This window comes from Amycolatopsis coloradensis, from assembly GCF_037997115.1.
GTDB classification, from domain to species: domain Bacteria; phylum Actinomycetota; class Actinomycetes; order Mycobacteriales; family Pseudonocardiaceae; genus Amycolatopsis; species Amycolatopsis coloradensis_A.
On sequence record NZ_CP150484.1, the window covers coordinates 7,896,447 to 7,953,443 of the forward strand.

General features: G+C 66.9%; 54 protein-coding genes, 2 tRNA genes and 1 pseudogene (1 of these 57 cut by a window edge). 25 read left to right on the plus strand and 32 right to left on the minus strand.

What is annotated here, in order from left to right:
- Positions 1–51 precede the first annotated feature (51 nt).
- Entirely contained in the window at positions 52–1,428 is a 1,377-nt protein-coding gene (locus LCL61_RS36865) for a neutral zinc metallopeptidase (RefSeq protein ID WP_340684010.1), read from the minus strand.
- Positions 1,429–1,682: 254 nt separating this feature from the next.
- Here LCL61_RS36865 and LCL61_RS36870 point away from each other — a divergent pair, with 254 nt between their 5' ends.
- Positions 1,683–2,936 (plus strand): HNH endonuclease signature motif containing protein, encoded by a 1,254-nt coding sequence (locus LCL61_RS36870; protein WP_340688769.1) that lies wholly within the window; start codon positions 1,683–1,685, stop codon positions 2,934–2,936.
- Positions 2,937–3,403: 467 nt separating this feature from the next.
- Here the strand turns inward: LCL61_RS36870 and LCL61_RS36875 are convergent, their stop codons facing one another.
- Positions 3,404–4,603, minus strand: a complete 1,200-nt coding sequence (locus LCL61_RS36875) for an LCP family protein (RefSeq protein ID WP_340684011.1) — start codon at positions 4,601–4,603, stop codon at positions 3,404–3,406.
- Positions 4,604–4,777: 174 nt separating this feature from the next.
- A complete protein-coding gene (locus LCL61_RS36880) occupies positions 4,778–5,521 on the minus strand; it encodes an SDR family NAD(P)-dependent oxidoreductase (protein ID WP_340688770.1) in 744 nt (247 codons plus the stop codon).
- A 100-nt stretch (positions 5,522–5,621) separates the two neighbouring features.
- Here LCL61_RS36880 and LCL61_RS36885 point away from each other — a divergent pair, with 100 nt between their 5' ends.
- Positions 5,622–6,248 carry a TetR/AcrR family transcriptional regulator gene (locus tag LCL61_RS36885; protein ID WP_340684012.1) on the plus strand — a complete coding sequence of 209 codons (627 nt, stop codon included), beginning with the start codon at positions 5,622–5,624 and terminating at the stop codon, positions 6,246–6,248.
- A 36-nt stretch (positions 6,249–6,284) separates the two neighbouring features.
- Positions 6,285–7,850 (plus strand): MDR family MFS transporter, encoded by a 1,566-nt coding sequence (locus LCL61_RS36890; protein WP_425341958.1) that lies wholly within the window; start codon positions 6,285–6,287, stop codon positions 7,848–7,850.
- A gap of 203 nt (positions 7,851–8,053) precedes the next feature.
- Here the strand turns inward: LCL61_RS36890 and LCL61_RS36895 are convergent, their stop codons facing one another.
- A complete protein-coding gene (locus LCL61_RS36895; RefSeq protein ID WP_340684013.1) occupies positions 8,054–8,305 on the minus strand; it encodes a WhiB family transcriptional regulator in 252 nt (83 codons plus the stop codon).
- 189 nt (positions 8,306–8,494) lie between these two features.
- Here LCL61_RS36895 and shbA point away from each other — a divergent pair, with 189 nt between their 5' ends.
- Positions 8,495–9,670, plus strand: coding sequence for an RNA polymerase sigma factor ShbA (shbA, locus tag LCL61_RS36900; protein WP_340684014.1), 1,176 nt, complete (start codon positions 8,495–8,497; stop codon positions 9,668–9,670).
- Positions 9,671–9,675: 5 nt separating this feature from the next.
- On the opposite strand, the gene LCL61_RS36905 is transcribed toward shbA, so the two are convergent.
- Entirely contained in the window at positions 9,676–11,049 is a 1,374-nt protein-coding gene (locus LCL61_RS36905; RefSeq protein WP_340684015.1) for an MFS transporter, read from the minus strand.
- A 58-nt stretch (positions 11,050–11,107) separates the two neighbouring features.
- Between LCL61_RS36905 and LCL61_RS36910 the strand changes: the two genes are divergently transcribed.
- On the plus strand, positions 11,108–11,500 hold the full coding sequence (locus LCL61_RS36910; RefSeq protein WP_340684016.1) for a MerR family transcriptional regulator: 393 nt from the start codon (positions 11,108–11,110) through the stop codon (positions 11,498–11,500).
- An 8-nt stretch (positions 11,501–11,508) separates the two neighbouring features.
- On the opposite strand, the gene LCL61_RS36915 is transcribed toward LCL61_RS36910, so the two are convergent.
- Positions 11,509–12,039: a hypothetical protein gene (locus LCL61_RS36915; protein ID WP_340684017.1), complete on the minus strand. Its 531-nt coding sequence runs from the start codon at positions 12,037–12,039 to the stop codon at positions 11,509–11,511.
- 199 nt (positions 12,040–12,238) lie between these two features.
- On the opposite strand from LCL61_RS36915, the gene LCL61_RS36920 reads away from it, so the two are divergent.
- From LCL61_RS36920 to LCL61_RS36930, 3 genes are all read left to right on the plus strand, one after another.
- Positions 12,239–12,517, plus strand: coding sequence for a DUF3892 domain-containing protein (locus LCL61_RS36920; RefSeq protein ID WP_340684018.1), 279 nt, complete (start codon positions 12,239–12,241; stop codon positions 12,515–12,517).
- 59 nt (positions 12,518–12,576) lie between these two features.
- Positions 12,577–12,639 (plus strand) — tRNA-OTHER (locus LCL61_RS36925).
- A 259-nt stretch (positions 12,640–12,898) separates the two neighbouring features.
- Positions 12,899–14,518 carry a TROVE domain-containing protein gene (locus LCL61_RS36930; protein ID WP_340684019.1) on the plus strand — a complete coding sequence of 540 codons (1,620 nt, stop codon included), beginning with the start codon at positions 12,899–12,901 and terminating at the stop codon, positions 14,516–14,518.
- 1,507 nt (positions 14,519–16,025) lie between these two features.
- On the opposite strand, the pseudogene LCL61_RS36935 reads toward LCL61_RS36930, so the two are convergent.
- The 3 genes and pseudogenes from LCL61_RS36935 to LCL61_RS36945 form a co-directional block, all read right to left on the minus strand.
- Positions 16,026–17,109 (minus strand): annotated as a pseudogene (locus LCL61_RS36935) (IS256 family transposase); the annotation flags it as partial.
- Entirely contained in the window at positions 17,027–17,980 is a 954-nt protein-coding gene (locus tag LCL61_RS36940; RefSeq protein WP_340684020.1) for a hypothetical protein, read from the minus strand. The gene LCL61_RS36940 and the pseudogene LCL61_RS36935, both read right to left, overlap by 83 nt.
- A gap of 85 nt (positions 17,981–18,065) precedes the next feature.
- Complete coding sequence (locus tag LCL61_RS36945) at positions 18,066–18,194, minus strand: hypothetical protein (RefSeq protein WP_340684021.1); 129 nt, start codon at positions 18,192–18,194, stop codon at positions 18,066–18,068.
- 192 nt (positions 18,195–18,386) lie between these two features.
- Between LCL61_RS36945 and LCL61_RS36950 the strand changes: the two genes are divergently transcribed.
- The gene (locus LCL61_RS36950) at positions 18,387–19,337 is read left to right on the plus strand and encodes a helix-turn-helix domain-containing protein (protein ID WP_340684022.1); all 951 of its coding nucleotides are present in this window, start codon (positions 18,387–18,389) and stop codon (positions 19,335–19,337) included.
- A 108-nt stretch (positions 19,338–19,445) separates the two neighbouring features.
- Positions 19,446–20,168, plus strand: coding sequence for an ANTAR domain-containing protein (locus tag LCL61_RS36955; RefSeq protein WP_340684023.1), 723 nt, complete (start codon positions 19,446–19,448; stop codon positions 20,166–20,168).
- A gap of 16 nt (positions 20,169–20,184) precedes the next feature.
- Here the strand turns inward: LCL61_RS36955 and LCL61_RS36960 are convergent, their stop codons facing one another.
- On the minus strand, positions 20,185–21,150 hold the full coding sequence (locus LCL61_RS36960) for a DUF3152 domain-containing protein (protein WP_340684024.1): 966 nt from the start codon (positions 21,148–21,150) through the stop codon (positions 20,185–20,187).
- Positions 21,140–22,132, minus strand: coding sequence for a polysaccharide deacetylase family protein (locus LCL61_RS36965; RefSeq protein ID WP_340684025.1), 993 nt, complete (start codon positions 22,130–22,132; stop codon positions 21,140–21,142). The genes LCL61_RS36960 and LCL61_RS36965 overlap by 11 nt, the downstream gene beginning before the upstream one ends.
- A 240-nt stretch (positions 22,133–22,372) precedes the next feature.
- Here LCL61_RS36965 and LCL61_RS36970 point away from each other — a divergent pair, with 240 nt between their 5' ends.
- On the plus strand, positions 22,373–23,293 hold the full coding sequence (locus LCL61_RS36970) for a hypothetical protein (protein ID WP_340684026.1): 921 nt from the start codon (positions 22,373–22,375) through the stop codon (positions 23,291–23,293).
- 417 nt (positions 23,294–23,710) lie between these two features.
- On the opposite strand, the gene LCL61_RS36975 is transcribed toward LCL61_RS36970, so the two are convergent.
- The gene (locus LCL61_RS36975) at positions 23,711–23,998 is read right to left on the minus strand and encodes a hypothetical protein (protein ID WP_340688772.1); all 288 of its coding nucleotides are present in this window, start codon (positions 23,996–23,998) and stop codon (positions 23,711–23,713) included.
- Positions 23,999–24,336: 338 nt separating this feature from the next.
- Between LCL61_RS36975 and LCL61_RS36980 the strand changes: the two genes are divergently transcribed.
- The 4 genes from LCL61_RS36980 (at position 24,337) to LCL61_RS36995 (ending at position 26,486) form a co-directional block, all read left to right on the plus strand.
- Positions 24,337–24,678, plus strand: a complete 342-nt coding sequence (locus LCL61_RS36980; RefSeq protein ID WP_340684027.1) for a hypothetical protein — start codon at positions 24,337–24,339, stop codon at positions 24,676–24,678.
- A gap of 305 nt (positions 24,679–24,983) precedes the next feature.
- Complete coding sequence (locus LCL61_RS36985; protein WP_340684028.1) at positions 24,984–25,331, plus strand: hypothetical protein; 348 nt, start codon at positions 24,984–24,986, stop codon at positions 25,329–25,331.
- Positions 25,332–25,644: 313 nt separating this feature from the next.
- Positions 25,645–25,995 (plus strand): hypothetical protein, encoded by a 351-nt coding sequence (locus LCL61_RS36990; RefSeq protein WP_340684029.1) that lies wholly within the window; start codon positions 25,645–25,647, stop codon positions 25,993–25,995.
- Between the two features lie 224 nt (positions 25,996–26,219).
- Entirely contained in the window at positions 26,220–26,486 is a 267-nt protein-coding gene (locus tag LCL61_RS36995) for an ANTAR domain-containing protein (RefSeq protein ID WP_340684030.1), read from the plus strand.
- 975 nt (positions 26,487–27,461) lie between these two features.
- Here the strand turns inward: LCL61_RS36995 and LCL61_RS37000 are convergent.
- The 3 genes from LCL61_RS37000 to LCL61_RS37010 form a co-directional block, all read right to left on the minus strand.
- The gene (locus tag LCL61_RS37000; protein ID WP_340684031.1) at positions 27,462–27,965 is read right to left on the minus strand and encodes a hypothetical protein; all 504 of its coding nucleotides are present in this window, start codon (positions 27,963–27,965) and stop codon (positions 27,462–27,464) included.
- 85 nt (positions 27,966–28,050) lie between these two features.
- Entirely contained in the window at positions 28,051–28,473 is a 423-nt protein-coding gene (locus LCL61_RS37005) for a hypothetical protein (RefSeq protein ID WP_340684032.1), read from the minus strand.
- A gap of 371 nt (positions 28,474–28,844) precedes the next feature.
- Entirely contained in the window at positions 28,845–29,735 is an 891-nt protein-coding gene (locus LCL61_RS37010) for an SDR family oxidoreductase (protein WP_340684033.1), read from the minus strand.
- 52 nt (positions 29,736–29,787) lie between these two features.
- Between LCL61_RS37010 and LCL61_RS37015 the strand changes: the two genes are divergently transcribed.
- The 3 genes from LCL61_RS37015 to LCL61_RS37025 all read left to right on the plus strand — a co-directional run bounded on the left by LCL61_RS37015 (position 29,788) and on the right by LCL61_RS37025 (position 31,544).
- Complete coding sequence (locus LCL61_RS37015; protein ID WP_340684034.1) at positions 29,788–30,381, plus strand: TetR/AcrR family transcriptional regulator; 594 nt, start codon at positions 29,788–29,790, stop codon at positions 30,379–30,381.
- A 228-nt stretch (positions 30,382–30,609) separates the two neighbouring features.
- Entirely contained in the window at positions 30,610–30,849 is a 240-nt protein-coding gene (locus tag LCL61_RS37020) for a transposase (RefSeq protein ID WP_340684035.1), read from the plus strand.
- Positions 30,846–31,544: an IS3 family transposase gene (locus LCL61_RS37025; protein ID WP_340684036.1), complete on the plus strand. Its 699-nt coding sequence runs from the start codon at positions 30,846–30,848 to the stop codon at positions 31,542–31,544. The genes LCL61_RS37020 and LCL61_RS37025 overlap by 4 nt, the downstream gene beginning before the upstream one ends.
- On the opposite strand, the gene LCL61_RS37030 is transcribed toward LCL61_RS37025, so the two are convergent.
- The 6 genes from LCL61_RS37030 to LCL61_RS37055 all read right to left on the minus strand — a co-directional run bounded on the left by LCL61_RS37030 (position 31,538) and on the right by LCL61_RS37055 (position 39,060).
- Positions 31,538–31,705: a hypothetical protein gene (locus LCL61_RS37030; protein WP_340684037.1), complete on the minus strand. Its 168-nt coding sequence runs from the start codon at positions 31,703–31,705 to the stop codon at positions 31,538–31,540. The genes LCL61_RS37025 and LCL61_RS37030 overlap by 7 nt on opposite strands.
- Before the next feature lie 68 nt (positions 31,706–31,773).
- Positions 31,774–33,234, minus strand: coding sequence for an aromatic amino acid ammonia-lyase (locus LCL61_RS37035; RefSeq protein WP_340684038.1), 1,461 nt, complete (start codon positions 33,232–33,234; stop codon positions 31,774–31,776).
- A gap of 338 nt (positions 33,235–33,572) precedes the next feature.
- Complete coding sequence (locus tag LCL61_RS37040) at positions 33,573–34,565, minus strand: alcohol dehydrogenase catalytic domain-containing protein (RefSeq protein WP_340688773.1); 993 nt, start codon at positions 34,563–34,565, stop codon at positions 33,573–33,575.
- A 417-nt stretch (positions 34,566–34,982) separates the two neighbouring features.
- The gene (locus LCL61_RS37045) at positions 34,983–35,279 is read right to left on the minus strand and encodes a hypothetical protein (protein ID WP_340684039.1); all 297 of its coding nucleotides are present in this window, start codon (positions 35,277–35,279) and stop codon (positions 34,983–34,985) included.
- Positions 35,280–35,502: 223 nt separating this feature from the next.
- Positions 35,503–36,573 carry an aldo/keto reductase gene (locus tag LCL61_RS37050; RefSeq protein ID WP_340684040.1) on the minus strand — a complete coding sequence of 357 codons (1,071 nt, stop codon included), beginning with the start codon at positions 36,571–36,573 and terminating at the stop codon, positions 35,503–35,505.
- A gap of 6 nt (positions 36,574–36,579) precedes the next feature.
- Positions 36,580–39,060 carry an AMP-binding protein gene (locus LCL61_RS37055; protein WP_340684041.1) on the minus strand — a complete coding sequence of 827 codons (2,481 nt, stop codon included), beginning with the start codon at positions 39,058–39,060 and terminating at the stop codon, positions 36,580–36,582.
- A gap of 380 nt (positions 39,061–39,440) precedes the next feature.
- Between LCL61_RS37055 and LCL61_RS37060 the strand changes: the two genes are divergently transcribed.
- The 6 genes from LCL61_RS37060 (at position 39,441) to LCL61_RS37085 (ending at position 44,019) form a co-directional block, all read left to right on the plus strand.
- Positions 39,441–39,638, plus strand: coding sequence for a helix-turn-helix domain-containing protein (locus LCL61_RS37060; protein ID WP_340684042.1), 198 nt, complete (start codon positions 39,441–39,443; stop codon positions 39,636–39,638).
- Complete coding sequence (locus LCL61_RS37065) at positions 39,635–40,177, plus strand: GntR family transcriptional regulator (protein WP_340684043.1); 543 nt, start codon at positions 39,635–39,637, stop codon at positions 40,175–40,177. Before LCL61_RS37060 ends, LCL61_RS37065 begins: the two co-directional genes overlap by 4 nt.
- 335 nt (positions 40,178–40,512) lie before the next feature.
- Positions 40,513–41,427 (plus strand): aminotransferase class I/II-fold pyridoxal phosphate-dependent enzyme, encoded by a 915-nt coding sequence (locus LCL61_RS37070; RefSeq protein WP_340684044.1) that lies wholly within the window; start codon positions 40,513–40,515, stop codon positions 41,425–41,427.
- Between the two features lie 15 nt (positions 41,428–41,442).
- A complete protein-coding gene (locus LCL61_RS37075) occupies positions 41,443–42,351 on the plus strand; it encodes a polysaccharide deacetylase (RefSeq protein ID WP_340684045.1) in 909 nt (302 codons plus the stop codon).
- Between the two features lie 41 nt (positions 42,352–42,392).
- Positions 42,393–43,010, plus strand: coding sequence for a hypothetical protein (locus LCL61_RS37080; protein WP_340684046.1), 618 nt, complete (start codon positions 42,393–42,395; stop codon positions 43,008–43,010).
- Positions 43,011–43,050: 40 nt separating this feature from the next.
- Entirely contained in the window at positions 43,051–44,019 is a 969-nt protein-coding gene (locus LCL61_RS37085) for an LLM class F420-dependent oxidoreductase (protein ID WP_340684047.1), read from the plus strand.
- A 2,024-nt stretch (positions 44,020–46,043) separates the two neighbouring features.
- Here LCL61_RS37085 and LCL61_RS37090 read toward each other — a convergent pair.
- The 8 genes from LCL61_RS37090 to LCL61_RS37125 form a co-directional block, all read right to left on the minus strand.
- Complete coding sequence (locus LCL61_RS37090) at positions 46,044–46,520, minus strand: ATP-binding protein (RefSeq protein ID WP_340684048.1); 477 nt, start codon at positions 46,518–46,520, stop codon at positions 46,044–46,046.
- A 319-nt stretch (positions 46,521–46,839) separates the two neighbouring features.
- Positions 46,840–48,336, minus strand: a complete 1,497-nt coding sequence (locus LCL61_RS37095) for a cryptochrome/photolyase family protein (protein ID WP_340684049.1) — start codon at positions 48,334–48,336, stop codon at positions 46,840–46,842.
- Positions 48,333–48,773 carry an SRPBCC family protein gene (locus tag LCL61_RS37100; RefSeq protein WP_340684050.1) on the minus strand — a complete coding sequence of 147 codons (441 nt, stop codon included), beginning with the start codon at positions 48,771–48,773 and terminating at the stop codon, positions 48,333–48,335. The genes LCL61_RS37095 and LCL61_RS37100 overlap by 4 nt, the downstream gene beginning before the upstream one ends.
- A 13-nt stretch (positions 48,774–48,786) precedes the next feature.
- Positions 48,787–49,272 (minus strand): TspO/MBR family protein, encoded by a 486-nt coding sequence (locus LCL61_RS37105; protein WP_340684051.1) that lies wholly within the window; start codon positions 49,270–49,272, stop codon positions 48,787–48,789.
- Positions 49,269–50,654 carry a TIGR01777 family oxidoreductase gene (locus tag LCL61_RS37110; RefSeq protein WP_340684052.1) on the minus strand — a complete coding sequence of 462 codons (1,386 nt, stop codon included), beginning with the start codon at positions 50,652–50,654 and terminating at the stop codon, positions 49,269–49,271. Before LCL61_RS37110 ends, LCL61_RS37105 begins: the two co-directional genes overlap by 4 nt.
- A gap of 287 nt (positions 50,655–50,941) precedes the next feature.
- Positions 50,942–51,793 (minus strand): MerR family transcriptional regulator, encoded by an 852-nt coding sequence (locus LCL61_RS37115; RefSeq protein WP_340684053.1) that lies wholly within the window; start codon positions 51,791–51,793, stop codon positions 50,942–50,944.
- Positions 51,794–51,964: 171 nt separating this feature from the next.
- Entirely contained in the window at positions 51,965–52,261 is a 297-nt protein-coding gene (locus LCL61_RS37120; protein WP_340684054.1) for a hypothetical protein, read from the minus strand.
- Between the two features lie 231 nt (positions 52,262–52,492).
- Positions 52,493–52,795, minus strand: a complete 303-nt coding sequence (locus LCL61_RS37125) for a hypothetical protein (protein WP_340684055.1) — start codon at positions 52,793–52,795, stop codon at positions 52,493–52,495.
- Between the two features lie 959 nt (positions 52,796–53,754).
- Here LCL61_RS37125 and LCL61_RS37130 point away from each other — a divergent pair.
- Complete coding sequence (locus LCL61_RS37130) at positions 53,755–55,179, plus strand: AbfB domain-containing protein (protein ID WP_340684056.1); 1,425 nt, start codon at positions 53,755–53,757, stop codon at positions 55,177–55,179.
- Positions 55,180–55,781: 602 nt separating this feature from the next.
- Here the strand turns inward: LCL61_RS37130 and LCL61_RS37135 are convergent.
- The 3 genes from LCL61_RS37135 to LCL61_RS37145 all read right to left on the minus strand — a co-directional run.
- Positions 55,782–55,855 (minus strand) — tRNA-Ile (locus LCL61_RS37135).
- 279 nt (positions 55,856–56,134) lie between these two features.
- Entirely contained in the window at positions 56,135–56,539 is a 405-nt protein-coding gene (locus LCL61_RS37140; protein ID WP_340684057.1) for a hypothetical protein, read from the minus strand.
- Positions 56,540–56,658: 119 nt separating this feature from the next.
- Positions 56,659–56,997, minus strand: the 3' end of a protein-coding gene (locus LCL61_RS37145; RefSeq protein WP_340684058.1) for a polyphosphate polymerase domain-containing protein. It continues 399 nt past the right edge of the window; the window shows 339 of its 738 coding nt (coding positions 400–738); the start codon falls outside the window, past its right edge — the gene reads right to left on this strand; it ends in the stop codon at positions 56,659–56,661.

Genomic DNA, 56,997 nt, shown 5'->3' on the forward strand with positions numbered 1-56,997 from the left:
GCCTCCTTCCCTACCTTGAGGGTAGGCAAGGAGGCCTTCACGGACTTGCGTCTAGCGGTATTTGTCGCCGCAAGTCCTTTGGCTGCCGGAGGAGAAGCCGTCACGGAAGGCGGCGACCCTGGCGAAGCCTGCCGGGAGTGTCCGGCCCCGGACGTCCGCGGCGATCAAGCTGTTCCGCGTCAGCATCTCGGCGATGGCCTCGTCGAGGTCGCCCGGCGACAACGTGAGCGCCCCGCCGTCCACGATGGTCGACGCCCAGAAGCCGGTGAGGCAGGCCGTACGTTGCGCGGCCACCGGACCGTCGAGCCGGAACCCGCCCTCCTGCTGGACCGCAAGCGTGTAGCGCGACGCGACCTCCGCGAACGCGGCGAAGTCACCGATGCCGCCCTGCCGCCCCCGGCGCGGCGGGGTGCCGATGCGGACGAGGCCGTCGAGGTCGAGGTTGATCTGGTTGGACTCCGAGCAGTACGACGCGAGCGCGCCCTCCGCCGTCACACCGCAGGCCGCTCCGGTGGTAAGCGTCGGCGGGGTGGCCGCGAGCCGGAAAGCCCGCCGCAGACTGGTGGTGAGGTCGGCGAGTGCCTGACGATCGTCGAGGCGGACGTTCTCCCCGGCCGAACCGAATCCGCCTTGTGTGCTCCGGCCTTCGATTTCCCGCTCGTCGATCTTGGCGCACCGGGCGGGCCCGTCGGTGAAGCCGAACTGGAACGCGGAAACCCGATCGAACGCGTTGCCGTGCGCGCCGTCGTCGTCGAAAGCCACCCCGGCGGAATCACGGATCTGGAACAGTGCTGTGAGCACCTCATTGAGCCCGCGGCCGGTGGAAACCTGGAACATCGGCGACCTGCCCTCGGCGACCCAGCGAAAGTACGCCCCGGTGTAGCAGTCGGCCTGCTGCTCCTTGACGATCGACGGGCTCGCGGCGGGCAGACCCAGCCGGAACTGGACGGCGTGGCCGATCTCGTGGGCGAGTACGGCCATGACCGCCGCCGGGCCGCTGGAGTCGTTGAGTGTCGGCAGCAACTCCCCGCGATCCCACGCGACGACGTCTTGACCCGGGCAGTAGAAGGCGTTCACCAGCCCGGCCGTCGAGGCCCCGCAGATCTCACGCCCGCGACCCGCCGAATCATAGGAGACGAGAGTGGCCAGCGGCCGGAACTCGCGATCGAAGGTCGCGGGCAGATACTCGCGCCAATACCGCTGGACGTCGGCGACGGCGTTGGCCGCGAGCCTGTCGATCTCCCCGCCGTCACCACCGTCGACCGGGAGACCGGCGTCGAGCACGCCGGGTTTGAGACCACTGGGGCCGTCGGTGATCTCGAGCCCGGCGACCCGGGTGGGATCCACCGGTTGCGCCACCCCGCCCACGGTCGCGGCACAACCGGCGAGGCAGAGGGAGAGACACACCAGAATCGTCCAGCGCTTCATCACACCATCCCCGTCGCCGTGGCCACCTCTGACTCCAGGGACACGGACGGCGGCACGAGGCGGTTCAGAAGAATCTTGGGCGCTTCCCTGGCGGCCGAGGCACCCGACGCTGCGGGTTTCCGCAATTAGCCGGCTAATTGCATTACGGTAGTCGACGCTTCCCGGCTGTTTCACTCTTCAGTGTTGTTCGCGCGTTTCGCTGGTCGCTTAAAATTACGAACACGTGTTCGACATTGTTGCGGTATTATGGAGTTGTGTCCGAGACCTTTCTCCCCGAGTTGCCGCAGGAGTTGTGGCGTGCCGGCAGGCTGGAGCTTGCCCATGGCGTGCAGCAGTCCTTGCGGGTGATCCGGATGGCCACCGCCGGTTTGGGGCGGTTCTTGGCGGAGATCGAGAATCGGGGCGTCAAAGACCTGTACGGGCATGGCAGCACAGCCAGCTGGTACGCGGAAATGGCCGGGCTCTCGCGCGGTGAAGCAGGTGCGGTGGTGAAACGCGCGATCGCATTGAACCCCACCCGGGCTTTGGACGGCACCGAGGTTCCCGCTGTTGCTCCGGCGACCGCCGCGGTCGCAGCCGAAGGCCTGGTCGGGGATGAGCGGATCGATCAGATCCTGGAGATCTTGAAAAGACTCCCGGCCGATACCTCTGTTGAGGATCGGGCGGAGGCGGAGAAGATTCTTGGTGAGCTTGCCCCGAACGCGGGTCCCCGCCAGCTTGTCGAGGCTGAGGCGAAACTGCTGGGCTGGCTCGACCCGGACGGCAACGAACCCAAGGAGCCCGAGCCGAAGGAACCGCGCCGGGAGATCACCCTGGAACGGCGCAGGGACGGGTTCTGGAAACTGACCGGTCTGCTGGATGACGAGACCGGGGCCCGCACCGCCGCCGCCCTTGAAGCGTATGCCCAGCCGCGGCCGGTGGACGAGTTCGGGCAAGCCGATCTGCGGATGAAATGCGAACGCCTGGGCGACGCCTGGGCCGAACTCCTCGACTTGGCGATCGCCTGCCCCGACCAGCCCGGAACCAGCGGCTACCGCACCCTGGTGAACGTCACCATCGGACTCGATGAACTGAAGTCCGGTCTCGGGACCGCGTGCCTCGACTTCGTCGGCACGATGACGGCGCGGGATGCGCGGCTGGCGGCCTGCGACTGCCTGATGCTCCCGGTTGTGATGAGCGCGGCCGGTGAGCCCCTGGATGTGGGACGGCTCAGGCGGTTCGTCACACCCGGGCAGCGACGGGCGTTGAACATCCGCGACGGGGGTTGCGCGTTCCCCGGCTGCCACCGGAAACCCAAGAACTGCCACGCCCACCACATTCAGCACTGGGCAGATGGCGGGCCGACGGATCTGCGGAACCTGGTGCTGCTGTGCGGGTTCCACCACCGCCTGATCCACCACGGTGACTGGGAGGTCCGCACGGCCGCCGACGGGCTACCGGAGTTCATCCCGCCTCAGTATCGGGATCCGCTCCGACAACCTCGGCGTAACACCCTGCACCACCGCTGAACCCCGAGGAGCCCGCCCGCCACACCGGCGACGGGCCCTTCGGCATGCCCAGCTGCCACCCTGCCTGACCGGACCGATCACGCACGACTGTGTGGATTTCGGGACATCTGACGTCCCGAAATCCACACAGCTTGCGACAGCGGAAGACTCCAACCAGCAGAGGCCACAGGCTCAAGACGAGTCTCGTCCCAGCGGCTGTCGCCGGAACGCATCCCACCCACCAAAGGAATCCGCTCCGAGAAACCGCCAGCCACACCCGGCAACGGGCCCCTCGGCGTGCCCGCCAGCCGGGTCGCGAAGGACTCCTTGCCTGCCATGACGGTAGTGAAGGAGTCCCTCGCTACTCGCCACGACGCCGAGGCCGCGGTGTGCCGCGTAGCCCCTCCGAAGCGGGCCATACACGCGCGCCTGCAGCCGAAGCCCGGAGTTCCTCCTTTTCCAGTCCGAGCCCGCCAGACCACACCGCTTCAGTTCACGCAGCCGGCCATCGCGGGCGGCGTGGAAGCAGCGGAAGACGAAGGCGGCGCGGCGATCGAGGAAGTCGCCGCGACCGGCTTGATCCCGATCCCGCCGGTCGGCTCCCCCACCGCGGCGACGCTCGTCGAGTTCAGCGCGGCCTTCACGAACGCCTGCACCTCGGCCGGATCCACCTTCACCGCGTCGCCGTCCGACGGCGTCGGCAGGGAGAGACTCTGGACCGGGATCGTCTGGAACTTCAGCGCCCCGGAACTCATCCCCCGCAACTGCTGCGCGAAGCTGAGCACGTCCCAGCCGCGGTCGAGCACGACCGAACCCTGCACCGCGCCGACCAGATCGCTCAGCTTGGTGGGATCGGTGAACGTCCCGGCGTCCAGGACGGTCTTGGCCATACTCGATAGGAACGCCTGCTGCCGCGCGATGCGGTCGAGGTCGCTGGGCAGTCCGTGCCGCTGCCGCACGAAAGCGAGCGCCTGCGGCCCGGAAAGCAGCTGTTCGCCCGCCGGGAACGACGCCCCGGAGAACTTGTCCTGAACCGCTTCGTTGAGGCAGACCTCGACCCCGCCGACGGCTTCGCTCAGCGCGGAGAACCCGGCGAGGTTGACCGCCGCGTAGTGGTTGATCGACAGCCCGGTGAACTGCTCGATCGTCCGGATCGTGAGTTTGGCGCCCGCCTCGTTGGCCTTGACCTCGAGCTGCGCACCGGAGAGCCCCTGCGCGCGCAGAGAGTTCATCGCGGCGTTCTTGCCGCGGCTGTACGCCGAATTGATCTTGTGCTTGCCGAGCCCGCCCGCGATGTCCACATAGGAATCGCGCGGGATCGAGATGGCCGTCGCGTTCGCTCCGCCCGCCGGGATGTGGACCACGATCATGGTGTCGGTGGTGTCACCGCCGTCGTCGCTGTCCCCGGCATGCAGCGCGTCGAGGACGTTCTGCGGCAACGGGTTCCCGTTCGCGTCGGTGCGGGAGTCGATTCCGACGAGCAGGATGTTCTGCGCCACCTTCAGCGGTTCACCCGCCGGCCCTTCGGGCACCTGGGCGGAGGGCGCGATGACGTCGGCCGTGACGATCGCTTGGTCCAAACGGCTCAACTGGGTCCACGCGAAACCCGTGACACCCAGTACGGCCGTCGACACCAGGCCCAGTGCGACGCGGCCGCCGATCCGCCGTCCTCGCGACGTGAGCAGCACGACTTCTCCCCGCTTCCGTGAATGATCCCCCGTGATCGAGGATCACCGCGTTAGCTGGGAATTACCTGAGAAACGTGTCATAACCGGGTCTTAAAGCCCGTCAGGACCAGCCGGAGTGATCAAGCAGACAACCGGCCGCGACACCGAGTACCGGACCGACCGCGCAGCGCTCCCCTACCGGGGCATCCGGCGCCAGATCGCGCGTGGCACCACGCGCATCACCGAGAACACCAGCCTCAGAAGTCCCGGCACCCACACGGTTCCCCGGCGCCTCCGGAGCGCGGCGACCGTCGCGTCGGCGACCTGGTCCGGGGTGCTGGAGAACGGGGCGGGCGACATTCCCTCGGTCATCCGCCCGATCACGAACCCCGGCCGGACGAGAAGGAGGTGCACGCCGGTGCCGTGCAGGGCGTCGGCCAGGCCGCTCGCGAAACCGTCGAGACCCGCTTTCGCCGAACCGTAGACGTAGTTCGCCCGCCGGACCCGCACCCCGGCGACCGACGAGAAGACCACCAGGCTTCCGTTTCCTTGCTCACGAAGCACATTGGCCACATGCGTCAGCACACTCACATGAGCCACATAGTCCGTGTGCACGATCGCGACGGCGTGAGCGGCGTCCGCTTCGGCGCGCGCCTGGTCGCCGAGGATCCCGAAAGCGGTGACGACGACGTCGAGAGGCCCGTGTTCCGAGACGACCTTCTCGAGGAACGGGCCGTGCCCGGCGAGGTCGTCGGCGTCGAACTCGACGGCTTCGACGGTTTCCGCCCCCGCGGCAAGCAGTCGCCGGGACTCCGCGCCGAGGTCCGCGCTCCGTCGCGCGGCCAGCACGATCCGGCGCGCCCCGCCCTTGGCGAGCCGTTCCGCGACCGCGAGGCCGATCTCGCTGCGTCCGCCCAGTACCAGCACCGTTCCGCTCACCCGCCGCAGTCTGCCAGGCGGCCCGGCGCCGTCCGCCAGTGGCACGTTTCACAGACTGCAATTTTGCAGTATCTGCATCTTCGGGCGTATCGTGGTGCTCATGCCCGAACCCGTCAAAGGTCTCCGCGAGCGCAAACGGCTGGAAACCCACCGCGCGCTGGCGACCACCGCCGTCCGGCTCGTCGCCGAACGCGGCCTGGACCAGGTGACGGTCGAGGACATCAGCGCGGCGGCGGGGGTTTCACCGCGCACCTTCTTCAACTACTTCGCGTCCAAAGAGGACGCTGTCGTCATCGCGCACGCCGACACCGCCGAGCGGACCCAGCGCACCATCGACAAGTTCCTTGCCACACCGAAGGAAGTCAGCACTCCACGCGCCTTTGCCGACGCGTTGAAGGAAGACTTCGCCCAGGTCGACGAGAACCGCGAAGAGTGGCTCGGCCGCATGAAGGCCATTCAGGAGAACGCCACCCTGCATTCGCGCGCGGTGGCCATGAACCACGACACCATCGCGCCGCTGATCGAGGCGATCGCGCGCCGTACCGGCGCCGATCCCAAGGCCGATCTGTACCCGGCGCTGCTGCTGTCCACGCTCGGCGGCGCGGTGAACGCCGTGCTCATGCTCTGGCACCAGCACGACGGCCGGGTGTCCGCGCTCGACCTGCTGGACGAGGCTGTCGAAACGCTTCTCGCCGGGCTCCCGGAGCCCGGCGGCCACGCGCGCTGACGCGCACGGCACCAAAGAACACGAAGGGGGACGACCATGTCCGTATCCATGACCGAACCACGAGAACCGGAGGCCCTGGCGGGCTCGATGGACCGCAAACAGGTCCTCGAAGCGATGTCGGGGCTGATGATGGGCATGTTCGTCGCCATCCTCGCCTCGACGGTGGTCGCGAACGCGTTGCCGCGGATCGTCTCCGAACTCGGCGGCTCGCAGGCCTCCTACACCTGGGTGGTCACCACCGAGCTGCTCGCGATGACCGCGACGGTTCCGCTCTGGGGCAAGCTTTCCGACCTGTACAACAAGAAACTGCTGATCCAGCTCTCACTCGGCCTGTTCGTGATCGGTTCGCTGGTCGCCGGGTTCGCGGGCAACATCGAGCTCCTGATCGGCAGCCGGGTCGCGCAGGGCATCGGCGCGGGCGGGCTCACCGCGCTCGCGCAGGTGATCATGGCCGCCATCGTCTCCCCGCGGGAGCTCGGGAAGTACTCGGGCATCTTCGGCGCCGTGTTCGCCGTCGGGACCATCGCGGGCCCGCTGATCGGCGGCGTCATGGTGGACACCTCGTGGCTGGGCTGGCGCTGGTGCTTCTTCCTCGGTGTCCCGTTCGCGATCGCGGCGATCCTGCTGCTGCAGCGCACCCTGAACCTGCCGACGATCAAACGTGACGTGAAGGTCGACTACTTCGGCGCGTTCCTGATCATGGCCGGTGTCTCGACGCTGCTGGTCTGGTCGTCGCTGGCCGGGCACCAGTTCGCGTGGGGCTCCTGGTGGACGGTCGGCCTGGTGACCGCCGGCGTGGTCATCCTCGCCCTCGCCGTCTACGTCGAGTCGAAGGTGACGGAGCCGATCCTGCCGCTGGGCCTCTTCCGCAACCACACGGTGGCCCTGACCACCCTGGCGAGCTTCCTCGTCGGTGTCGCGATGTTCGGCGGCACGGTGTTCCTGTCGCAGTACTTCCAGCTCTCGCTCGGCAAGTCGCCGACGGTGGCCGGACTGCTGAGCCTGCCGATGATCTTCGGCATCCTCGTGTCCTCCACGGTCTCCGGCCAGCTGATCAGCCGGACCGGCAAGTGGAAGAGCCACCTGCTGCTCGGCGCGGCGCTGATGACCGCGGGCCTGGGCTTGCTGGGGACCATCGACGCGAAGACGAACCTCGTCGTCCTCGGCGCGTACATGGTGCTGCTGGGCGTGGGCGTCGGCATGCTGATGCAGAACCTGGTCCTGGTGTCCCAGAACGACGTCGACGCGCACGACCTTGGCACGGCGACCTCCACACTGTCGTTCTTCCGCAGCCTCGGCGGCTCCATCGGGGTGAGCGCGCTGGGCGCCGTGCTCGCGAACCGGGTCCTCGCGCTGATGAGCGAGAAGCTCGGGCCGCTGCCCGGCGGTGGCGAAGGCGGCGCGGTACCGAACATCGCCACGCTGCCCGAACCGGTCGCGAACGTCGTCCGCGAGGCCTACGGGGAGGCGACCAGCGAACTGTTCCTGATCAGCGCGCCGATCGCGCTGCTGGTCGTCGTCGCCGTCGCCTTCCTCAAGCACAAGCCGCTCAAGACCCAGTCGGGCAACGAGCGGCTGGCCGAGGAGACCGCTGCCGCCTGACCACCATTGACAGAGGGGCCCAGGATCGCCAGGCCGACCTCGTGAGCCCGAACAGCGGTCGCAGCTTCAGCCCGATCCAGGTGCCGCCGAGCGCGAAGNCCCGGTGGAGGCGGACACCGCGCCCGCCGACGTGATCAGGGGGCCCCTCTTTTTTCGCGCGCACGAAGAACACGACGGAAATTCGATAACGCGATCGAACGCTTTCAGGCGGCAGAGCCGACGCGAATCACCTGGCGCCGCTCACTGCCGGTCAGCCCGCCGAAAACTCCATGGGCCAGCCCGTTTTCCACGGCGTAGGCCAGGCAGGCCGAAATGACCGGGCACCGCGCGCAGACGGCCTTCGCCCTGGCCGCCTGCCGTGCGCCGGGACCGGTTTCGGTGACCGGGAAGAACAGTTCGGGATCCTCACCGCGGCAAGCGGCCTCACTCAGGTCACCCGCCATCCTCATTTCCATTTTCCTATCACCTCCTTTTTCCCGATTTTCCCTTCCTCGTCAAACGACTTCTCCCTCGACGCCGGGTATCCGGCCGGGGGCACCACGCAAACATCACCTTGACCGAATCGTTACACTCAGCGGCCCGCTCACCGCACCTGTCCTGTGAGGGCATTCGCGTCAGGCGGCGGAGAGCGGTGAGTGCGGGTGATGGGCCACGAAAGGTTCGACGAGTTCTTCCACGCCGAATTTCCGCTGCTCACCGGCTTTCTGTGCAAGGCGGGCTTCGCGTTGGACCCCGCGCGGGACGCGGCGGCGGAGGCGATGCTCAACGCCTACGAGGGCTGGCCGGGCATCACTCAGCCGAAGGCCTGGGTCCGCCGGGTCGGGCATCGGCGGGCGAAGGAACAGACAGCGGCTCGGGCCGACTGGGCCTTCGACGACGCCGGCCGGGAGGACAAACTCACCATCCTCGCCGACGAGGCGTCGTCCGTCCTGACGATGCTGGGGAAGCTGCCGAAACGTCAGCAACTCGGCATGGCATGGGCGCTGGACGGCTATTCGTCGCGGGAGATCGCCGGCGTGCTCGGCATCTCGGACGAGGCGGTCAGCGCGACCCTTCGCCACGCGCGTGACCGTCTGGCGGAGCACGACCCCGGCTTCGTCGAGCGCCTGGACGGAGCCAACAGCGCCTTCATCGACGCGCTGAGACTGGGCCTCGACGTCGACGACACCCTGTCCCGGATCAAGAACCGCGCGATGATCAGGGAACTCGCGCTGGTGGCGCCGGGCGCCCCGGCGGAGTCGGAACCCGAACAGGTGACGCCGTCGCGCTGGTACACCCTCGACGAACCCGTCGCGGCCGCCGGACGAGGTGACCAGCGGGCCCTGAACCAGCTGCTGACCACCATCCGCCCGCTCGTGATCCGGTACTGCCGGGCGCGGATCGGCAGACAGGAACGGACTTACGCCTCGGCCGACGACGTCGCGCAGGAGGTCTGCGTGGCGATCCTCCGCGCGCTGCCGACCTACCGCGAACGAGGGCGGCCGTTCCTCGCGTTCGTCTACGGCATCGCCCACCACAAGGTCGCCGACGCCCGCCGCGCCGCCGCCCGCAACCGCACCGAACCCGTCGCCGAAGTCCCCGACGGGGTCTCGGAATCCGCCGGCCCGGAAAAGCACGCGCTGCACAACGAATTGAGCGACCGGATGGGCGAATTGCTGCGGATCCTGCCGGACAAACAGCGGGAGATCGTCGTGTTGCGGATCGTCGTCGGCCTGTCCGCGGAGGAGACCGCCGGCGTGGTCGGCTCAACCGCGGGGGCCGTGCGGGTGGCGCAGCACCGGGCTTTGACGCGATTGCGGAAAATCCTCACGGATACCTGAGCGGATCAGGCATCCGGTCGCCTGCCGGCGAGTACGGCCAGTCCGCACAGCACCGCCACCCCGATCGCCGCGACCACGGCGAGCCCGGTGGTGAAACCGTGCCCGCGCTGGACGAAGGTGCCGACGCTGCCGAGCACCGCGACCCCGAGTGCCAGCCCGAACTCCACGCTGGTCTCCGACAACGCCGACGCCGCACCGGCCCGGTCCGGTGGTGCCGCGCTGATCACGATCTCCGTGCTCAGCGCCATCACCGGCCCAAGGCCGAGGTAGATCAGCACGAGACCGGTGACCAGCGGCGCGATCCCCTCTTCGGCCGGGGTCGAGGCCAGCACGCCGAAGCCGAGCGCCGACACCACCAACGACGACGCGAACAGGCGGTGCACCGGGATCCGGCGAGCCAGTGCCGGAGCCGCGACCGACGTGAGCACCATCGCGACCGCGGAAGGCACCAGCCACATCCCGGCCACGATCGGAGACAGTTCGGTCTCCTGCTGAAGATAGAGCGCGGCGAACAGATAGATCCCGGCGACGCAGGCGAGCGCGGCGAGGAGGACGAGCAGCGCGTTCCGGAACGGCCGCGCCGCGAACAGCCGGAGGTCGATCAAAGGCACGCTCAGCCGCCGCTGCCGCCGCAGGAACACGATTCCGGTGCCGCCGCCGAGCAGCAAGGCGATCCCGCCAGGCACAACCGATCCTCCTTCCGCGAGATGTTTGATGCCGTAGACGATCGGCAGCACGGTCACCAGGGACAGGGCCACGCTCGCCACGTCCAGTTCGCCGGGCTCGGGATCGCGGTGCTCCGGCAGCAGGAACGGGCCGGCGAGCAGCAGCAGGAGCATCACCGGGACGGCCAGCAGGAACACCGAACCCCACCAGAACCACTCGAGCAGCAGCCCACCCGCCACCGGACCGAGCGCCACGCCGCCGGACAGGCCGGCGGACCACAGCCCGATCGCGACACCGCGCTGACGCGGATCACGGAACATGTTCCCGATCAGCGCGAGGGTGGACGGCATGAGCGTGGCGCCGGCGATGCCGAGCAGCCCGCGGGCGACGATGAGCAGTTCGGCCGACGGCGCGTAGGCCGCCAGTACCGAAACGACCAGGAAGGCCGCCGCGCCGATCAGCAGGAGCCGTCGTCTGCCGATGCGGTCCCCCAGCGTGCCCATGGTGACGAGGAAACCGGCGACCAGGAAGCCGTAGGCGTCGGAGATCCACAGCAGCTGGCCCGGGCTCGGGGCCAGCTCGGCGGAGAGACTGGGAAGCGCGAGGTAGAGCACCGTGGCGTCCATGGACAGCAACGCGGTCGGCAGGACGAGCACGGCGAGGCCGAGCCATTCCCGCGGCCCGGCGGAGATTACGAGTTGTCGGTCGGACATGCCGTGACGCTAAAGTCTCACATAGATGTGAGAGTCAAGGGCGAGTCGCGGAGGGGCCGTGCGCATCAGCGAACTGGAACGCAGGACCGGTGTCAGCCAGCGCTTGCTGCGTTACTACGAGGAACAAGGGCTGCTGCGGCCGGAGCGTCTCCCCAGCGGCTATCGCGTGTACGCCGAAGACGATGTCACCACCGTCGAGCACATCCGCAACCTGCTCGCCGCGGGACTCTCCACCACCACGATCGCCGATCTGCTGCCCTGTATGGGTTCCGCGGGCGGACAGCTCATCGCCGACTGCCCCGAACTGTTGCTGGACCTCCAGCGGGAACGCGCCAGGCTCAGTGCCGCGATCGCCGAACTGACCACCGCCCGCAGCACCCTCGACCAGGTGATCTCCACCGCGCCGCCCTCCGTCGAGCACGAGGCCGCCCGGTTACGCGGCCTCAGCTAGGGCGTTGTTCACGGGCGGCAACGTTCCGCGGTCGCCGCGGCGGTCTTCAACTCGGGAGCCTCCAGGATGGCCGCGACCGGGTCGAGCGCGCCGTAGGCGTCCTTTTGCGCGGCGATGAGCCCCTCGACGGCACGGCCCTGCGCCACCGTGTCGTTCTCGCCCGCCGCGTCCAGATCCGCCTTCGCTTTCACGGTCTTGTCGCGGGCCGAGGTGTACTTCGCGAGGAAGTCCTGCTTCGCCGTGTCTCCGGCGGGAACCGGCGCTGCGGGCAGCGCGCGGAGACCGTCGACCGTCTTGGCCAAAATCGCCGCGTAGTGCCCTAGCTGGTCACTCGTGCTCTTCTTGACGGCCTCGACGGTTTCGCCGCCCGCCGACGTCATCGTGTTGTTGCCTTCGATGAACTCCTTGACCGCGCCGCAGAATCCGTTCATCCAGGTCACCGCGGCGGACGGCGCCGGGTCGGGGGCGCAACCGGCCAGTGCCGTCGCGGCCAAGGCGATTCCCGCGATCCGGGCGAATGTCCTGTGGGCAGCGCGCATGTCCGTTCCCCTCTCCGCCGGCCGGTGTTCCCGCCGGCGCGGGGACTTTGACATGGCGGAACGAGCGCGGTCTGCGTCATCTGACTCAGAACGCTCGAACTCGTAACGTTCGAGGCATGGCGTAACAAGGCGCGGACAGGCGACGAGTACCGCATTACCCCTGTTCGCATCGAGGGCACCCGGCCGAAGAGGTAGCACCATGGCCATCAAGATCATCGCAGCGCGGCTCGAAGGTGGGAAGTTCCACGAAAACATCACGAAACTGCGCTGGATCAACCCCGGCAGCGGCGAGACCGGCGAGAGCTTCGTTTCGGCGAACGTGGCGTGGATCGAAGACGATGACGGGAAAGCCCATGTGGACGAGGGAATCCACCGGGTGACCGTGGAGATCATCAAGCCGACCTTCGGCCCGGAGTTCCTCCGCACGCGCGCGGACGGGATCTGGAAGAACAACCTGCTGGAGCTCCCCCGCTTCTGAGACCCGGTAATTCCGGTGACGTGGGCAAGAACGCTCTGTTAGCTTGGGCGAGCACTCCCGGTGCGCAGGTAACGGTTACTTCCTCTTCCACAGGAGAGACGCGGGTTCGAATCCCGCCGCGGGCTCCGGCCGGCGTCGACCAGCGGCCCAGGTCACTACGTCACCGTCACCGATTATTTCTCGGGAGCCCACAACTTCAGATGTGCCCGGTGCGCAGGAGACGGCTACTTCATCGTATTCCACGGGTCGCGGGTTCGAGTCCTGCCCGGCAGCCATGCTGCCGGTAGCTCAGTCGGCAGAGCATTGGACAGCACCGTCACCGACTTTTTCTCGGGCCGCATCCGGAGTCGAAGCTCCCCTCGAACGAAACGAAGGGTTGAGGTGTCGAAGTTCAACACCGCCGGCACCCGCCCGGCGACCGGCTCACCGATCGCCGGTGAGCGAAGCCCCGGCGGCATCACCCACGAAGGCGGCGACGGCTACCGGCGGGACACCAAGTCCGAACTGTTCCTGCTCGCGGTCACCAACATGGTCGGCGAGAACACCTTCTACGAGACGGGCGACGAACGCGACACGCGTTACGCCGACCTCGTCCGGAAGGCGTCGCTCGCCGACCCGGAATGGACAGCGCGTTTCCTGCGCTGGCTCCGCACTGAAGCGAACATGCGTACCGCCGCGATCGTCGGCGCCGCCGAATACGTCCGGGTCCGGCTCACCACCGCGACGGACGACCAGTCGTACGTCGCCACCACCGCGAACCGCGCCGTCGTCGACTCCGTGCTCCAGCGCGCCGACGAGCCCGGCGAGCTGCTCGCGTACTGGACCTCCTTGTACGGCAGGAAGATCCCGAAGCCGGTCAAGCGTGGCGTCGCCGACGCGGCCGTCCGGCTCTTCCACGAAAAGTCGTTCCTCAAGTGGGATTCCGACGCGCGCGCCTTCCGGTTCGCCGACGTTCTCGGCCTGGCCCACCCGGACCCGAAGGACGCGGTGCAGGACGCCCTGTTCAAGCACATCGTCGACGTCCGGTTCAACCCCGGCCGGGAAATCCCCGCCGAATTGGCGGTGCTCGGCTTTCGCGCGGAGGTCATGGCGTGGGACGAGGAGAAGCGCCGGGATCTGTTCCTCGGCCCCGAACTCGACACCGCGCGGTCGGTTCTCCGGCAGGCGGGCATGACGTGGGAGTCCCTGGCAGGCTGGCTCCAGGGGCCCATGGACGCGCGGGCCTGGGAAGCCATTATCCCGTCCATGGGCTACATGGCGCTCCTGCGGAACCTCCGGAACTTCGACCAGGCAGGCGTGTCCGACGAGGTCGCCGAGCAGGTCGCGGCGCGCCTGGCCGATCCGGAGCAGGTGGCGAAGTCACGGCAGTTCCCGATGAGGTTCCTCTCCGCGTATCGGGCGGCGCCGTCGCTTCGCTGGTCGTACGCGCTGGAAAAGGCGATCTCCGAGTCGCTGTCGAACGTGCCTCGCCTCGCCGGACGGACCCTGATCCTCGTCGACACCTCGGGGTCGATGAACGCCGGTTTCAGCAAGGACGGCACGCTGATGCGCTGGGACGCGGCCGCGATCTTCGGGATCGCGCTCGGGGCCCGCTGCGAGACGGCGGATGTCGTGTCGTTCTCGAACGGCTACTACGGCGGTACCGGTTCGAAGGCCTTCGACGTGCGCGGCGGCGAGTCGCTGCTGCGCGCGCTCGACCGGTGGAAGAACGACGGCTACTTCATCGGCGCCGGCACCGACACCGTCGGTGCGATCCAGCGCCACCTGCGTCCGGAGCACGACCGGCTCGTGATCCTGACCGACGAGCAGCACTCGGCGGGCAACGTCGACCAGGCGGTGCCGAAGGAGACGGCGCTGTACACGTGGAACCTCGCGGGCTACCAGCACGGCCACTCGACGTCCGGCTACGGGAACCGGCACACCTTCGGCGGCCTGACCGACCAGGCCTTCCGGATGATTCCGCTCCTCGAAGCGGGGCGGAACGCCGACTGGCCGTTCTGACCCACCGCGGCCGCCGGGGCGGACCGTCCTCATCGGACGGTCGCTCTCGGTGGCCGCCTTGCCTGATCGGGCAGTTCAGGTGCCGCTCGAAGCGGAAGCTCAGCGGCGGTCTCGTGGTGGGCCGGGTCGGGCTCGAACCGACGGCCAAGGGATTATGAGACCGCTGCTCCGACATGTCAGCCAGTGTCATTGGATGTTAAATCTTGCCGGTTTGTGCAGGTCGACAACAGTTTGAGCTCGGGCCGAGTGCCGCTGTGTGTCGGCCTGTGTCGGGCTCTACATGGGCGACGGAGCCCAATCGGAGACGACGTGCGTCCATTCGGAACCATCCTTTTGCCGCCACCAGGACCGCGCTGCCCTCCCTGCTCACCGAGGCCGGGGCCGGTGAAGCGGCGTCCGTTGTCGGGTGTCCGGCAGTTCTATTGATCCGTAAGGCAAATGTGGCGGGATCGAGTCCACTGGTGCAGTAGGTCACCAAGGAGTCAGGCGCACCGGGCCGTCCACGCGCGAGGGTCGTGAGTGGCAATGAGCGTTCTAACGACACTTACCACTCACGACAGCGGCAAGAACCGCACATCAGACACTGATCGGGCATACCGGCTCCACCGCGGAGTCTCGGTCACGCCACATTTGACTTACTCCCTCAAATAGAACTCCGCCGGTGTCTGATCACCGAGGTTGTTGCAATCCACCAGGGAAGCGCCCGGTTGAAGCAACCGAACTTCATTAGCCGGCAGGACTCGGCGACCGCCGTGTTGGTCATGCCAGCGCCCGTGGCCATTGCACCAGCGAACGGTCGAACCGCCGCTCGGCCAACGACTTCTCGACGCCTCAGCCAGGGCACTTCCCGGCGGCGCGTCGAGCTTGGCCACCGTCCGAATACCGAAGGTGGCCAAGCTCGACGACGAAGCCCAGCATGAACGAGAAGTCCGTCTTACTGCCCGGCGAATCCTCGCCAAGCACCTCCTACCCGAGCCCCAACTGCAGTGACGTCACTCGGTGCTGACATGTCCCCCATGAGAGCAGAGCGCGCTGGGTGCTGCGGTGTAGACCGGCAAGTGTGACAGACGCACTAGACGTCTCGTCCACGGCGGTCATGCTCCGCAATGGCGGGTTCACGCAGGACCAGAAGCACTCGATCAACCCAATCTCCATCATTGACGAACACTTCGACTCGTCGAGATTTCCCGGTTAGCTGCACGCGCAGACAGACAACGTCGTCAGAGTCGTGAGCCTTGACTTCCATTGATGGCACATTCAGCACACCTGTAAACTTCGAAACCAGCCCCGAAGACGCGACTTCGGGAACATCGCCATGGTAAACATCCACGCGCACCGGGCCATCCACATCAGCCTGCACTGCCACGTAAAGCGAGTCATCATCGAGATGAAATGATTCATTGGCGGCGCCCCAGGAATCATGACCTGCCCGACTGGACACGTCCTCGAATACGAGCAAACCATGCTGAAAGAACGCAATGAACCCGCGGCCTGCTCGCCTGCGGAAGTGCCCGCGGGCCTTCACGGCGCGGCGGATGCGGGCGTTGACGCTCTCGATCGCGTTGGTCGAGCAGATCACCCGCCGGATCTCCGGATCGAACGCCAGGAACGGCACGAACTCGGCCCAGGCGTTGTCCCACAACCGCACGATCGCCGGATACCGGGCGCCCCAGGTCTCGGCGAACTCGCCGAACCGCTCCTTCGCGGCAGCCTCGGTCGGCGCGGTGTAGACCGGTTTGAGGGCCTTGGCGATCGGATCCCAGTGCTGACGGCCCACGTAGCGGAAACTGTTGCGCAGCACATGAACCACGCAGGTCTGGGTGAACGTCTGCGGCCAGACGGTGGTGATCGCGTCGGGCAGGCCGGTCAGCCCGTCGCAGACGACCATGAGCACGTCGGCCACGCCGCGGTTCTTCAGCTCGGTAAGCACATGCAGCCAGTACTTGGCGCCCTCGCCACCGTCGCCGGCCCACAAGCCAAGGATGTCCCGGCGGCCCTCGCAGATCACCGCCAAAGCGACATAGATCGGCCGGTTGGCCACCTGCCCGTCACGGATCTTCACGTGGATAGCGTCGACGGGAGATCACCGGATACACCGCGTCCAGCGGCCGGTTCTGCCATTCGGTCATGCCCTCGACCACCTTGTCGGTGATGGTGGAAATGGTCTGCCGCGACACACCGGCGCCATAGACCTCGGCCAGGTGCGCGGAGATCTCCCCGGTGGTCAATCCCCTGGCGGCCAAGGAGATCACCATCTCGTCCACACCGCCAAGGCGCTTCTGCCGCTTCACGACAATCTTGGGCTCAAAGCTGACGTCCCGATCCCGCGGCACGTCGATCTCGACCGGGCCGACATCAGTCAGCACGGTCTTCGAGCGGGTGCCGTTGCGCGAGTTGCCGGTCCCGCGGTCGGCCGGGTCGTGCTTGTCATAGCCGAGGTGATCGGTGATCTCGCCCTCGAGTGCGGACTCCAGCAACCGCTTGGTCAGCTGCTGCAGCACCCCGCCCTCACCGGTCAGCTTCAGCCCGCTGGCCTTGGCGCTGCTCAGCAGCTGCGCGACGAGCTGCTCGTCCAAGCCGTCCAAACCCATCTCGGGCTTCGAGTCCCCAGCGTTCTCCACACCGGACATCATGTCGGTCATCAGGTGCACTTCCATGATCGGGAGTTACACCGCTCGTTTTACAGTCCCGAATGCGGGAGTTCGCCTGCGACCGGTTCTCGATCAGCGACTGTGCTTCCGCGCTCCGCAGCCGGTCCCGGTGCACGGCCAGCAGTTGCCGCTGTTCGTCGACCGGTGCGGCGATGAACGTCTCGACTAGACTGGCCAGCAGCACCGGCTCGTAGGCCTGCGTGACACCTGAGAGGGTTGCCTTCGCCCGGATCGCCTGGAGCCGCTCGGCCTCCTGTTCATCGACCTTGAGCAGCGCTTCGGCCACGGCGACGTCCGCGACCGTCTCGAGCAAACGAGGATGGCCGATCAAGTGCTGCTTTTCCCGCACATAGGTCGGGGTGAACACCCACTCGACCGCTTCCCGCAGCAGCCCCCGGTCGACGGTCAGCCAGGCGGGCGCGGGTTCGTTCGAGTGTTCGCGCCACTGCTGTTCCCAAGCAACGCGGCCGATGTCGTGGTGCCGCCAAGCCGCTTCGTGAAGCTGCGCGACGAGCGTCCGGTCTTTCGCATCCCTCAAAGCCGTGATGAACCAAGGGACCGTGTCCAACGCGCCCGCTCGGCCGAGGTACAGCGCCGCAGCCGATCCGGCACGAACAACCTCGCCGGTGTCGGAAAAGGCCAGGATGGCGCGGAAGCCGGGACGCTGGGCATCTGCCTCCAACCGCTCCCGAAACGCCGACCGGGTTTCGTCCGGGTCACGGTGCTCCCACGGCGGAGCGGTGAAGACGTCGACGTAGGCGTCGACGAGCTCGGCCGCGACGGTGACGACATCGGAGCCGAAGTGCCTCATGGTGACTGAGGATACCGACGCAACCTGACTGATTCCCGCAGACCGGACGACTTTCAGCCGGGCAACGCGTCGTAGGTGAACGCGCTCATGACGCCGGCTCCGGCAGGACGGTGGGCTGGTAGGCCAGCAGCAGCCAGCGGCCGTCCTCACGCACCCAGACGGCAAGGGCCACCGGCTCCTTGAACCGAAGTCCGATGCCGTCCCCTGTCTCCACCAGCGTCGGCGAGGGTTTCGAGCCGGACGTGGTTGAAGATCTGACCGATCCGTTCACAGCCGGGGAGAGCGAACCGATCAGCGTCGCACCAGCCGTTCACCGAGCACGACGTCCGCGTCCGCAGGCCGCGTATGATCGTCCACCCGGAATAGACTCCGTGTCGATCGACTTCGCCGGTCGAGGAGGCTGCTGATGATCGAGGCGAGGACGACGACGTTCGCCAGTAACGACCTCGGCCGTACCGAACAGTTCCTGAGTTCGTCGTACGCGCCGATGCGGATCGAGCGCGCCGCGGGTGGCACAGGTACGCGTATCCGCCGGGTGGCGGCGGGCACGTCGAGCGTCGATCTTCTCGACCTGGACCTCGAAATGACCTACGACGTCCAGCCGCTGGGCAAGGTCTGCCTGTGCGACATCACCTCCGGGACCATCCGGGAGCACCGGGTGAACGGCGGGGAAGCCGAAGCCTTCGGTACCGGGGAGATTTTTTCGTTGTCCCCGCCGGACCGGCCCTACTCCGGGCGCATCTGTCAGGCCGGTTACAGCATCACCATGTTCGATCCGGCGTTGCTGGCGCAGACCGCCGGGAGCGACCGACCGGTGGAACTGCTCGATCATCGTCCGGTCGACGGCCCGGCCGCCCGCCATCTGCGGGCCGCGATCGAACACCTGCGCCGTGACGTGCTCGCGGTCCCCGAGATCAACGAGAACGCCTTGGTCGTTTCGGCCGCGTCGCGGAATCTCGCGGCCGCCGTCCTCAACGCCTTTCCGCACAGAACTTTCCCGGGTGAGTCGGCCCCGCACCGCCGGGACAGCCATCCGGGGGCGCTGCGCCGGGCCGTCGCCTTCATCGAAGCGAACGCGCAGCGCGACATCGGTGCCGCGGAAATCGCCGGCGCGGCCCACGTGTCCATACGCGCCGTCCAACTGGCCTTCCGCCTCCATCTGGACCTGACACCGATGGCCTACGTCCGGCGGGTCCGCCTCGACCACGCACGCGCGGAACTCAAGGCGGCGTCCCCGGACGACACCACGGTCACGCGGGTCGCCGCTCGCTGGGGCTATGGCCGTCCCAGTGCGTTCGCCGCCCACTATCGCGCGGCCTACGGGGAACTTCCGTCCCACACCCTGCGCTCGTGCTGACGTGATCTTCGTTTTCGGCACGTAAGTCTTCGTTTCGGCGGCTAGCGCCGTGACCGCCTTGCCGGTGAGCTGACCGGGATCTCATTCGGCCGGACGGAGAGGCGGCGCGTGACGTTTCCAGAAGCCACCCAGTGCCGGGAAAAGCCGGAGTGGACGGCCATCACCCGCGAGCTGCTCGCCGTGAAGACGATCCCCGACGCGGTGCGTGTCATCGCCGAAACCGCCGGGCGCCTGATCACCTCCGCCGACCTGATCACCGTCGCCTTGTGCGACCGTGACGCGGTGACGTCCGTCCCCGAGTGGCGGCGGCCACTGGCCGCCGCGCTCGACCTGGCACAGCACCGCGACGGCGGTCCGGCCACGGCCGCCATCGACCCGCTTGGTCCCGGTTTCGCCGCGAGCGACGATCTTCTTCACGACACGCGCTGGCCCGCCTTCGCCGCACTGGCCGGCGGTCACGGTCTCCATGCGGTCGTGTCGGTGGAATGCCGGAAGTCCGCTTCCGGTCGCCCCTCCGGCTCGCTGACCGCCTATTCGCACCGTTCCGGCGGACTGACCGAGCATGACCGCAGAACGGCCTTGGTGCTCGCCTCGCAAGCGTCGCTGACGCTCGCGCGTCTCCACACCTCCGAAGAAGCCGAACGGCGACGGACCCGGCTGCTCGGCGAACTCGAGATCCGCGACATCATCGGCCAGGCGACGGGAATCCTGATGAACCGGCGTGGCTGCACCGCGGAGGTGGCGAACGGCATGCTGCGCCGGTGGGCGCACGAGCTCGGGATGGATGTGCCCGACCTCGCGCACACCCTGCTGGAGATCGGGCATTCCTGACCGCCGGGGCGAGGGTTCAGCGTTCCGGGACGACCCACGGATTCGGGCGGCAGACCGCGCCGTCCGCGGCGACGTTGGCCGCCGCTCCCGGCTCGGCGCGATTGAGCTCCGCGACGTAGGTGTTGGACAGTCCGAACGTCTGCTGCATCATCACCGGCGCCGCCATCCCGGTGGCCGGGCAGCCGACGTGGCCGTGGCCGAGCGCGTGGCCGACTTCGTGGTTGATCGCGTAACGGTGGTAGCCCGCGAGATCGCCTTGGTAGGCGTGGGCGCCGCGTACCCAGCGGGCGAGGTTGATCACGACCCGGCGGTCGCGAGTGAGATAGCAGGACGACTCGTACGGGATCGCGAAACCGCAGCGGTCGGGGCGATGGCTCGTAGCGGGGCTGGTCAAGCTGATCCGGAACGACGGCGCGGCACCGATACCGTCGACCCGGCGGAACGACACCTGCCCGAGCCCGCTCCAGCCTCGCGGATCCGCGAGGATCGACTCGACCTCCGCGGCGAACGAAGGGTGCTCGACACCTTCTTCGATTTCCACCGTGTACGACAGCTCCCGTGCGGAGCCCGGTGTCGTGCGCTCCCCTGAGCCCGCTACCACCCGCCAGTTCCCCGACCCCGCGGGGATGACCGGCGCACCGTCCGGCAGGGCGGCGGATTCAGCGGGCCGGGCGACCGGGTGCGCTGCCACGGTCGGCCGGGGCGGCGGCGATCCGGGGGCCGGGGTGCCGCGCAGAACGCGAGTTTCAAGGGCGAACGGCGTGACGAACAGGGTCAAGCACAGCGCCAAGGCCGCCGAGATCACGATCGACGGCCACCACGTCCGGTGGATCCGGCGCAGAACGGAGAGAGGCTTTTTCACCGGAGCCGCGTGTGACGTCGGTTTGCGCCCACAGGTGACCGCCGGTGGCAGGGATCGTGGTTGCGGCAGCCAGTCGACGACGACACCGTCGCGGCGCACGTGCGGCGGTTCAGTACGCAAGGTTCACACCCGCACAGCCGGCCGCGGGCGCCGGCGCCGCCCTCGGGTAAGAGACCGTCTCCTGATCACCGTCCGCCGTGTACCGGCGGCCGGTGGCGGAACCGAGTTCGTCGAGCCAGCGCGCGGAACCGTAGTCCGCCCCAGCGCCAGCCGCCTGCGAGCGGATCCGGGGAATCGACGCGGGATCGAACTCGCGGGAACAGGGGGAAGGCGCCGGGCCGGCGCCGACGAGTAACACGCCCTCGTAGGAATATCCCGGTCCGCGTAGCGCCGTCTCCGCTCGTCGTGGTCGCGCTCCGTATGGCAGCGCGAGCGTGCTCGGCCGGTATCCGGGGACCGCTCGCCTGATCAGGGTGTCCCCCTCCACGATCGCCGCCGTCGCCGCCGATTCCGTGGCACGCCTCAGGTTCGTGTGCCGCGCGGTGTGGTTGCCGATCTCGAACCGATGGTCGGCCAGCCAGCGCAGCGCACGCTCGTCGCCGCCGAACGGATGTTCGTTGACGTAGACGCTGGCGACCGGCCGGAACCGGGGATGCGCGGCCGCGACGTCCAGGAGGATCCGCACGGCCGTGCCCGGGGACGGCTCACCTTCCGGAGTGAGCGCGAAGACGGAGGGATCACCGTCGTCGAAGGTCAGCACGACCGGGTGCGTACCCGCGGGCAGGTCGAGTTTCCCGGCCACCAGGTCGGCGGTCGTCACGGGGACGTAGTCCTCGGCCGCGAGGCGCTCCAGTTCCGCCCGGAAGTCGGCGGGGGTGCGGTCGTAAGCCGATCGGGGCTCCTCGATGAGGCGGTGATACATCAGGATCGGTATCCGGCCCAGTTCGTCGGCACCCACGCGCCGCGCATCGTCCGCCGTGACACGCGCGGGAACAGGCGCCGGGCTCGTAACCGGTGCCGCCGGCGCCGTGGGCGCGGGTGTTCCACAGGCCGACACCAGTACGACGGCCAGTCCGGCGCCGAGTCGGAGGAAGGAACTCATGCGGGCAGTGTGCTGCTGGAACCGGTGCTGCGACCCAGGATCCACCGGGTCGGGTGAGGACGAATGTCGTTGCTCGCCGCGAAAAATCAACGTATTCCCTGCTGGAGGGGCCGGGGGTGAAACCGCCTCCGGCACGATCCGGTGATCACGGAAAAGCCGGTTTACTCCAAGATCAGCGAGGGTATTTTCCGGCTCTGGCAAAGAAAAACCGGCCTGTGTCGCAGCCACGAAGGAGCCCGGATGCCTCATCTCAGCCGCCGCCTCGTCCTCACCGCGGGACTCGCCGGACTCGTGGCCGGTGCGTGCGGAGCACCCAAACGCCCCGAAGCACTCGCCGCTCCGATGGCGCTGGCCCCCGCCGTCGAAGCCGCACCCGCCCCACCGCCGGCAGATCCGTTGGCCCAGAACCTGCTCGTCGGCTTCTGCGGAGCGCCCGGGTCGAAGGCACTGGGCAGGATGACGGGCGACCTGGACGCGGCGAGCCGCGCGCTCCGGCAGCAGATCGGGGCCTTTCCCGCGACCAGGCCGATCACCCCGGTCGTGGAACTGATCGCCACCACCGTGCATCGCTCCCCCGGCGCGGACGGTATGTACCGCAGCCGGTGCGGCGACGAAACCGTGCGGGACTATCTCGACGCGGCTCGCGCGCTGAACGGCTTGCTGCTACTCGACATCCAGCCGGGACGGGCGGACTTCCTGCCCGAAGTACGGGCCTACGAGCACTGGCTGAAGGAGCCCGACATCGGTGTCGCGCTGGACCCGGAGTGGGCCGTCGAGCCGGGCGTGGTCCCCGGCCGGAAATTCGGCCGAACCACCGGAGCCGAACTCGACGAAGTCGCCCGGTATCTCGGAGGACTCGCCCAAGCGCACCGGCTGCCCGCGAAGGTCATGGTCTACCACCAGGTGGCCGCCAAAGTGGTCCACGACGAACAGCTACTGCTCGCCCACCCAGGAGTATCGCCGGTGAAGGTCGTGGACGGCATCGGTTCGGCGGCGGCCAAGAAAGCGGCGTGGAGGACGTTGATGCCGACGAAACCGGCTCATGTCCGGGCTGGATTCAAGCTTTTCTTCGAGGAGGACACCCGGCAAGGCGCGTCGCTCATGACCCCCGCGGAAGTGCTCGCTCTCACGCCGACTCCGTCTTACGTTCTTTACGAATAGTCCACTGCGGGAAAACACAGAACAAAGGGCCTATGCCAGCGGTTTCCGCAACACGGCCAACTCCGCATTTCCCAGGGTCGGCACTCCAGGTGACGACTTCCCGTAGCTAGCCACCACCAAAGTGGCTTTGTTGTGCAACTAAGCCACAGAGCGCGACGCCGAAGCCGTTCGTGGCCGTGAATGAACCACCCGTTCGTGATGTTTGGCTCCACGGAGACGAGGGTAACCATTTAAGTTTTTCTCCTGCCGGAAATACACCCTTAAGATGACTCTTCGCCCGGGAACTTCTCCTGGAGCGAACACCTCGCTAATCTGGTTCGCGCAAGCGAAGGAAACCAGAAAGGAAACGGCTGCCCGGCGCGTATCGCACCAGGCAGCCGTTCGAGGGGAGATCAGACTGCCTCTGGGAAATCGTGCTCATTCACCCGGAGGACGTCGCCGCGGTTCCGCCGGCGGATACGTGTTGACGGGCGGGGTTTCCGCACCCGAGGCCGGATAGCCCGACATCGCACCCGATTTCGGACCTCGACGGGCGAGTCCACCGAGGCCGACCAGGCCGAGCAGACCCAGCAAGCCCCACAAACCGCTGTCGCCACTGGAATCATCCCCATCGTCGCGGGAGACTCCGTCACGGTCGGGAGCTTCCTGGGTCACCGTCGTCGTGGGGGTCGTCGCGTTCTGCGCAGACGCCACTCCCGGCAACATGACGAACGCCCATACCGCGCAAGAACTGATCGCCAGCCGTGTTTTCCGATTCACGTCGCGCCTTCTTTCGCTTCGCTGGTGGATGTTCGATCGGTTTCGGCGTACCCGCGACGATGCCGTTCACACGTCGCGTCACGGGAAAGTGTGGATTTCCTTTACAACACCCCGGTTTTCCCGGAGGAAGCCGGTTCACTATCATCGTCATCGGTTCAGCCAAGAGCCGCAGGAGTGCAGGCCGTGGCCCTTCGATCTGTCACTGGCTCTCCTCCTTTCCTCGTACTCGCGCCCGCGCACCCATCATCGACGCATGTGGTCCACGCCAGTGGACTGGGGGAAACTTGCCCGAACAAAACCTGATCGCGCCCTTGGGCGCCGCCTTCTCGACCCGGTTGATCTGCACGGCCGGTGATCGGCTGATCCATCCGGCCGACAACAACAATGAACTCGCTCGCATCGTGACGCGCTGGTCACGGGTCTGGGTTCCGGAAACCTGGGCCGCCAGGCAGTACTTCACCGCGCTCGGCATCGGTGACGACGAAAACCCGCGCTATACCGACGAACACGTCGTCGGCTGGCTGCTCATCCAGCCCCGGCCGGATTCGCTCGCCTGGCGGGTCCGGACGGGGGCGATCGACATCACGACCGCCCTCACCGCCGAAGCCGAGGCCTGGCCCGACTGACACCGACGGCAAGGAAGCCCTGTGCCACCGCGATAACGGCGGCACAGGGCGATTTGTCATGTCCGGTTTTCCTTGACACACAGACACTCCTGCTTCGAGTATCGACTGAAGTGCTTATCGGACAAGGGGGTCCCGCCTAACCCGATCGGGCCACACGATGCGCGGTCAGCGGGCCGCGGTACCCACACGATGGGTGGTCCCGCCTGGAAAGCGCCTCTGATCGTCAGTAGGTTTTCCCCACCGGACGGACGCACACCTTTCCTGCCGTCCGGTCCGACGTAATCGTCGAATCAAGGAGTTCACGAATGTTGAAGAAAATCGGTTTCGTCGCGGCCACGATGGCCGCCGGAGCGATCCTGAGCGGCGGCATCGCTTCCGCCGACACCCCGGACGACCACGACGGCTACGACCACAGCGGCCAGGTCGGTCTGGTCAACCTGAACAACATCGACGCGCTGCACAACGTCAACGGCACCCTCGGCCTGTGCGGCAACGACGTGAACGTGCTCGGCGTCCAGGTGCCGATCCGCGACTCGCTCAACGGCATCGGCGTGCCGATCCTGTCGCCGGGCTCGCACGAGGCCGAGGGAAACTCGCCGTACAACTGCGCCGCGGGTGCCATCACCGACGGTGGCACGGTGCAGGACAACTAGAAAGGTCTCCCTGCCCGGGACCGCCCGACGTGCACGGAAGACGGCCGGGTAGGGGTCCGGCGATCGCGTCGACGTCGTAGTGCGTGCCCGGAGCACGGAGAGAGGTCGCACTCCTGCTCCGTCTCCGGACACGCCGCGACGCACGGCGACGCCGGCACGGGTGGGGCCGGTCACCAAGCCCAGGGGAGGCCGGCCCCACCCGAGGTATGCGCACCATAACCGAGACCACCGGGCGCGGCCATCGCAGACCGCGACGTCCCGGACATCCCGCCCGCCGGCACCTGCCGGCGGGCTTCATTAGGAGTTTTCTTCAGTGATCAAGCAGCTCGGCTTCGTCGCCACCGCCCTCGCCGCCGGAATGGCGATCGCCGGCGGAACCGCCTTCGCGGCCGGCGTCACCGTCGCGGGCCACCCGGTCGACCACAACGGCCAGCTCGGGCTCGGCAACATCCAGAACGTCGACGCGGTCCACAACCTCAACGTCGTCGGCGGCGTCTGCGACAACAACGTCAACGTGCTCGGCGTCCAGGTTCCCGTCCGTGACGTCGCCGAAGGTATCGCCGTGCCCGTCCTCTCCCCCGGTGAGACGGAAGCCGAAGGCGCCACGCCGGACAACTGCGCCGCGGGTGTCATCCAAGACGGCGGGACCGTCCAGGAAAACTGAACCGCCTCTTGAAAACGAGCCGTCGCGCGGTCGCCCCACCGCGCGGCGGCTTTCCCCTGTGCTCGAAGATCCGCATCGCCACACGGCGACATCGACCCCCAGTCGTCGTGGACACCGACGCAACTCGATACGTGCTCCGCAAGAGCGGCGGTGCCGAACCGACCTGCCCCGGCTCGCTTGAGCGGCACACGAGCCGGCGAAGGCCCGGCGCGGATCCTGCGCCGGTGAAGGATCCCTCGGTCGAGCGGGACCAGCTGCGCCGGGCGCTGGAGACCCTGCCGGTGATCGAACAGGTCAAGGGAATGTTCATGTTGTCGCGCAGCTGGTCGGCCGAGCAGGCGTTCGCGGCGCTGAAGTCGATCTCCCAGCACACCAACGTCAAGCTGCACGACGTCGCGACGGTGATCGTCGCCCCGGGAAGCCACGTCGAGCCGTCCCTGCCCTGCCACTTGCCGCCAACGGCTCGTAACCGCTGGCGGAAACAACAATGAACTCCGGGCCCGCTGAAGTCTCCCACCGCAGCGGCTATGACGAGGAAGCAGAAGGCTGCTACGCCACCAACCGGCTCCGCAGAGCACTTCTCCTACGATGAGCACACCGGAGCAAACGGAGACATAACGGAGCCCAGTCACGATTCACGCCGAGGCGAAATTGCCGCCGAAAGGCCAACATCCCCGCAGGTCGGCAGCGATATCGATGTGTGGGCCGGGTCGGGCTCGAACCGACGGACAAGGGATTATGAGTCCCCTCCGCCGCCATGTCATCGAGTGTCGTGCGATGCCGGATTCTGACCATTCGTGCAGGTCAACGCGCACCTCTCGGCCCGTCCGAGTGTCGGGCTGCATCGGGGCATGTCGGGCCCTGCTTCGGCAACGGAGCCCAATCGGAGACGACGTGTCCGTCCATTCGGCAGCACCTTTTGCCGCCAGCAGGACCGCGCTTCCCTCCCGCTTACCGTGCCCTGCCACATACGGTCTGTTCAGCAACCGCGAACCTGGACCACACTCCGCTCACATGAGATCGCGGAAAGTGCGACCAGGCAGTAAACCGGGCCGGTTGCAATAGTTGTCGGCCCCGAAGGGCCGATCCCACAACCGCTACCCTGGCGATGACTCACGCCGCGTTCCCGACAGTGGAATTTCCTTCTGCCTGCGAACGTGTGGTGCCCCGGTCAATGAGTCCCGGGGCACCACACATGTAGCGAGATTTATCTTGGGCCTGGCTGTCTCCCGCCGACGTCTCGACCGTCTCTGATTCCGCCGAGGCCTGCGGGTGATCCGCCGCCGCCTGCCATCAGCGGCAGGGTCAGCGCGTCGGCCACGGCGTTGGCCGAGACGGTGAATCCTCTGCCGAGGGTTTCGGCTCCCGCTCGGACGACGTTCGCTCCGGTACGGACGGTTCGGCCGATGGCCTTGCCGGTGATCCGCGCACCCTGCGCGAAGTGCCAGACAGCCGGAGTGAAGCCTTTATTCAGCAACCAGCGGGCTCCCTGCTGCGGGGATGGTGACCTTCGTGCCGGTGGGCTGGTAGTGGTTGTCGTAGCCGGTGACCTCGTTGACGTAGGTCTTGCCGTCCTGATGGCGGATCGTCGCGTCGAGCTGGCCGTCCTGCTTGCCGTCGTAGATCCACTCGGCCCGTTTGACGGTGCCCTCGTGCAGGGCGGTTCGCCTGCCGTTGAGCCCGGGCATCAGGTTCGTCGCCGTCCCCGGCAAACCGAGGTCGTAGGGGCCGAGCGCGACGTTCGCCAGGTCCACGATCGCGAAGTTCTGCAGAAGGTCCGCTGCCTCCGCGATCGTGTCGGCCGCGGCGCGCAGCTTCTCCGGGTAGACGTGATAGCCCTGACCGGGGCCGGGGTCGAACGGATCCGGAAAGCTCCTGCGGCTGACGAGCGAGAGCGGCGTGCCGCGCGGACTCGCCACCTGTGCCGAGGCAGGCGGCGGAAGGCTGCACAGCAGCTCCTCTGCTGACATTGGCGCAGCTCGCCGACGCGACGTCGTGCGACCGCCCGCGTCACGTCCAGCAGACCCTGACCCCCGACGTCGGCTAACAGACGGATCACCACCATTTTGTCCATCGTGCTTCGGCGGGCACGACTCCTTGTTGGGTCTGATGTGTGCAAGGGTGCGGGATGGGGGGCCCGATGGCTCCGACGCGTGCCCAGAATGCGACTGTGATCGGGTCCTGTCCGATCGGGAGCGTCGTCCAGTCGTAGCGTGGCGCTCGAGCGGCCGCGGCGGCGACTAGTACTCGGCCGGCGCCGCGGCGCCGGTGCTTCTCCTCGACCTCGACGTGGACGAGGACCGCGCGGCGATCGATGCCGCACAAGGAGAAGCGGATTTCGCCGAAGACGGTATGTCCCAGGCGCAGTTGGATGGCGCCGATCCCGGCGGCCGTGGCAGGTCGCAGCAGCAGGAGGCGCAGTCCGTACTCGTCGGCCTGGTCTTCGGTGACGTGTCGCGCGGGGGCGGGGTCGATCATCGCCCAGGTGCCTGCTCGGCCGGGGAGGGCGTAGCAGGCTTCGCAGAGCCATTCCGGTGCCTGGTAGTCCTGGGACCAGCTCTACCGGACTCCGGCGATCGCGAGGTCGTGCCCCCAGGGGCATCGTGCCGGTGTCCCGGCGAGGGGGGCGGATCGGGATCTCCAGGGTGCCCTGTCGGGTCTCATCGCCGATGACATGTCGATCTTCGTTGATCTGGGTGTTCTCGGTTGTCTCACGCACGTGTCACCCATGATCAGTCTCAGATCCGTGTCATTCCCTCGTCTGATGTCCGGTCCAGCGGAAACCTGTGGGACGGTCGCGGCCCTGCGGATTCGGTTGATCAAATACTGACCCCGACCGAACTGGAGTTTCATGCCGTGGTGGTCTTCGGGTAGTGCGGACGGAGGCCGGCCACGAGGATGCGGTCGAGCATCCGGTCAGGTAGCACCCGCGACAAGCGCGTGATCAGGCCTGCGTCACGGCCGATGGTGTAGCGGGTGCGAGGCTTCCCGACGGTTACGGCCTTCGCGATCACACGGGCCGCGTCGGCGGCGGGCGTGCCACCTGGGGTGTGAGCGGCGGACTGCGCGTTAATCGCCTGGATCAGGCTTCCGTAGCGGTCACGCTGCTCCGGTGACATGGCAGCGGCCACCCGGTTCGTGGCGGCGACCACCCGGTCCGCCATCTCCGTGCGGACCGCTCCAGGCTCGACGACGACCACCCGCACGCCCAGCGGCGCCAGTTCCCGGCGCAGCGAGTCGCTGACCGCCTCGAGGGCGAACTTCGTGCCCGCATAGGGGCCGTAGGTGGCCATGGCGACCTTTCCGCCGACCGAGCTGATGTTGACCACCCGGCCCGAGTGGCGCAGCAGCGCGGGCAGCAGCGCCTGGGTGACCGCGATGTGACCAAAGAGGTTGACCTCGAACTGCCGGCGCCACTCGCTCAACGGCAGAGTCTCGACGGGGGCGTTGATTTGGATGGCGGCATTGTTCACCAGCGCCCGCAACGCACCTGACTTCGAGTCATCGTCGAAGCGGGAGGCCAGCCGCGCGATGTGGTCGGGCTGGGTGATGTCGAGGATGACCGGCTCGACGCCCGGGGCACGGAGCGCGTCGGCGTCACGATCGCGGCGGACGCCGGCGAGGACGTGGAATCCCCGGCGGGCCAGCTCGCGTGCGGACGCCGCGCCGATCCCGGTCGAGGCTCCGGTCACGACGACACAGCCCCGGGTTTCCGACGACATTTCAGATGACATTGTCATCTGACTGACTGTAGACATCTCAGATGACGGTGTCAACTGTATAGTGATCGGCATGGTCAGCCGTGTGGAATCCGCTGCCGCAACGCGACGCGCCCTGCTGGATGCGGCCGCCGATCTGCTGGACATCGGCGGTCCAGACGCGGTGACGTTGCGCGCGGTCGGGGCGCGTGCGGGGGTCACCCGCGGAGCGCCGTACCGGCACTTCCCCGACAAAGACAGCCTGCTGACCACCATCGCAGCCGAGGCCTTGGATCAGCTCGCGGATCAGGTGCAGGTCGTGCGGGCCGATCCGCGGGTGCCTCCGGCCGACACGCTGCAGCGCGCCCTGGACGCGCTGATGACGATCGGCCGCCGACAGCCGCACCTGTACCGGCTGATGTTCGCCTCTCCGGCCGGCGCCGCGGCCACGGTCCACGCAGCGGTCCAGGCGGCCGACCGCGCCATGGACGAGTTCCTCGCCATCGTCGGCGATCTGGTCGGCGCACAGCACGCCCGGCGATTTGCGGCGCTGCTGCTGACCAGCGCGCACGGGATCACGGACATGGAGGTCAACGGGCACCTGTCCGCGGACAAGTGGCACATTACGGCCGAGGAACTCGTCTCGACCCTGGTGTCCATGATCCACCGGCAGGCCCGCAACGGGTAGCCTTGCGGGGAGCGGCACCACACGCCCCCATCGGCACGCGAGCACCGCCAAGTGGGCGGGCTACTCGCCCGTCTCGTCGACGACTACGGCCTCGAACCGTTCGACACAGCCAGCCAACCTGGAGTTACCCCTTGGAACCGGACACCTTGATTCCAGACATGGGTCTGGAGGGAGGACGTCTTGGTGTCGCGTTCGTCGAGGTATCCGGAGTCGTTTCGGCGGGATGCGGTGGAACTGGTGGAGTCCAGTGATCGCCCGTTGCGTCAGATCGCCCGCGAGCTGGGTGTCAATCACGAGACCCTGCGGTCGTGGGTGAACAAGACCAAGGAGGAAGCGGCCGCGCCGGTGGAGGATCCCGCGGTCATCGATGAGGTGCAGCGGTTGCGGAAGCAGGTCGCTGAGCTGCAGAAAGAGAAGGAGATCCTGCGTAGAGCGGCCGCCTATTTTGCCAAAGAGACGGATCGATGATCTACCGCTACCGGTTCATCTCCGAGCATCGCGCCGAGTTCGGTGTGAAGCGGTTGTGCCAGGTCCTGGGCCTGCGTCGGCAGGGTTTTCACGAGTGGGTCGCGGGTGAGGTCGCCCGTGAGGCCACGGCGGCGCGGGAGCGGGAGCTGGTGGCGGTGATCGCCTCGATCCATGCCGAGCACCGGCGCGCCTACCGTGTCCCGCGGATCACCGCCGAGCTGCGCCGGCGCGGGCGGGTGGTGAACCACAAGCGGGTGGAGCGGTTGATGCGCGAGCAGGGCCTGGCCGGGATCACCCGTCGGAAACGCCGGAGCCTGACCACGCCCGCCGCCGCCCCGGTGACCCCGGTGGCGGATGTGATCCGCCGTGATTTCACCGCCGAGCGCCCGGGTCACCGGTTCGTCGGGGACATCACCTACCTGCCCGTGAGCTGCGGATCTCCGCGACGACCATGCTCGAGCGGCATCGCCGCAAGGTCCGGTGACCGCCATGAGCCACCTCAACGGAGCAACATCGTCCGGCCCGTGGCGCGAACCTGCTCTTGCCGTGCAGTGCGGCTGCACCGCCCTCGTCACCGCCTACGCCTCCTACCGCCACGGACGAGACTTCGCCTCCACTTCGGCGCCGACCACACCACCGCCGCCATCTGGCCACTCATCGTCGACGGCTTCCTCTCTGCTGCACTACCTCAGTAGGCCAGCAGAGAGGAACGCGTCGCCACGCCACTGGTCACAGCGTCGCTGACCCCCGCTTCGAAGTACCGCGCGGCGTTCCTCTTCCAGTCGTCTTGATCGTCCGCCAGCCAATGTTCGAGGTCCAACTGACCGAACGAGTCGGCGATCAGCTCCCCGATCACGGGGCATCATCTTCTATAGCGGTTACGATCTTCGCGGTCGATCTCCTTGCTATCAGAAAAGCCCAGTTTCAGTCATTGTCCAGTTGGGAGGCCACGACATCGTCGAGTACGTCGGCGGCCCGTCGTACGTCCTCGTGGAGAGGCCGGTCCGGTTCGATGGGGGCGATCGCGTCCATCAGCCTCTCCATCACGTCCGCACAGGCAGGAGCGGTGGGCCTGCGCGCACCGACGTGAATCGCCTGGCGCAGGGCGACGGCCAAGGACCCGTGCAGAAGCCGCAGCGAACGAACCTGATCGAACGCGTTCAACGCGGCCTGCGTTCCGAAGGGGACGATGTCCTGATTGTGCAGGTTGGTAGGCAGACTCTGCAGCGACGCGGGGACGGCAGAACGGCGCATGTCGGCGATGATCGCGGTCGCGGCGATCTGGACTCCCTGCACTCCGTGCTGTCGCCCGGGTTCGGTGGCAAGTACGGGCGGCAGACCGCCGTTGCGGTGGGGATCGACGAGGAGATCGAGCTGCCGCTCGGCAAGGTTGCCCGTCTGTACGACGGCAGTGGTCATCGTATCTGCGGCAAAGGCGACAGGCTGGCCGAAGAAGTTGCCGCCGTGCACGACGAGGTTATCTTCCGGGAAGAACAACGGGTTGTCGCTGATGCCGTTCAAATCACGCAGGATGACATCTCGCGCTTGGCCGAGGCTTGCCCTCACCGCGCCGAGGAGCTGGGGAACGCAACGGATGGTGTAGGGCTCTTGCAGTGGCCGGTCCCCAGTGGGCCGGGTACCTCGCAGACGGGCGCGGAGATCAGCGGCCTCGGCGATCGCTTCGGGATGTCCGAAAGCCTCAAGGAGGTGGTGATCGCAGAAGTCGGTACCGCATCCGAGTTGATCGGCGAGCATGGCGGACAAAAGTCCGGCGATCCGGTGTGACCGGATGAACTGCGCCATCGCCAGCCCTGCAGCGGCTGCGGTCAGCGAGACGCCGTTCACCAGGCCCAGTGCGTCCCGCCCGTCGAGGTCGAGAGGTCGCAGCCCACAGGACGCGAGTGCGTCACCGGCGTCTTGCCGCACTCCATCGGCGTACGCGTGACCACGACCTTTCAAAGCCTGTGTCAAGTGTGCGAGCGGGACCAGATCACCACTGGCACCGACCGAGCCGAGCCGGGGTACGGCTGGAGCGAAGGTTGTCTTCAGCATTTCCGCCAGCGCGTCGAGCACCGAGACCGAAACCCCCGACCGTCCTCGCGCCAGCGAGGAAAGCCGGGCGAGCGTTGCCGCGCGGACGATGGACGTCGGCAGATCGGGCCCCTGCCCCGCGGTGAGGTGGGAGAGCAGGTTCTCACACTGATCGGTGTCCTCGTCTCGCCCGGAAAAGCCCACCAGGGGACCGAACCCTGTCGTCGCGCCATAGATAGGACGGCCTTCGGCGAGGCATCGCATCACGAATTCCCGACCTTCCGCGACCCGGTTCCGGGTGGCGGGGCCGAGGACGACTTCAACGGGGCCCGCGGCGGCTTCGAGATCGGCCAACGTACGTGCTTCGGCGACCGAGATGACAGGAATGCAAGTCTGCTCTTGAATGAGCCCCACAGTAGGCACTTCCTTTCGATTCCGGCTGGGAAATCACCGACCGACGTCCAGCCGCGGCCCGATACGGGCGACAGACCCTCGCTGCCGAATTGGCGATACGCGCCTGACATCTTTCGCAGGATCGGAGTGGTGAACGGTCTTGATCTTAAGTCCGCCGTGGAACCGCCTCAATCGCGATTCCACGGGACGGAACGACGGCGGAAAGCAAGGAAGCCAGCCACTCACGATGACACGGTGAACGCTCTCCACCTCGTCACGCCACGGCGCGTTCGTCACGCTCACAATGTGATCAGCACCTTGGTCGCATTACGGTCCACCATTGCCTGGTAGCCGTGGCCGACATCGGCGAGTTTAAGAGTCCGGTCGAAAACCGCGCTCGGATCCAGCTTGCCGGCGATGACTTCGCCGAGTAATGCCGGGAGATAGGCGCGGACGGGCACTGGACCGCTTCTGACGGTTATGTTCCGCAAAGAGCAGGCCGTCGAATCCAGAATGCCGTGCGGCCCTCCGACCACACTGACGACGCCGCCGTCGACGCAGATGGCCAACGCGGTGTCCAGCGCGTCCTGCTCACCGACGGCTTCCACCACCAGACCGGCCCCGGCGCCCCCGGTCGCATCGATCACCTGCGCCCGGCTCTCGGCGCCTCTCAAGCTCACGAGATCAGTAGCGCCGAACTTCTGCCCGATCCGCAGCCGGTCTTCGTGGTGTCCCAGCAGGAAGATCCGCTCGATGCCCAGGCGGCTCGCCGCGAGGACGGCGCACAAACCCACCTGGCCGTCGCCGACGACGGCCATCGTTTCGGGTGCGGGCCTTCCACCGGTGTGCACGGCATGCTGGCCGGTCGCCATCACATCCGCGAGAGTCAGCACAGCCGGAATCCGCTCGTCGTACTCGTCGAACGGCACAGGCACCAAAGTGCCGTCGGCGAACGGCACACGCACGCCCTCCGCCTGCGCGCCGCCCGCCGCTACACCGAACATCCCGCCGCGAGCGCAGGAGCTCTGTGCTCCGTGAACACAGCGGTGACATTCACCGTCCGAAAACATGAACGGTGCCACCACCAGCTCTCCCGGACGTATCGACCGGACCGACGAGCCCACATTGGCCACCACACCGATGAACTCGTGTCCGCAACGTGGCCCCCGTACCGGGCCGGGCCTGCCGAGATATCCGCGAAGATCGGTGCCGCAGATCCCGGAAGCCACTACACGCACGACGGCGTCCGTCGGCTGCTCGATCTTGGGATCGGGTACTTGATCCACGGTCACCCGGCCGGGTCCACGCAATACCGCTGCCCTCATGCTCTTGCCTCCTGAGCCTCCGTTGAATCCTCATGGGCGAGGATTGATGCCGTCGACGACGAGCAGACCGGCTGGTCATCGCAAGTTGCCGCTCCGGCGAACGCGCAACTGGAGGACGGTTTTCGGTTTACGGGTCGATCGAAGTCATGGGGGTATGAAGCCGCCTCTTCGACACCCCGCGGGCCCGCAGGTGATCGACTTTCGCGAAGAAGCTGACACTCGGAGTGATACCAGGAATATAGGAAACCCTGTGGCCGGGGTATCGGCAGGTTCCACGCTGTGAAACCCGCGTTTGTCTTGTTACCAGGCAGGGGCACGAATTCGCCCTCCGCATGATCGAAGTGAAGGACTCCTCCACTACCTTCAGGGTAGGCAAGGAGGCCTTCACAGACTCGGCGAGCGCGATGCCCAGCACCCCACATGCGCCTTACCCTTCGAGAACTGAGGTTGGGTGAGTATCCGGGTGGCTGTAGCGGTTTTGCCAGCGGAGGCCCGGCCAAGCGTGAACGGCAGCCCCACCGTGGCGGTCTTACACGCGGCGGTGCGCATCTGTTCACGGGTGGCCGAGCCGAACTTACGAGGTCGGCCGTCACTCCATTTCATTAGGGGCAGCCCCGCGAACCAGGATTCGTTGAACGCGTGGATCACCTTCCGCACATAGCCGCCGGTCGCCACGAACATCACCGCGATCGCACCTGCGGACCGGCCTGTCCGATCCCGGCCAACTTCGTTTTCTTCACCAGCCGATGCGCTTCCTCCCGCTCCAACGGCCGCACGAATATCTCAGGGCCAAGGCCATCACCAACCCGGATGTCCACAAGGCACGGTTGCCACGTCGACGTTCCTTGATGAGGCACCAAGGGTGTTGCGGCCGATTCCGCGAAGCGTGGGGATGCAGCGTCCGTTAGAACCGTTGTTCTGCCCCGCTTCGAGCCGCACGCCAGGCCATATCGGACTCAGGACGGGGTGCCGGCACCACTTCTCCCGTGCGCGACCGGTTGATGCCCGTGGCGAGGCGTGGGGTGTAGTGCTTTATGAGATCGACCTGTTCCGCAGGAGTCAGCTGGAGGCCCAGGGCGGCGATGGCGTCGGCGAGGTGGTGTGGCTTGGTCACTCCCAGGATCGGCGCGGTGATGCCGGGCTGACCCGCCACCCACGCCAAAGCCACTTGGGCACGGGTGACCCCGCGGGACTTCGCGATCGTGGCGACCGCATCGATGATCGCTTCATCGGCCGTCGCCGTAGCGTCGTAGAGGCGACGGGCCGACTCGTCGACACGGCTGCGCGTGGTCTCGGCGTCAGCGGCCCGCGTGAGCCGTCCTCGGGCAAGCGGGCTCCAGGGGATGACACCGACCCCCTGATAGCGGCAGAAGGGCAACATCTCCCGTTCCTCCTCGCGCTGCAGAAGATTGTACTGGTTCTGCATCGACACGAACCTCGTCCAGCCGTGGAGGTCCGCCGCGTGCTGCATCTCGGCAAACTGCCACGCAGACATGGAACAGGCGCCGATGTAGCGCACCTTGCCGGCGCGCACCACGTCGTGCAGCGCGGACATCGTTTCCTCTACAGTGACGTCGGGGTCGAACCGGTGCACCTGGTAGAGGTCGATATAGTCGGTGCCGAGGCGACGCAGGCTCTCGTCGAGCTGGGTCAGGATCGCGCTACGGGAAAGACCGCCGCCCTTGGGGCCCTGCGTCATGTTGCCGAACACCTTGGTCGCGATGACCACGTCGTCGCGCCGGGCGAACTCACGCACCAGCTCGCCGGTGATCTCCTCGCTGGCGCCGTGCGAGTACACGTTCGCGGTGTCGAATGTCGTGATGCCGGACTCCACGGCCTGCCGGAACAACGGCCGCGCATCGTCGATCCCCAAGGCCCACCGGTGGGTTCCGCCGCCGGGGTCGCCGAAACCCATGCAGCCCAGCACAATTCCCGACACGGTGAGACCGCTCTTACCCATCCGTACATGCCGCATCGTGCATCACCTCCCCGGAAGTTCGCTCAGCCAAGCCGCCACAACATGTCCGGCGGCGGGCAGCATGGTCAAGTGGTTGCCGGACGCCGTGGCCGCCTCGCAGGGAAGCTCCCAGATCGCGCCCCCCACCTCGGCTCCGACATGCAGCACCGGAACGTCGAGCGGGCAGGGCGTCCATTTGTCGAGCAGGCGCAGGTACGCGCCCGTGGCGGTGAGTCGGGTCAGACCCACCTCGTCGATACCGAGCGTCTCCTCCCGTTCCACCGAGCCGGCGAGGGCCGCGGGAGCCTTGTCGCGAACGTGATCCGGTGACGGCCACGACGAGTCGAGCAGCACCACACCGCGCAGACCGCCGGAGGGTTCGTTCGCTAACCGCTCGGCGAGGAGGTGTGCGATCCAGCCGCCGGATGAGTAGCCGCACAGCACATAGGGTCGTTCCCCCACCAATGAGTTCAGTGCGGCGATGTGCGCAGCTGCCAGGGCTTCCGCGTCCGCGGGGAGTGACTGCCCCTCCGCGAAACCGGGGTGGGCGACGCCATGCACGTCCGCGAGGCCGGCGAAAGCTTGAGCGAACTCGGTGAATTTCGTCGGGGTGGTCATGGGCAGCATCGACGAGAAGCACACGACCGCGACGGGACCCGGCCCGCTCGCGAGCGAAACCACCTCGCCCGCAACCGGATCGCTTGCTGTGAACACCTGTCGCGACAGTGACGCGGCACGGATCATGTCCGCGGCGGCGGCCGGTTTCTTCTTGCACAGCAGGCGGTATAGCTGTTCGAACCCGGTGGGCAGGGTGTTCGCCGCTTCCGCCGTTAGATGCCGCGCCAACGCTGCCGGGGTCGGATAGTCGAACACGATGCCGCTAGACAGGCGAAGGCCGGTCTCGGAGGCGAGCTCGTTGCGGAACCGCACGGACGATGCGGAGTCGAAACCGTAATCGCGAAACGTCCTGTCCGGGTCGATGAGCTCGGCATCGTCGAGAATGCGCGACGCGCACTCGCGCACGACCCGGAGCAGATCTACCGCAGCCGCGCCCTGTCCACGAGTAGCGGTGCGCGAGGCCAGCAGCTCCACGAGCTTGCCGCGGCGGATCTTGCCAGACGGCGTCAACGGAATCGCGTCGACTTTGACCAGTTCCAGCGGCAGCTTGTGCTCCGCTACACCGGTATCCCTCAGGATCGTCACAGCGTCGTCGAGCGTAAGACGTGGGTCGTCGGTGATGAGGCACGGGTATTCGCCGAGCCGATCGTCGGGCACGCCCACAACCGCGATACGTCCGCAATGCGCCAAGAGATCCTCGATCTCGCGGGTGACGACCTTACGGCCGCCGACGTTGATCAGGTCGCCGGTCCTGCCCAGGTGCACGACCCGCCCGTCGTCGTCGAGCCGGGCGAGGTCGCCGGTGCGGAGCCAGCCGTCGTCGGTGAAGGACGCTCGGGTCAGGTCCGGATCCCCCAAATAGCCGAGGAACATCGTGGCGCTACGGAACTGCAGTTCGCCGTCCTGCTCGCGGACCTGGGCGCCGGCAAGAGGATGGCCCACGGTGGACGACGCGGCCTCGTCGGGGTCGTCCGGCCGGGTGGACGTACCGGCCCCTATCTCGGACATCCCCCAAGTCACCAGCACGGGAGCGTCCACCGTCGCGCGGACGTCGCGGACCAGACGAGCAGGCACTGGTGCCCCGGAGGTCCGGACGGTGCGCAGCGCAGGCAGTGTCCGCCCGCCGAGACGAGACAGCAGGTCGTGCAACTGGGCGGGCACAGCGCAGAGGACGGTGACCTCGGCGTTGTCCGCCAGTGCCAAGAAGTCGTCGGCGTCCCAGCTCGGCAGCAGGGCGAGGACCGCCCCGCCGAGCAGGCTCTGGTGGACTGAGTGCAGGCCGAACAGATGGGAGAACGGGCTTGCGCTGACCACTACGTCGTCGCGGGTCAACGGACTACTCGAGATCAGTTCGGAAGCGTTGGAAAGCAACCCGTCGTGGCTGTGGAGGCAGATCTTCGGCCGGACCGACGTGGTGCCCGACGACGGCAGCGCCACGAACGGCATGGATGGTGAGACCTCGACGGGAAGGGGCACACCGCCCGCACCCTCGGCATGAATTCGCTTCCATTCGTCCCGGTCGACGACCGCCACCGGCTGCCCGAGCGCGATGAGAGCATCGAGGTCGGCCTGTCCGTGGGCGAGGTGCAAGGGGAGCAGGACGGCACCCAGCTGTGCAACAGCTACGTGCAGGGTGAGGAACTCCCAGCTGTTGGACAGCCGTGCCGCGACCAGGTCGCCGGGCTTGACCCCGCGATCCTGAAGCCCTTTCGCGACGGCGTCCGCGTCGGACTGCCACTGCGCCCAAGTCCACGAACGGTCGCCATCGGTCACGGCGACCGAAAACGGGCTCGGGGTAGACGCCGCGGCGAACAATGCCGGGAAGGTGAGCCCCAAAGGCTTTCCGACGGAAGGCATCGATGCTCGGGCAACTGCGGTGGTGTTCATCGTCCACTCCGTTCGAGCGTGCGCTCGTGAGCGCCAGAGTTTCCCAGGTGGGGTTCGCAGAGCGGTCACCACACGTGGACGTCGTGGTTCTCGCCCAGGCCTCCCTGCGCGAGTGGCTACGCCTCCGAGAGGTGTTTCCTCTGCGGGCAAGCCCGCAGTGACGCCAAACGAAGGTTTGCTGTTTCGTTTAGCCGCGCGCTACTTCGCGCGCCTCGATGTGCCCGAAGGACTCCACGAGTGTGTACTTTTACGCAGCAGCAACCACCGGCCAGTTGCCTGCGGCCTCGGTGCGGATCGCGGCGACCAGCGCGACGTCGATCGGATCGGCCGGATGACCTGAGCCCCTGCTCCGACGTAAGCGTGCTAGTTGAGGCTATGTCATGACCTCCGGATACCAGCCACCGGTCCGGCGATCGACCGAGAAGCGCGAACGGGTGCGTCGCCATGTCGTGCGGCTCATCGACGACATGGCTCCCGGCTTGGCCAAGGCCTCTGAGCGAGACCTGGCAGCCGAACTGGGTTTGTCCCGCTCCACTGTCCGCGCGACGATCGAGGAGCTGGTCGCGGAGGGTTTGTGACGCGCCAGCACGGCCGCGGCACGTTCACCAGCTCGCGTCAGGCCGCGTCCGACGCAACGGCCGGCCCACCGGATGCGGCCAAGGAGTTCGACGAAACCAGGTGGTCGAGCAGGCTCCTCGCGTTCAAGCGCCCCTTCGTGACGCCGTCGCGGGCCGGGCGGCTGGAGTTGCGGACCGGCGCACCCGTGCTGAACGTCGTCAGGGTTCTCGAAGAAGCGGGCGAACCGATCGCGATCGAACACCTCGCACTGCCAGAGGACCTGGCACCAGGCCTCATCCCGGCAGATCTGGTGACCCGCGATCTCTGCCTGCTTCCGCGGGAGCGGTTCGGGATCGTGGCGCAGCTCGCGGGAGAAACACTTGAACCGGGAGACGCCAATGTGGAGCATGCCAAGCTGCTGGGTGTCGACGTTCACGCACCCGTCCTGTGCGCCGAGCGGCTGACGCGCGACACCCGCGGCCGCGTAGTCGCGCTGAGCGAAACGGTGTATCGCGGCGATCGGCACCCGGCCAAGTCGACGCTGAGCTCCGGCGGCTGAAGGCCACTTGCCTGCAAGGCAGTGACCGGGAGACTTTCGGGCACGATGGATGGATGGACCGACGGCGCATCCTCATTTGCTCCGCTGGTTTCACTAGCGTTCAGCTCGGTAACCGAATTCGGCTCCTGCCCCATAGGCGGACAGGCTGCTGGACCCGATTCCACGTTTCCCCGAGGCACAGCGGACCGCCGATCTAGGCAGGTAACGGGATGAAAAAACTTTTGACCGAAGCCATACACAGGCAGGGCGGGGATCTCAGGGGTTTTGCCGGTGAGGACTACTTGGACTTGGGCACCTGCGTGAATCTTTACGGCCCGCCGCCCGCGGTTCGGGATATGCTGCAGGAGTTCGACGCCGAGCGGCTTCGCCCGCATCCTTACGAAGCCGATTCGTTGTTTCGCGCCGGCTACGCCGAGCACCTCGCGGTGGATCCCGAACATCTGGTCTCCGGCAGGGGGATCACGGAGTTCATCCGCCTATTGACGCGAATCCTGCCAAGGGATCGGATCGCCGTGGTGACACCGGACTACACCGACAGCATCCGCTGTGTCGCGAACCATTTGCCTCCGGAGCAGGACGAGGTCGACACTGTCGAAACGAGACTGAGCCGGATAGCCGAGGGAATGGCTCGCTACGACTTCGTCGTCGTGTCCAATCCGAATAATCCACTCGGGTTGCACATCCCGGTGGCGGATCTGTCCGAGGTCTGCCGGGCGAACCCTGGGTCCACGCTGATCGTCGATGAAGCATACGTGGATTTCCTCGACGGCAGCCGACGATCGATGATGTCGACCGGACTGTCCAATGTGGTGGTACTGTCCTCGCCGAACAAGGCGTTCGGCATCGCGGGCGTCCGTGCCGGAGCGATGTGGACGCTGGACGAGCGGCTCCGGAAGATGATCTCCGGCGAACGACTGAACTGGCCTTTGTCCTTTTTGGACTCCGCAGTGGCGATCGCCGCGTTACGTGAATCGTCGTGGGTCGAGCGGACCAGAGCCCGGCTGCTGGCCAACGCCGAGGTCATGGAAGGCATGCTGGATCGCCGGTTCGGCGGGGTGGTCAAGGGCGTGCCGGTGCACTACCGGTTTGTCGCCTGCGAAAACCCGCAGCGGAACTACGAAGAACTCATGCGAGCCGGGGTGGTCGTTCGTGTATTCGGCACCGGACAACCCGGAAGGCTCCCGGGCCTGCGCATCACCGCCCCTACCGATGAAGACCTGCCGAAGCTGACACAGGCCTTGGCCGGCTGAGCTGAAAGGTTCCGAATGTCGCAGTTGGACGAAAAGTTCCCCTGGGAGTGGCCGGAGTCGCAATGGCGGCGCATCGTGGACGAAGTCGGCGCAGGAGAAGGCCTCCCCGCGAAGAACTGGCCTCAGGGTTTCACCGTGGCTGTGGCGATCTCGGTCGACGTCGACAACGAGACGCTTCCTCTTTCCCGGGGAGTGACCAATCCGGGAGTGCTTTCTCAGGGCCAGTACGGCGCCCGGGTCGGACTGCCGCGGGTGCTGGAAGCGCTTCGACGGCATTCCGTTCCCGCCACGTTCTTCTATCCCGTCGTCTCCACCAAGCTGGATCCCGCCGGTGTCGCCGCCGTGCAAGCGGACGGACACGAAATCGGATTGCACGGCTGGATCCACGAGCGATGCGGGGAGCTGACCGCCCAGCAGGAACGGGAGCTGGCCCTGCGCAGCGCGGAGGCGCTGGAGAAGGCCGTCGGAATCCGTCCGGTCGGCTTGCGAACCCCGTACTGGGACTTCACCACGCAGACGCTGCCGCTCATCCGCGAGCTGGGCCTCGCGTACGACTCCTCCCTGATGGCCGACGAACAGCCGTATGAGCTCACGCATCGGGAAGAACCCACCGGGGTTACCGAGGTGCCGGTGTCCTGGGTCCGGGATGACGCACCGTACTTCCCCGATGACGCCTTGACCAAGCAGGCGTTACCGCCGCGGGAAGTGTTGCGGATCTGGCAGGACGAGTTCGATGCCGCCTATGCCGAGGGCGGTCTGTTCAACCTCGCCCTGCACCCACACGTCATCGGGCACCGATCACGGATCAAGATCCTGCGTGAATTGCTGGAGTATGTCGCCTCCCGCCCCGGCGTGTGGTTCGCCACCCACGCCGATGTCGCGCAGCACGCGGCGGAACGACGTACGTGCAGCCCGAAACGTTGACCGTCCCGAATCTTGTTCCGTACCCGAGAGGAGTTTCACTCATGCCGGACATCACACCCGTCCGTGAAGACCAGACCAAACAGTTGGTCGAGGTCTACTCTCGTGCCTTCTTCGACGATCCGGTCTTCACCTGGATCTTCCCCGACGTCGAGCGCCGCGCCGAGGCACACCGGCGGTTCTTCACCGTGATCGTCGAATCCACGTTCGCCAGCGGTGGTCGCGCCCTGCAAATCGATGACTTCAGCGCGACGTCGTTGTTCTACCCGCCTTCCATCCTGCCCGACGGGCCGGACAAAGCCGAACTCATCGCCCGATTGGAGGACGACCTGGAAGATCAGGCAGAGCGCGCTGTGGCGTTCATGTACCTGTTGAACGACAACCATCCGCATGATGTTCCACCCCACCTTTATGGCACCTTCCTCTCCACCGTCCCCGGCAGTCAGGGCAAGGGGCTCGGTACCAAGCTCAAACTGGCCCAGTTCGCACTGGCAGACAGTGAGGACGCCGGGGTATACGGCGAAGCCAGCTGCCTGCGCAACCTCCGTCTGTACGAGCGCTTGGGGCAGGTTCGCCTGGGCGAGGCGATCACTCTGGAAGGCGGGCCTTCGCTCTATCCGATCTGGCGGCCCCCGGCGAGCGAGCGCTCCGACAGCGCCTGAACTGTCAGCACCTCGCGCAGTCGGGCAGAGAGGAAGGGACATGGAACGCTGGGGCATCACCATCCCCGTGCCGGGCGTGCCACTCGGGCAGCACAAGAGAATTGTCGAGGAACTACACGACTGGGGATACACCGACGTCTGGTCGTCGGAAAAGGCCGGTACCGACGCCTTCACTCCACTGGTGCTGGCATCGCAGTGGACGGATCGACTGCGACTCGGCACCGCTGTCGCACCCGTCTACACCCGCGGTCCCGCACTCCTCGCGATGCACGCGACGGCCCTCGCGGACCTGGCGCCGGGACGTTTCGTGCTGGGAATCGGTGCTTCATCGCAGGTGATCGTGCAGAAGTGGAACGCTGCCGAGTTCACGGCACCTTTCCAGCGTGTCCGGGACACCCTGCGATTCTTGCGCCCAGCGCTGGCCGGCGAGAAGGTCCACGGAGTCTACACAACCTTCTCCATCAAAGATTTCCGCTTGGACAAGCCTGCCGACCCGCCGCCTCCGGTCCACCTCGCCGCGTTGCGACCGGAAATGCTGCGCTTGGCCGCGAAGGAGGCCGACGGCGCTATCACCAACTGGTTCGCGCCCTATGACCTGCCTCAGATCCGCAAAGAAGCCGGCCCGGATATCGAGCTGGCCGGCCGGATCTTCGTTTGTCCCACCGAGGACGAGGTACTGGCCCGCAGGCTCGGCCGCAGGCTCATCGCCGGTTATCTGACGGTGCCGGTGTACGCCGCGTTTCACGAGTGGCTCGGCCGAGGTGAACTGCTCAAGCCGATGTTGGATGCCTGGGCGACCGGTGATCGGCGCCGGGCCCTCGAGCTGATCCCGGACGTGCTCGTCGACGACCTGATCGTCCACGGCAGCCCGGAATTCTGCCGCGAGCGCATCCAGTCCTATTCCGACAACGGGCTTACCACGCCGATCATCGCGTTGATCTCCACGGAGGGTGATCCCCTGGAGCAGGTGAGAAGTTTGGGATCGGCACGCCTGCGCTCTGGTACCTGACACTCGGAAGCCCGCGTTGCCGCAGATGCTCGACTTGTCCAGGTTTTGCACATTCATGCTCGACTCACAGACGCAACGCTAAATTCTCACAGGGCGTCGCCGGTGAAGATTGCTCCGTTGAAGACAGCGGTTCGAATAAGCGCCGGTCTAGTTGAAGTCGATGAGTTGCGCACCACCTCGCACAGGACCGAGATGCTTGGTGAGCAAGCGTTGTGCGATGAATCGGACTCCGCGTTCCTGCGCCCTCGCACGGCAATCTCGCTTTGCTCGACGCTGACGCGGTCCTCACGATCGTCTCGACTGGGCGATCCTACGGCGTGCACAGATTCGCCAGGCGCCACCGGTGTGCGATGGTCATGGTTCCGCTCATATCCGCCACGTCGACCCGAACGCCGTGCCGCGGCCACCGCTCGACGAGACGAAGCATGCCCAACCAATCCAGACCCCAGTTCGCGAGGTTCGTGTCGTAGGCGATCTCAGAAGGGCTGCACTGCTTCACCTTCGGATCCACCGGCCGTCGAGACGTCCGCCGAAGCCTTTCGGACGCAACCGGGGGCGCACCTCCAACCCGCGATGTCGGGCGGGTTCGATCACAGCGGGAAAGCTCACGCGGTACAGCCTGGCACCGACGGTGGGCAAGAACTTGATCCAGTACTCGCCGGGCGAAGTCGATTCCCGCGGGCGAGTCCGGGCTGATGGAGAGTTCCGTCATCGTGGCTCTTCTTCCCCTTATACAGCCGAATTCGAAGCATTCGGCCGCGCCCGGCCATCGCCCGGACCACCTGTCGTTCGGACACCGGCAGCCGCTGTCACGACTTGTGCGCTGCAATCCGGTCCGCAGGCAGCGAGCCACCGGGCAGCGCTCGTGGTGCACGCGGCCAATCTCGACGTGGCAACGCGGGCAAGAAGGCTCCAACCACAACCAGTTCGAGACTCCGCCGCATCGTCCTCGCTGGCGGGTGGGGTGGTCATGCCGACCTCGCGGCCAGATCGTGCTGACTTTCGAAGGACACGGCGACTGTCATGGAGGCCTGGGGTGGCAGGGCAAGCGACGCGAACGCTCGCTGAACATTGTGAGCAGTGGTCCGCCGACTCCGGAAGTGACGCCCACGGGGACGACACATCGAGTCCACGACGAAGACAATCACCCACGGCTGCCACTGGCAGCCCAACTCTCACACCAATTTTCCTGGAGCAGTCCTGGAGCACACCATCGGTTACAACAGCGCCCAACGACACCGGGCATCATCGAACTGAGCACAAGTGCGCCAGCCAACCAGCGAGTTCTCGAAAACGGCAGGTCAGCTGCCCGCACGAACCAGACTGGCAGTGAATATCGCCTTCTTGATGGCGACGGTTTCTTCGTCAACTCCATGTGATCGTCACTAGTCAACGTGTTGGGGAGCGGCCGCGATGGGCTCGCTCCCCAACACGCGCGAGGCCTGATACGTCCCCAGCATGACCAGCCTGAAACGACAGCAATACGCGATCGAGGTTTATCCAGGTCTCTTCCACCTAGCCAGCACCAACCCCGTCGGCGAACACGACCCAAGCGACCTTGTTTCCGAACTTTACACCGACAACGCTGTCTGCCTGTTCGGCGACAACGGCATTGTATTCAACAGCGCATTCCAGTCGCACCTAACAGCAGTCTCACTCGAGTTCCTGACCGCCCGCCCCACGACAAGAGCGTCACCGACAACGCTACGCCCGACTCGGCCGTCAAGACTGCCGAGGGACGTATCATGTTGAGAGAAGAAGGCCTGCTGTTCGCGAACCCCGACCAGGTCATGCCGGACAAGGCGGTCGAGCCTCCCTATTTCGGCAGCTCCCACGCACGCGTAACCCGACGACTTCTGGAGTCCCCGCAGGCCTACGTCCCGCCGACCACAGAGGCAACCCCTACCGGGCTTGAGGAATGGTCCATTACCTTCTGGCCGGTCACATCGGACACGCAACTTCGGCGCAATTGACCGGCGACCCAAGCCGAACTTGTCGCCCCCGCGCGTGCGGGGAGCGCGGCGTCAGAATATGGTGTTCTGCCGCAGCACAGCCGGCCGCCAGATCATCGTCATTTGAGTCCCGTCCTGTCCGGTGTCGACGTGCAGCTGATCGGTGACCTTGTCGATCAGGAGCAGCCCGCGACCTCTGGACGTGGAGGCGTCCGGCGGGCGCCGTGGTGTGACGGGGATACCGCATCCTGTGTCGGTGACGACGACGGTCACCGAGTCGCCGGACCATTCGGCGTACAGTCTCATCCAGCCCCGTTCACCGGGATAGGCGTGTTCGACGACATTGGCCAGTGCCTCGTAGGTGGCAACGATGATGTCGCAGCCGCTGTCAGGATCCAGCGGCAGTTTTTCCAGCCAGAACGTCAGTTGCCGGCGTAAGGTGGTGGCCTCGCTGTCCAGGGCCGGTACGAGTTCTTCGAAACTGGCCCTGACCGAGCGGTCCATCGGACAGCTGAACCTGGCCGGGACGGCGGTCTCGGTGGACTCCACGTCGGCGTCGTCGCGGTGTGAATTCGGCTCGGAAGTATGTCGATGCATGATCTGGTCCTTCCTGCCTTGGCTCGCGCCCTCAGTCGCGAGCTCTAGTAAGAAACTGCCCAAAAGCGCCGTTTCTTATTCGTGACGTTTCGGGGGTACCCCGGGCGGCTACGTCATCCGGCGGTGTGGGCTCTGCTCGCCAGTCCCGGCGACCTCGATCGGAGACGTTGAGCCGTTGTCGCCCTGCGGAATGGAGCCGTCTCGGCACTCTAGCCGCGGGCGGGTCCGGCCGTGCCCTGGACACATCCACCACCAGCGGGGGCTGGCCTCGTCAAAAGTGGCGTCGGTCGCGCTCCTGGGCCACGACTCCGGTCAAATCCGACAGTCTGTCCAGTCCGTTGAGAGGCTGGCGCATGCGCTGGTTTCCTCGCAGGCGGTCCGCGTTGCGATCGAGGAAGGCCCAGTATCCGGCGGTGAAGGGACACGCGTCCTGGCCGAGGCGTTTCTTCGGGTTGAAGACACAGCCGCCGCAATGGTCGCTCATGCGGTTGATGTACGCGCCGCCGGCCGCATAGGGTTTCGTCGCGACGATGCCGCCGTCGGCGTACTGGCTCATCCCGATGACGTTCGCGGGCATCACCCAAGGGAATCCGTCGATGAACGCGGTGGCGAACCAGCCGGTCAGCTCGGCCGGGTCGTAGCCGCGTTGCAGGGCGTGGTTGCCCAGCACCATGAGTCGTTCGATGTGGTGGGCATAGCCGCGGTCGCGGACTCCGGCCAGCGCGGTGCGCAGGCAGGCGGCTTCGATGACGTCGGCGTCCAGCTCTCGCCACCACTTCGGCAGTCTCCTGCGCGCCTGCATCTCGTTGCGACGCAGGTAGTCCGGGCCGAGATGCCAGTACAGGTGCCAGATCCATTCACGCCAGCCGAGGATTTGGCGGATGAAACCTTCGACGCTCCCCAGTGGAGCCGTGCCGTCCCGGTAGCGTTGTTCGGCTTTCCGGATCACGTCGAGCGGGTCGAGCAGTCCGAGATTGAGTGGTACCGACAGCAGCGCGTGTGACATCGCCCAGTCAGCGTGAAGCATGGCGTCCTGATGCGGACCGAAGGTGGCCAGGCGGTGGTCCAGGAAGCGACGCAGAGCGCGGTCGGCCTCGGCGTGGCCGACCGCGAACCGTCGTGGACCGTCGACTCCGACGGGCTGGATCGCTCCCTCTCGCTGCGCGCGGTCCAGGTCGGCGCGTACTTGGACATCGATCTCGTTTTCCCGGGGGTGCCAAGGAGCGGGCACCGGGAGAGTCGATCGCCCGGGCGGCGGACGGCGGTTGTCGTGGTCGAAATTCCATTTTCCGCCGGCCGGTTGGCCGTTGGGGTCGAGCAACACCCCGAAGCGGCGCCGCTGATCGCGGTAGAAGTCCTCCATCAGATAGCGGTGCCGGTTCGCCACCCACTCCGAGAATTCCTTTTTGGACAGGACGAAACCCGGTGTTGGGAGAATGCTTTCCACGACACCCTGTTCGTGGAGCCGCCGGACCAGCGCCTCGGCTGCATGTGAACCCGGCTCGTGCACCACGACAGGTTCGCCGAAGCGACGCAGGCCTTCGGTGTAGGTCGGGGCGTCGATGATCCGTGCCCGCTCGCCCAGATCGGCGGCCAGCCGTCGCATTCCGGCCTCGACCAGGTGCAGCTTCTGCCGATGGAACGGGCGGCGCGCGAAGGCCGCGGTCGAGCGGATCAGCACGACTTCGCGGTCGCGGAGTTCCGGTGTGCTGTGGAAGTGCGGTCCGAGCTGGTCGCCGAACAGCCACAACGCGGGCGGAGCGCTCATCCGGCCGCCAGCTGCCGCAGGCGCGCGGTGAGAACGGGGACCACTTCGTCGCCTAGGCGCTCGAACTCGCGCTTGAGGAACGGAGAGGCCAGTTTCGCGAGCCCGTGGAACGTGATCGTGGCTTGGTAGCGAACGGTGGTCGCGGCCGGGCCGGTCTGCAGGGTGAAATCGTCGATGGACGTCACGGTCCGATTGTGTCCCACCAAGGTGATCCGGTCGGGGTCTCGTCTGGTGAGCCGGTAGGTCAGCTCGGTCCGCTTACCGCGGAACTCCGAGACGTTGCGCCATCGTGTCCCGACCTCGATGTCCCCGTCGTCGATCTGGACGCAGGAAACGGTGCCGGGGTCCCAGTCGACGGCGTGCGCGAAATCGGCGAGGTAGCCGGCGATGAGCGGGGCGGATGTGGCGACGGTCAGGCTGCGTGCGACGTGCACCATGGCGTTCTCCAGCTCAGTTCAGGAAGAGGATCGCGACGTTGAGGGCGGTCGCGAACAGCGTCCAGGCCAGGTAGGGCACTTGCAGGGCGGCGGAGAGCGGCGATGTCCGGCGGAATGACAGGATGGTCCCGGCGATCACCAGGTCGAGGGCGATGATGTCGGCCAGTGCCGCGGCGTACGCGCCGGCGGCGAAGAACAACGGTGTCCAGGCGGCGTTCAGCACGAGCCCGGCCGCGAACCATCCGAGGCCGCGGCGGCTGCCCCTGGCCTTCCAGAACAACCAGCCCGACAGCGCGATCGTGACGTACAGAACCGTCCACACCGGACCGAACAACCACGCGGGCGGCGCCCATGCGGGCAGGGACAATCCACTGTAGACGGACTTGGCCTGCATCGAGGCGAGTGCGCCAATCACCGCCACCGTGGCGACCACGGCGAAGAAGCCCACCAGGGCCACGGGAGCGGGGACGCCGCGTCGGGCGGGCTGCACTGTGGTCATCGTTGTTCTCCGATCGGATCGGTCGACGGAGCTCCGGATACTCCGGTGGGCATCGTGCCCAGGGAGTGACCGAGCGTGTCTTCGAGCTGTGGGTGCCGGAACACGTGCCCCGCCTCGCGAAGGCGTTGTGGCACGACACGTTGACTGGCGAAGGCCAGCTCTTGTGCGCCCGTGTTCCCGAGAAGCAAGCGTGGCCCGAGTTCGGGCACTCGCAGTAGCGTCGGCCGGTTGAGCACACTGCCGAGTACGCGGGTGTAGTCCGCATTGCGGATCGGCGCCGGCGCGACCGCGTTGACCGGCCCGACAAGGTCGCGATCCGTGAGGGCGCGCAGATAGACGTCGGTCAGATCGTCCAGTCCGATCCAGGACATCCACTGCTCGCCGGTGCCGAGACGGCCACCGAGACCGGCACCGAACAGCGGGTACTGCAGCCGCAGAACACCGCCGCGAGGACTCAACACCAACCCCGTGCGTATGTGGACGACGCGGATCCCGACGGCGGCGGCCGGCCCTGTGGCGCCTTCCCATTCCGCGACGACGTCCGCGAGGACACCGTCCCCTCGCGGGCTCTGCTCGGTGAGCACTTCCTCCCCACGCGTGGGCCCGTACAAGCCGATGGCGGACGCGGACACGAAGGTCGACGGTCCGTCGGTGGTACGAGCGGCGAGTTCGGCGAGCGCGCGAGTGGACTCGACGCGGCTATCCCGCACAGCGCGCAGGTGACCGGCGGTGAACCGGCCCGCGATCGGCTTCCCGGCCAAATGCACCACTGCATCGACGCCGACGAGAAGATCACCGGCGGGGGCGTGCGGATCCCAGGTGCGTTCGTCGCCGTCACGAGCCGGGCGCCGCACGAGCCGGATCACCCGGTGTCCGGCCGTGGTCAGGAACGCGGTCAACGCCGTCCCCACCAGGCCACTGGACCCGGTCACCGCGATCGTGAGCGGTTCAGCCCGGTACCGGTGCTGCGCGGCGAGATCCGCGGCGAGCTGGCGGTGCCGGTAGGCGAACATCGACCGCAGCAACCGTTCCGGGACAGGGGTGTCCACGACATCGGTCACCGTCGTCCGGTTCTCCCCCGCCGCCGAGAAGAAGTGACTGTGCCGCCAGCGCACGACTCGGGACAAGACCGGAGTGCTCAACCGGTCGACGAACCGGCGCGGCGGATCGAAACCGGCGGGATCGTGCGACGCGTCCCAGGTCAACCCAGCCGGGAAGACCAGCTTCGCGTGACCGTCGCGGAGCGACGCGGCCTCGGCCCCGACCTGTACGGGCTGCCACGGTGGCGTCAACCGCACGATCGCACCTCGGCGACCATGCCAGTCGAACACTTCGCGCACCGGCGCGTCCACCACGCTCGAGAACTCCAGCCCCACGCGCACGCCTCCACCATTGCGTTTCACAACCGATTCAAGCGTATCCCCATCGGAGAAGTACCGCACCTTGGCCGCGAGACGAAGGCCTCAGGTGCGATGCATGCACGTTGCACCCGAGGGTTGTAAGGAGACGCTGATGACTCGGAGTTCCGCGCCGGGGCTCATCACCGCCGCGATGCCCTCGGCCGAGACACAGCTTGCCCAGCGCACACGCAAGTACGTCGTCAACAACCCCGGCCCGCCGTCGTGAGAAGGTCAGCCGGTTCCGGCCGAGTACTCGTGCCCTGTGGAGCTCACCCGCCGAAAGCCTCCAGAGCGCCCAAGAACGAGGCCGGAGCGGGTTCTCCGACGACGGGCAGCCCTGACCAACCAGGGCCGGCGGGGCGGACCGGAACACCGTTGTCGTGCAGGAGCTTCAGCAGGGCGATGTCCGCGGAGTGCGACGCTATCGACCAGATCACCACGTCGGTGGGGTCGAAGCGGGCGGTGAGTTCGCGAACGACGTCGACGGAGACCGGACCACCGAGATACAGCGCGGGTGCGCCGTGGTCACGCAGCGCCGCGGTCAGCATCTTCACCGGCAGGTCGTGCCCCTCGGCCGGGCCGCAGGCGAGCAGGACCGGCCGTCTGCCCGGCGACGCCTTCTCCGGCGTCGTGTACCGGTCCAGCGCCGCGGACGCCGCGGTGGCCAACGCCCACTCCGCGGTCATCACGCTGCGCTCGCCATGGATCGTCCAGTTCGCTCCCAAGGAGCTCAGCACCGGAGCGACGATTTCCGTCCAGGTCGCGGCGACACCGAGCGTCACGAGCGCGTCGTCGAGCATTCCGGCGACGGCGGCGAGATCGAGCGCTTCGGCGGCGTCCACAAGGCGCGCACTGCGAGTGCCGGCCGTCGCCTGCGCGGCCGACCGAGTGAGGACGAGGCGAGCGGCATCTCGCGCACTGCTCCCCTGGGCCTGCAGAGCGCGCATCCGGCGTAGGCGCTGGATGTCCTCCTCCGTGTAGCGACGCCGCCCATTGTCCTCGCGCCGGCCGGCACCGATGCCGTAGCGCTGCTCCCACGTTCGCAGGGTCACCTGCGAGATCCCGAGCAGCCGGGCGACTTCGGCCGAGCCCGGCAGGCGTGACTCGCTGTCGAGGATCACGCCTGGCTCCTTCCCGTTCGGATGCACCAGCCAGTCGGCCGGACAGCGATCACTACCTTCGTCACCGCGTCCAGCGGACGAGCGAGGGGTCAGTTTACCGCCTGCATCGAACTTGCATCCGTTCGTCGTGGTCATCAACGTTCGGACGACCCTCCGGAGTTGAACCGACGTTCAGTCACGCAGGGCTCGTGAATGACACCAGCCGTACAGCAAAAGCGGTCCTGCCGAGTTCTGCGCCACGATCACCGTCCAGATCGCGACATGACCGGGATGGTGGCCGGACGCCGCCCACACCGTGCCGGCGGCGAGGTACATCCAGAACACGAGCGCGACCGCACGCGCGGACGACCGTCGTCGAGGATGCCGGCTGTCCACAATGGTCAACGCGAGCATTCCGTGGACGATCAACGGGAGTAGTACGACCAGCATCGGCCGGATGACCGTGGTACAACTCCCGATGCTGAGCATCCACCTGCCTCGCACGCTCAACCAAGTCACCGTCCAAACCTGGATGGACGGCTACTTCCACTTTCGACGCACTTTCCGCCGTTGTGTGCCGTGGCGCTGAGTCGGATGGACTATCCGCACTCTCGCGAAGATCTGCGAGCGCTTGCAGCAAGCCCGGCCCGACCTCGGACCAGCCGATCAGCAATAGCGGTCCCACCGCGTCGAACAGCGCCTTGCCGATCTCTCCAGCAATCAGGGTTCTGCCACGTTCAGCGCCAGCGTCACCGCGCTCGCGAGCACGAGGAGCCTCCGCGCAGAGCGCTGCACGTCAGGAGCTGCTCCATGCACCGACAGGCGGCGGATCGCCACGAGCAACGCCACAACCGTCAGGTCCACTGCGGGCGCGACCAACGGCGCGACCCACACCGGAACCCCGAGCCGGAGAGCGAGCGCGAACACATTGCCGAACCCGAAGAGGAGCGTCAGCCCGACCACGGTCCCCACCATCGTGCTCACAGCCGACACAGCCGGATCGCGCCGATCCCCCACCGTCATCGTCCACACCCCCAAGCAACGTAGGCATACAAGACGGCTGCACAAGGCGACAGGACCCGGCACGTGCGAGCCCGAGACGCGCCCGAGAGGTCTGAAATAGTCCGACACCAGGCGACACACCCCGACACCGCGGACACCTCGTGACCAGACGAAAAGGTCTTGTCCGGCATCACGCGACACCATCCGACACGCCCAGGTGCCGACTCTTGATCAGCTGGTTGCCGAAGATCCAGAGTAGGTCACCACATCTGGCAGACACCGCCAGCCCTCAGCGCACGCGTCGGCGACGGAATGCACTCGCGAGAGTTGGCCTGGGCTAACCTCCCCCGCTGGACTCGAACCAAGAACCCTCCGGTTGACGGAATCCAGTCTGCACCTGGTGTCCGCCCGACGCGGGTCGCTCTTGCCTCATTGGGATTTGTCAGTGCTGGCTGTCATGATCTCCACGCTCAGGATCCCCTTGAGCTGGGTGGGTACCCGGCTGGGCTGCGTCGTCCGCAACTGCGCCGCCCAGCGCCCATGCCCAGCCGTCAGTGTTCGACGGAGCTGGTTCCTAGCCGTAGGAACGGGGCCACGACGAACTGCTTCCTCCTGCGATCCCCAAGAACAGCATGCAGTCCCCGCGCCGGGCGGTGGCTCTTCGATGCCGCCCAGGTCGGCGGTCCCGAAGGGCCATCACTTGGTGCCGTTCGCTCGATCGTGCCAAGATTCGCCGATGGCTCCGCGTTCCCTCTCCCTCAACGTAGAGCCCACCCTCTTTGCCCGGTAATCGCTGCGCTCCCGACATCGCCCATCTCGCCACAACATCGAACGCCCCGAAGCCAACGCAAGCGGCCACGTCCGACGCTCACGACCGTGACCGACTCAGCCCCTTCTTTCGGAAAGGGAATGATGGAACCAAGCAGTTTCCGCTTCCGTGCGGTGCCAGAAGTGCCTCAGCCCGCTGGGCCAACGTCGTCGTGAGGCCGCTGGCTGCCTCCGACACGCGTGAGATCGGGCGCTACCGGCTGCTGGCGGAGTTGGGCCGGGGCGGCATGGGGCGCGTACTGCTGGCCAGCGGCCTCGATGGACGGCTCGTTGCGCTCAAACAGGTGCTCACTCCCCTGACACACGACGAGGGCTTCCGCGCCCGGTTCCGCCTCGAGGTCACAGCTTCCCGGAAAGTCTCAGGCGCCTACACCGCCGCCGTGGTCGACGCCGACCCGGAAGCGACCACCCCATGGCTGGCATCGGTGTTCACTCCCGGCCCGACCCTCCAGCACGCGATCGAGGTCGCCGGTCCTCTACCACCGGAGGCGGCCCTGCGCCTGGCCGCGGGACTTGCCACCGCTCTGACGGAGATCCACGGCGCCGGCCTGATACACCGGGATCTGAAGCCCTCCAACGTGCTGCTGGCCGGCGACGGCCCCCGAGTGATCGACTTCGGCATCGTCCGCGTGCTCGACCCCGCCAGCGGTGGCCTCACGCGTACCGGCTGGCTGATCGGCACACCGGAGTACATGTCCCCCGAACAAGCCGACGGCCACGCACTGACCCCAGCCAGCGACGTGTTCTCCCTCGCCGCCGTGATCGCCGCAGCCTGCAGCGGCCGGAGTCCGTTCGCTGGTGCTTCACTCCAGCGCGGGCTGGCCAACGTGATCAACGGCAAAGCCGACCTCAGCTCGATCCCATGGCCAGTACGCCGGATCATCCAGCCGTGTTTCGCCACTGATCCCGCTAAACGGCCGACACCGGCAGGCCTGCTGGAGATGATCGGCCACGTCGCCCCGTCCCTACAGCCCTGGCCCGCCCCCGTGCATCACCTCATCCAGGCACAGCGCGACGAGGTCATCCAACTGCTGGACGAGTCACCGGATAGACAGCTCGCCCCGACTCGGATCGGATCGCCGTTCGCCCCGGACGACATCGACCTCCCGATCGGGCAAGCACGGTCGTTCCAGGTGGTCACACCCGGCTTCGACAACCGCTACCTTCGGCACCAGGGCAGCCTCGCACGCACCGATCCAGTCGAGCCGGGTAGCGACACACTCTTGAAGGAAGACGCCACCTTCGTCATCCGGCGCGGACTAGCAGACGACAACTGCTACTCCTTCGAGTCACGGAACTATCCCGGGGCATACCTGCGCCACTCCTACTTCCGCCTCCGCCTCGACGCCCGGGACGGCACCGCACTGTTCGACGCCGACGCCACCTTCCACGCCCAACCCGGCCGACTCGGCACCGAAAACGTCTCCCTGGCGCCGTACAACTTCCCCGACCACCTCATCCGTCACTACTACGCCGAAGTATGGATCGCCAGCACCGGCCAACCCCACACAATCCACACACCAGCCAACTACGACGCAGACGTCACCTGGCACGTCACACCACCTTGGGCGCCCTGACACCCTCACTCACTGCGCCGCGGCAACACCTGGACCTCGAATCTCACGCCTTTTCGCCTGCAGCAAATCTGGAGCACGAGGCCGGCCTGCTGAGCCCGCCTGTTCCAGCCGACTATCGCCTGTCAGAATCGCACGCTAACCGCTACTTGGCCGAATGCTCTTGCCGAACAGATCGAACTCGCCAAACACGCCAACGCGACGCCGAGCTCATGACTCCCATCGGGTACGCCACGCTCTACTCAAGTTCACCGCTCGACGTGACCGCGTCAGTACAAGATGCGCAGGTCGAGGGCGGAACCGTAGATGTCACTGGCCTTCTGCTCGAGAACGCAGATCACGCCCAGCCGACCTTCGACCGCGCCTAGCTTGTCGAACTACGCAAGCAAAGAACCCCGGCCCCTGCTGAAGCCCCCACCGAAGCGCTTGTGACGACGAAGCAAAAGTCCTGCTACGCCACCAACCCTGCTCCCACAGAGCACTTATCCAAAACTCGGCACACCGGAGCAAACGGAGACATAACGGAGCCCAGTCACGATTCACGCCGAGGCGAAATTGCCGCCGAAAGGCCAACATCCCCGCAGGTCGGCAGCGATATCGATGTGTGGGCCGGGTCGGGCTCGAACCGACGGCCAAGGGATTATGAGTCCCCTGCTCTAACCAACTGAGCTACCGGCCCCAACGGTGCCCTGATACCTCCGTGGGAGCCGTCCCAGCCCGAACAGCGGGTTTGCGAACGCACAGAAGTCCCAGTTCGTTCTAAGTTATCACAGCGCCCACCTGCCACGATCGCCTAGGCCGATCAGCTGGTTTCCGGCGCCGGGCGAAGCCGACTCGTCTAGGTTTCAGGGACAGCGCCGGGCGGCAATCCGCCCGGGCCCATCGGGGCAGGGAGGCGCTCGTGGCGAATCCGGTCGCCATCGGGCTCGGTGTCGTGGCCGTCCTCGGCGTAGTGGTGTTACTGAGGGCGAGCATCCGGGTACTGCGGCGAGCCGGTCTCCGCGTCGACGCTATCCTCGCCGACGAACTGGACGACCGGCCGCCGCCGAGGTAGTCGATTACCGGTCCTCTTTGGACGGTCAGCCGCCCGCCGGCGGAACAACCTCGACGTGGTCGGCTGCGAGATCGGCGCGCCATAGGCCGCGAAGCTGAACCAGGTCGCCCCACCGGCCTTCGGCGTGGTCTGGGTGAACATCGCCCGCACCTGAAACGTGGTCGCCGAGACGACCACCACCGCCGGGACCGCGGCCAGCGCGTGCCGCACGGTGCACATCCCCGCTCCGTCGGTCACGCACGACGTCTCCGCGGCCTGCACGCTCGGTGACGGCGACGGGCCGACGGCGCCGGAAGTCCCGGCGAACACGGTGCCTCGGCCGCGGCGACGGGCAACCCCGCCACGGCGAACGCGGCCTTTCCCTGGCCCCCAGGTTCGTCCTCCCTCACTGGGGGCCGGACGGCCCGTCGGCGGCCATGCCGCGATCGTTACGCCACGCCGAGCCGCCGCAGCGCCGGTCGCCACCGGTTCCCGCCGGTGGCCAGCCCCAGCGCCACCAGTCCCGCGCAGTACTTGCTCACCGACTGCTCCCGGATCCGCAGTTTCGCCAGCGCCTCGGTGACGCTGTTGCGCTCGGCCGCCGACTTCACCTCCAGCAGCACCAGATCACCCCCGGCGGCGAGGCTCCGCGAACCCGAACGCCAGACCAGTGACGTGTCGCAGGTGATCCGCGCGTCGGCGGCGACGAGGGTGGTCCGCCGGTAGTCGGTGATCAGCGCGGGAGTCAGCGGCCGGGGCGCCGGGCGGCCGTAAGCGACGGTCAGGGC

Bases quoted from the DNA above. Each gene is read 5' to 3' on its own strand.
- LCL61_RS36885 (WP_340684012.1), top strand. From the start codon at position 5,622: ATGCCCGAACCCGTCAAAGGTCTCCGCGAGCGCAAACGGCTGGAAACC.
- LCL61_RS37015 (WP_340684034.1), top strand. From the start codon at position 29,788: ATGGTCAGCCGTGTGGAATCCGCTGCCGCAACGCGACGCGCCCTGCTG.
- LCL61_RS37080 (WP_340684046.1), top strand. From the start codon at position 42,393: ATGCCGGACATCACACCCGTCCGTGAAGACCAGACCAAACAGTTGGTC.
- LCL61_RS37100 (WP_340684050.1), bottom strand. From the start codon at position 48,773: ATGGTGCACGTCGCACGCAGCCTGACCGTCGCCACATCCGCCCCGCTC.
- LCL61_RS37120 (WP_340684054.1), bottom strand. From the start codon at position 52,261: ATGCTCAGCATCGGGAGTTGTACCACGGTCATCCGGCCGATGCTGGTC.
- shbA (WP_340684014.1), top strand. From the start codon at position 8,495: ATGGGCCACGAAAGGTTCGACGAGTTCTTCCACGCCGAATTTCCGCTG.
- LCL61_RS37050 (WP_340684040.1), bottom strand. From the start codon at position 36,573: ATGCGGCATGTACGGATGGGTAAGAGCGGTCTCACCGTGTCGGGAATT.
- LCL61_RS36905 (WP_340684015.1), bottom strand. From the start codon at position 11,049: ATGTCCGACCGACAACTCGTAATCTCCGCCGGGCCGCGGGAATGGCTC.
- LCL61_RS36970 (WP_340684026.1), top strand. From the start codon at position 22,373: ATGCCTCATCTCAGCCGCCGCCTCGTCCTCACCGCGGGACTCGCCGGA.
- LCL61_RS36865 (WP_340684010.1), bottom strand. From the start codon at position 1,428: ATGAAGCGCTGGACGATTCTGGTGTGTCTCTCCCTCTGCCTCGCCGGT.
- LCL61_RS37060 (WP_340684042.1), top strand. From the start codon at position 39,441: ATGACCTCCGGATACCAGCCACCGGTCCGGCGATCGACCGAGAAGCGC.
- LCL61_RS37095 (WP_340684049.1), bottom strand. From the start codon at position 48,336: ATGAGCGCTCCGCCCGCGTTGTGGCTGTTCGGCGACCAGCTCGGACCG.
- LCL61_RS37075 (WP_340684045.1), top strand. From the start codon at position 41,443: ATGTCGCAGTTGGACGAAAAGTTCCCCTGGGAGTGGCCGGAGTCGCAA.
- LCL61_RS37070 (WP_340684044.1), top strand. From the start codon at position 40,513: ATGCTGCAGGAGTTCGACGCCGAGCGGCTTCGCCCGCATCCTTACGAA.
- LCL61_RS36950 (WP_340684022.1), top strand. From the start codon at position 18,387: ATGATCGAGGCGAGGACGACGACGTTCGCCAGTAACGACCTCGGCCGT.
- LCL61_RS37010 (WP_340684033.1), bottom strand. From the start codon at position 29,735: ATGACAATGTCATCTGAAATGTCGTCGGAAACCCGGGGCTGTGTCGTC.
- LCL61_RS36915 (WP_340684017.1), bottom strand. From the start codon at position 12,039: ATGCGCGCTGCCCACAGGACATTCGCCCGGATCGCGGGAATCGCCTTG.
- LCL61_RS36920 (WP_340684018.1), top strand. From the start codon at position 12,239: ATGGCCATCAAGATCATCGCAGCGCGGCTCGAAGGTGGGAAGTTCCAC.
- LCL61_RS36975 (WP_340688772.1), bottom strand. From the start codon at position 23,998: ATGTTGCCGGGAGTGGCGTCTGCGCAGAACGCGACGACCCCCACGACG.
- LCL61_RS37055 (WP_340684041.1), bottom strand. From the start codon at position 39,060: ATGAACACCACCGCAGTTGCCCGAGCATCGATGCCTTCCGTCGGAAAG.
- LCL61_RS37025 (WP_340684036.1), top strand. From the start codon at position 30,846: ATGATCTACCGCTACCGGTTCATCTCCGAGCATCGCGCCGAGTTCGGT.
- LCL61_RS37085 (WP_340684047.1), top strand. From the start codon at position 43,051: ATGGAACGCTGGGGCATCACCATCCCCGTGCCGGGCGTGCCACTCGGG.
- LCL61_RS36890 (WP_425341958.1), top strand. From the start codon at position 6,285: ATGTCCGTATCCATGACCGAACCACGAGAACCGGAGGCCCTGGCGGGC.
- LCL61_RS36895 (WP_340684013.1), bottom strand. From the start codon at position 8,305: ATGGAAATGAGGATGGCGGGTGACCTGAGTGAGGCCGCTTGCCGCGGT.
- LCL61_RS36985 (WP_340684028.1), top strand. From the start codon at position 24,984: ATGTTGAAGAAAATCGGTTTCGTCGCGGCCACGATGGCCGCCGGAGCG.
- LCL61_RS36940 (WP_340684020.1), bottom strand. From the start codon at position 17,980: ATGAGGCACTTCGGCTCCGATGTCGTCACCGTCGCGGCCGAGCTCGTC.
- LCL61_RS37005 (WP_340684032.1), bottom strand. From the start codon at position 28,473: ATGATCGACCCCGCCCCCGCGCGACACGTCACCGAAGACCAGGCCGAC.
- LCL61_RS37000 (WP_340684031.1), bottom strand. From the start codon at position 27,965: ATGTCAGCAGAGGAGCTGCTGTGCAGCCTTCCGCCGCCTGCCTCGGCA.
- LCL61_RS37105 (WP_340684051.1), bottom strand. From the start codon at position 49,272: ATGACCACAGTGCAGCCCGCCCGACGCGGCGTCCCCGCTCCCGTGGCC.
- LCL61_RS36965 (WP_340684025.1), bottom strand. From the start codon at position 22,132: ATGAGTTCCTTCCTCCGACTCGGCGCCGGACTGGCCGTCGTACTGGTG.
- LCL61_RS37125 (WP_340684055.1), bottom strand. From the start codon at position 52,795: ATGACGGTGGGGGATCGGCGCGATCCGGCTGTGTCGGCTGTGAGCACG.
- LCL61_RS37045 (WP_340684039.1), bottom strand. From the start codon at position 35,279: ATGTTCGTGGCGACCGGCGGCTATGTGCGGAAGGTGATCCACGCGTTC.